The organism is Micromonospora sp. NPDC048894, assembly GCF_040649765.1.
Classification (GTDB): Bacteria; Actinomycetota; Actinomycetes; order Mycobacteriales; family Micromonosporaceae; genus Micromonospora; species Micromonospora antibiotica.
This window is the reverse complement of record NZ_JBEZFY010000002.1, coordinates 1-57,346: the sequence shown is the minus strand read 5'-3', so window position 1 is coordinate 57,346 and position 57,346 is coordinate 1. Positions and strand designations below refer to the sequence as shown.

The following is a 57,346-nucleotide window of genomic DNA, read 5'->3' as shown; positions in this document are numbered from 1 at the left end:
CCGGTGGGTGCGCCGACCATCCGGGCGCCGGCGGCGGCGGAGACGAACAGGGCGGCGCCGCAGGGGCCGTCGGTGCGGTGGGTCGCCGGGCGGGTCAGGTCGTCGACCGGCAGGCCGTGCGCGGCGAGGAAACCGGCGATCTGCGCGGCCGGGTCACCACCGTCGGTGATCCGCCACTCGAAGCGGTCACGTTCGACGAGCACGCTGCGGCACCGCGCCGGCACCCCCGGTACGTCGACCGGCACCGTTGGGAGCGTTTCCACGCCGGGTGGCCCATTCCTGCTCATCCGTTCAGCGGATTTCGGGGCAACATGACCGAAGGCTGCTCGATCCGGTGCGCTGTCCCTTGGTACTGTGCGTCACTGGTCATGTGAACCATGACACAGTGCCCCCACAGTCCGGAGAACCCGATGTGTCAGCACCAGATCACCTGCCCTTCCGCCGAAGCGACCGACCGGGACGCCGCCCGGGTCATCGCCTGCTTCCCTGAGCAGGGCTGGAGCCTGCTCTGCAACGGTGTCATCGTCTTCGAGGACACCGGTGAACTCCTTCCCGACGGCAGCACCATCGCCCCGCACCGCGGGCCGGCCCGGCACGCCCTCGTCGCCTGACCGATCACGGTCCGTCGGCGTCACCAGCCACATCATCGCAGGCTGGCCCCCGACAGGGGCCGCCCTCCCCGGTCGCCGCACCGGGGCGGCACGTCCGCCGCCCCGGCACCGCGCCTCAACCCTCGAACGCCTCCGGCGCCGGGCACGAACACATCAGGTTCCGGTCGCCGTACGCGCCGTCGACCCGCCGCACCGGCGGCCAGTACTTCCCCGCCCGGTCCACCCCACCCGGGTACGCCCCCACCGACCGCGGATACGGATGCGGCCACTCGTCGGCCGACACCATCGCCGCGGTGTGCGGAGCGTTGGCCAGCGGATTGTCCCCGGCCGGCCACTGTCCCGACGCCACCTGGTCGATCTCCGCCCGGATCGCGATCATCGCGTCGCAGAACCGGTCCAACTCGGCCAGGTCCTCACTCTCGGTCGGCTCCACCATCAGCGTCCCCGCCACCGGGAACGACATCGTCGGCGCGTGGAACCCGTAGTCGATCAGCCGCTTCGCCACGTCGTCGACACTGACCCCGGTCGCCTTCGACAGCGGACGCAGATCCAGGATGCACTCGTGCGCCACCAGGCCCTTGTTGCCGGCGTACAGCACCGGGAAGTGCTCCCGCAGCCGCACCGCCACGTAGTTCGCCGCCAGCACCGCCACCCCCGTCGCCCGGGCCAGCCCCGCCGCGCCCATCATCCGCAGGTACGCCCACGGGATCGGCAGGATCCCCGCCGACCCGTACCGGGCCGCCGAGATCGCCGGCGCCCCCTGCACCCGGGCACCCGACGGGTCCCCCGGCAGGTACGCCGCCAGGTGCGACCGCACCGCCACCGGACCCACCCCCGGCCCACCCCCACCGTGCGGAATGCAGAACGTCTTGTGCAGGTTCAGGTGCGACACGTCCGCGCCGAACCGGCCCGGCTTGGCGAACCCGACCAACGCGTTGAGGTTCGCCCCGTCGACGTACACCTGACCACCGGCGTCGTGGACCTTCGCGCACAACGACGCGATGCCCGTCTCGTACACCCCGTGCGTCGACGGGTACGTCACCATGATCGCCGCGAGAGCGTCCCGATGCTTGTCGATCTTCGCGTCGAGGTCGACCAGGTCGACGTTGCCATCGGCGTCACAGGCGACCACCACCACCCGCATCCCGGCCATCACCGCCGACGCGGCGTTCGTGCCGTGCGCCGACGACGGGATCAGACACACGTCCCGGTGGGTGTCACCCCGGTCCCGGTGGTAGGCGCGGATCGCCAACAACCCCGCCAACTCCCCCTGCGACCCGGCGTTGGGCTGCACACTGACCGCGTCGTACCCGGTGACCTCCGCCAGCCACCCCTCCAACTGCCCGATCAGCTCCCGGTAACCGGCGGTCTGCTCATCCGGGGCGAACGGGTGCAGATGCGCGAACTCCGGCCACGTCACCGGCTCCATCTCGGTGGTCGCGTTCAGCTTCATCGTGCACGACCCCAACGGGATCATGCCCCGGTCCAGGGCGTAGTCGAAGTCCGCCAACCGGCGCAGGTACCGCAGCATCGCCGTCTCCGAATGGTGACTGCGGAACACCGGATGGGACAGGAAGTCGGTGTCCCGCGCCAACCCCGCCGGCAACGCCACCTCCACGTCACCGACGACCGGATCCACCCCGAACGCCTCCCACACCACCGCCAGGTGCGCCCCGGTGGTCGTCTCGTCACACGACACCCCCACCCGGTCGGCGTCGACCAGCCGCAGGTTCACCCCCCGCTCCCGCGCCGCCGCCACCACCCGCGCCGCCCCACCCGGCACCACCGCCGTCACCGTGTCGAAGAACACCCCGTCGACGACCTCGACGCCACCGGCGCGCAACCCCGCCGCCAACCGCAACGCCATCCCCCGGGTCCGGTCGGCGATCCGCCGCAACCCGTCCGACCCGTGGTACACGGCGTACATGCCGGCCATCACCGCCAGCAACACCTGCGCGGTGCAGATGTTGCTGGTCGCCTTCTCCCGCCGGATGTGCTGCTCCCGCGTCTGCAACGCCAACCGGTACGCCGGCTCACCGGCCGCGTCCCGGGACACCCCGACCAGCCGACCCGGCAGCATCCGCTCCAACCCGGCCCGCACCGCCAGGTAACCGGCGTGCGGCCCACCGAAACCCATCGGCACCCCGAACCGCTGCGTGGTGCCCGCCGCGATGTCCACCCCGATGCGCCCCGGCGCCCGCAGCACCGTCAACGCCAACAGGTCCGCCGCCACCGTCACCAACGCCCCCACCGCGTGCGCCGCATCGACCAGCGGCGCATGGTCACGCACCGCACCCGACGCCCCCGGGTACTGCAGGTGCAGACCGAAGAACTCCGCCGGCAACTCCTCCACGGCCAGGTCCACCACCCGCACCTCGATACCGAGCGGCTCGGCCCGACCCGCGAGCACCGCCACGGTCTGCGGCAACGCGTCCGCGTCCACCACGTACACCGTGCTGCGGCTCTTCGACGCCCGCCGCGCCAGCGTCATCGCCTCCGCCGCCGCCGTCGCCTCGTCGAGCATCGACGCGTTCGCCGTCGCCAACCCCGTCAGGTCCGTCACCATCGTCTGGAAGTTCAGCAGCGCCTCCAACCGGCCCTGACTGATCTCCGGCTGGTACGGGGTGTACGCCGTGTACCAGGCCGGGTTCTCCAACACGTTGCGGCGGATCACCGCCGGGGTGTGGGTGCCGTGGTAACCCAGGCCGATCATCGACACCGCGACCGTGTTGCGGGACGCCAACGCGCGCAGCTCGGCGATCGCCTCCCGCTCCGTGGCCGGCGCCGGCAGATCCAGGGTGCCGTGCCACCGGATCACCTCGGGAATCGCCGCGTCCATCAGCTCGTCGATCGAGCCGTGCCCGACGACGTCCAACATGCGGCGCTCGTCATCCGGGCCGGGACCGATGTGCCGGTCGGCGAACTGTTCTGCGGTCATGCGTGCGCTCCAGACTCCACGGGGCGAGGTCGACGGATCGGCCTCCCCCTGAGTCACGCCGCACGGCGCTCCACAGTGCCTGCCCGTCGCGGTCCTTCTGCCTGAGAGGTTCCGGGGAGAATCTGCCCCTTCGGCGCCGCCCGGATACTGCTGGGCGATCTCTCCCGCGTGGGTGGTGTCGGCATGGTCAACGCTACCAGCGCCACCGTTACCGGCGGATGTCGTACCCCCCGGGTCGACCCCACCGGGCGGAGATCAACCCGCCACGGGCGTGACCGCCACCACCGGGGCGGACCCGCCGACCCCGTCACCCGCAGCGCGGTCCGCGCCCGCCACCACCCGCTGCACCACCTGCGGCAACACCCACCCCAACGGGGCATCCACCCGCAGCGCCGCATACCCGTCACCCCGGGTGACACCCTGATTGGCGATCACCACCGCCGTGCCCAGTTTCGCCGCCCGCAACACGAACCGCCGCCCCGACCACACCGTCAACGACGACCCCAGCACCAGCAACGACCGGGCCGCGTCGACCATCGCGAAACACCGCGACACCCGGTCGGCGGGCACCGTCTCCCCGAAGAACACCACGTCCGGTTTCAGCATCCCCGCACCACAACGCGTGCAGTCGACCAACCGGAACGCGGCCACCCGCTCATCGTCGAGTTCCACGTCACCATCCGGATTCACCACCGCGACCGTCGCGTCGAACCCCGGGTTCGCCGCCACCAACCGCCGATCCAGCTCCTCCCGCGACGTGCGGTCACCACACCCCAGACACACCACCGTGTCCAGGCGGCCATGCAGATCCACCACCCCGGTGCTACCCGCCGCCGTGTGCAGACCATCGACGTTCTGGGTGATCACCCCGTCGACCAGACCGGCGGCCTGCAACCGGGCCACCGCCCGATGCCCGTCGTTCGGCGACGCCCGCGCGACCATCCGCCACCCCAGGTGACTACGCGCCCAGTACCGCCGCCGGGCCGCCGGCTCCCGGGTGAACGCCTGATACGTCATGGGCGGATGCCGGCGGGCCACACCCGTCGGCCCCCGGTAGTCGGGAATACCCGACTCCGTGGACAACCCGGCCCCACTCAACACCACGACCCCACCAGCGGCGACCAGGCCCGCCAACGCGTCGATCGTCTCCGTCACCCGTCCATGCTGCCTCAGCCGCCGCACCCCGGCGACCCTGCGGGTCCACTCAGCCGCCCAGGACCGCCCGCAGCTGGGCGCTCGCCCCACCCGCCGCCGCCGCATCCGCCCGCAGCTGCTCCGACTGCGCCGCCAGATACGACTGCCACCGGTTCAGCTGCTGCTGCGCCGCCGCAACCGCCGCCAACGCCGCCGCGTGCCGCTCCTCCAACGCCTGCAACTTCCCCGCCAACTCCGGCGACGGACCCCCACCGGCCGGCGGCCCCGCCCCACCCACCTCACCGGCCCGCCGGTGCGCGTCAGCGACGATCTCCTCAGCCTGCCGCCGCGCATCCGCGATGATCTCCGCGCCCTCCGCGCTGGCCTCACCGATCGTCCGGTTCGCCTCGTCCTGCGCCCGCATCGCCAACTCGACAGTCATCGGATCCGGGCCCTGCGGCGCGCTACTCGGCAACGTCCCGTGCCGCAGCATCTCCACCTGACTCAGCAGCCCCTGGTTCTCCCGCCGCTGCCGCGCCAACTCCGCCGTCAACACCCCGATCCGGTCATCCGCCGACCGGACCAACGCCGCGACCTCATCAGCGGACAACCAGTGACTGCCCCGGAACCGCCGCTCCTCCAACACCGACAACTGGCGGGCGATCTCACCCTCCTCCGCGCCGAGCCGATCGGAGTGGTCCACGCTCATCGGGCACCCGTCCCACTGAAGTCACGCGGAGCACCGGCACCGGCCTCGGCGAGCGGCGGATAGAGGGAATGATCATAGCTTTCCGTCAGGACCTGCTCCGGATCCACACCCGAACGCGCCAGGATCGCCACCGTCTCCCGGGTCATCTCCGGACTGCCACACACCAGGATCTCCGTGTCCGCCCACGGCCCCAACCGCACCGCCGTGTCACCGGCCCGACCGATCGCCCCCTGCCAACCCCAACCCGTCTCCACCGTCGGCACGTACCGCAACCACCCCGTCCCCCCATGCGGCCACCCCGCCGCCGGCGACAACGCCGCCAACCGCGACACCGCCACCTCGTCATACAGGTCGTCCGGGGTACGCCCACCCACCACCAGCGTCGTGCGCCGCCCCGCACCCTGCTGCACCGCCTCCACCACCGCCCGCAACGGCGCCAACCCCGTACCCCCCGCGATCAACAACAACGGCAGGTGCGGCGACCGGTCGAACGACGACAACGCCGTCCCCGTCGGATGCCCCAACAACAACCGCTCACCCGCCCGCAACCGGCGCACCAGATGCGTGGAGAACCGGCCCGCCGCCCGCACATGGAACTCGATCGTCCCGTCCGCACGCGGCGCGTTCGCCGGCGACAGGTACCGCCACGTCCGCAACTGCGGCACCTGCACCGGCAACGACTGCCCCGGCCGGTAGCTGCACAGGTAGTTCGGACGCACCGTGAACACCATGATGTCGGCGCGGCGCCGCTCCGCCGTCAACACCTCCGCCTCCCAGTGCGGCGGCGACGTCCGTTCCGCCTCCGCCGCACCATCGAGCATCAGCTTCGCCACCAACTCGTACGCCGCCGCCCACTGCGCCCGCAACGCCGGCGTGAAGTACGGGCCCAGGAACCGCTCCAACGTCGCCAGCAACGCCTGACCCACCCAGATGTAGTGCCGCTCCGCCAACACCACCGGATTACCCCGCTGGTCCTGACCATGGAACCGCCGATGGTCGGCACCCAACCGCTGCGCGAACGCCGACAACGCCCCCGGATCGTCCAAACTGGTGATGATGTGCCCCAACGCCGCCAGGAGCTTGTCCTCCTGATACTGCATGTTCGTCGGGAACATCGACCGCGCCTCCGGCGCCACCACGAACAACGTGGCATAGAAATACTTCGCCGCCTCCGGGCCGGCAGCGGAGAACTGGCTCCAACTCTGGCGCAACGCCGCGTTGTCCATCCTCAGTCCTCCTGCGCGCGAGCCACGTCATGACGCTCACGCAACGTCATCTCCACCACACCATCCGGGTCGTAGGCGCGGTCAGTCTGCCAAAGATTCGGATTCGGGACCCGGGTGTCGTAGTAGCGGTGGTGCACCGCGTGCAACGCCGCCCACCCCACACTCCCGTTGAGCCACGACCAGTCACCGTGCACCGGACGACCCGCCCGCTCCTCCTGCGCACAGAACTTCATGAACAACTCCGACTCGGTGTGCGGATCGGACACCCGCACCCCCGCCTCCCGGAACGAGTGCAACACCGCCTGGTTCAACACCAACGCCGCATGCTCCCGCCACAGAGTGTCCTCCCGCGACGTGTCCAACCCCAACCCCGCCGCCACCACCGGCAACTGGTCATACCGCTGCCGGTCACCCATGTTCCGGGTCCCGATCTCATCACCCAGATAGTGACCGTTGAACGGCGCGCAACTGTAGTCGACCCCGCCGATACGCAGACGCATGTTACTGATCACCGGCAGCGCATGCCAACGCAGCATCAGATCCGCGAACCACGGATGGTCCGGATGGGTCAACGCCACCTCCCGCACCAACTCCCGCGGCACCTGCCACACCGACGGCGACTCGTGCGCCGTCTCGATCACCCACGGCAACAGGTCGAACCGCCCCGGCACCGGCGGCGGCCGCCACCCCAACCGGCGAGCCGCCCGCACCATCGCCACCTGCGCCGGATCACCCACCACCACACCGTCGTCCCGCAGATGACCGCAGTAACGGACCAACTGGTCGTTCCAGATCCGCGCCCGCGGACCCACCCCGGGCCGGTCCGGCGCGAAAACCGTGATCACCGACTGGATCCGACCCCCGTTGTCCCCCGCCGCCAGATGCGCCGACAACTCCCCGGCGATACCCGCCGCCGTCGTCACGTGCCGACGGTCCCGCACCCGCAACCCCGCCCACCGCACCCGCCCCACACACCGCGCCGACTGCCGCCACGCCACCCGCGCCCCGTACACCAACTCCTCCCGGGTGTGCCGGTACGAACCGGTCAACGCGATCTCCTCGCGCACCTCCGCCAACCGCGCCGCCAACCCCGGCAACTGCCGCTCGGCGTGCAACGCCTCCAGGAACTCCGTCGCCTCCGCCACCACCTCCCCACCGGAGTGGACCGCGACACCCGGCGGCGACACAGCGGAGACCGGACACCGCGACCCGGCATCGTGACCGGCGACGACACCACCGGCCCGCACGGCACCCACGCCGACATAGTGATCAATGTGCACTGTGGTTCGTTTCCCGTCCTCGGCGGGACCACGGATGCGACCCCCGCACCATGCTCCACGCATCAACCCGACGCCACCACCAACCGTCACTCACCGTGACCGATCGATGTTCTCTGGTGATCGCCCTGGACAGGATTCACGGCCGAACCACCGCTGTCAACAAACCCGACTCCACCCGGGAACATCCACCATGGACCCCACCCCACCACCCAGGTCACGAGCCACATCGATACGACACCCCACCACCCACACAACAAAACGCCGCGACCGGAACCCCGGCCGCGGCGTCGACGACACCACGAATCACCCCGCCCGCCGCCGCGCCCGACGCGCCGCCAACTCGTCACCCACCACCTCCGACGACGACCCCTGCGCGACACCACCCGCAGCCGACACGGACTCCCCACCCCCGGCCACCGCCGGCTCCGCCGGCAGATGCGACAACGACCCCTGGATCTCCTTGAACGCCCCACCGATCGCGATACCGAACACCCCCTGGCCACCCTGCAACAGGTCCACCACCTCCTCCGGAGACCGGCACTCGTACACCGTCGTCCCGTCCGAGATCAGCGTGATCCCCGCCAGGTCCTCCACCCCACGCGACCGCAACGCCTCGATCGCCTTCCGGATGTTCTGCAGGGACACCCCGGCATCCAACAACCGCTTGACGACCTTCAACACCACCAGGTCCCGAAACGAATACAACCGCGACGTACCCGAACCCGACGCGTCCCGGACACTCGGCACCACCAACGTCGTCCGCGCCCAGTAGTCCAGCTGGCGGTAACTGATCCCCACCGCCGAACAGGCCGTCACACCCCGGTACCCGACCGCACCGTCGCCCTCCAGCGACGACGACACCGCGCCCGACCCGCCCCGCTCCACGCCTGGCTCAGGCTCCCGTGGCTCGTGCATCCCGACAACCTCCCCGTCAGTGCGGCACCACGTCGACTACGCCGACGCCCACCCCTCGACACGGCAACCCTAACGCCGCACCAAGGGGTTACCACGGAGAAACCGCCGCGACACGCCGCGCGACGACACACCACACACCGACGCCGCCACCACGACGACCCGGCCTCAACCGGCGAAATCCTCCGGACGCACCTGCTCCAGGAACTCCCGGAACTTCTCCACCTCGTCCTCCTGCTCGTCGGGAATCACGATCCCCGCCTCACTGAGGACCTGCTCCGCACAACGAATAGGCGCACCCACCCGCAACGCCAACGCGATCGAATCACTCGGCCGGGCCGACACCCGCACCCCGTCACCCAGCAACAGATCAGCGTAGAAGACGTTCTCCTTCAACTCGGTGATCTCCACCGCCCGCAACGGCGCCTGCAACGCCGCCAGCACGTCCCGCAACAAATCATGCGTCAACGGCCGGGCCGGTTTGACCCCCTGCTGCTCATAAGCGATAGCCGTGGCCTCGACCGCACCGATCCAGATCGGCAGATAGCGGTCGCCCTCGACTTCCCTGAGCAGGACGATCGGCTGGTTGCTGGGCAGCTCCACCCGAACCCCGACCACGCTCAGCTCGCGCACCGCCGCCTCCGTGTCGTTGTCACCTACACCCGCACCGCGCCTGTCCCTGCACGGTACACGGACCTCGACACGGCCGTCCCATCCGCACCAGCACCCGCACCGCGCCAGAAAAGGGGTTACCCCGGCAAGCCTACGACACGCTTCCCGGGGCAGAACCTTCCGCGCACACCACCGAACCGGGTCACCGACCCAACGTCGACCGCAACCCCACCCGCACCAACGCCGCATGCAACTGCTGCGACAACGCCACCAACTCACGCGCCGTCTCCGCCGCCCGCGCCCGCGCCGCCGGATCCGACTGCCGCGCCAACGGCGCCACCAACTGCGCGAACAAACCCACCTCACGATCCGCCGACGACCGGTAACCCCGCAGATGCCGAGGCTCCAACCCGTACGCCGCCAGACCCGCCACCGCCCGCGCGATGATCAACGCATCCGCGTCGTACCACCCCGGCGGATCCGGCACCAACACACCCAGCCGCTCCAACTCACCCAACGTCGACTCGGCGATCCCACTACGCGCCACCAGATCGGCCCGCCCGAGCCGCACCTGCGACTCAGGCTCCTCCACCGACCGGCCCGGCACCTCACCACCGGGACCCACCGCCACCAACGTCGGCCGCTGCCGGCCCGGCGTCTCGTCACCACCGTCCCACTGCGCCAACTGCTCACGGATCACCCGCAACGGCAGAAACTGATCCCGCTGCGCCGTCAACACGAAACGCAACCGGGCCACATCGTCCCAGCTGTACTTCCGGTAACCCGCCGCCGTCCGCTGCGGCTCCACCAGGCCCTCGGCCTCAAGGAACCGCAACTTGGAAATCGTGACGTCCGGAAACTCCACCCGCAGCTGACCCAGCACCTCACCGATACTCATCAGCGGGTGTGACCGGGCCGCCCCGGACGGCATGGAGGCCGCAGGCTCGTTCACCCCCGGCCGGCCTCCTCCTCCGGGCGAGGACCGGCGATGAACACCACCCGGAACTTACCGATCTGCACCTCGTCACCATTGCTCAACGTGGCCGCCTCGACCCGTTCCCGGTTCACGTAGGTGCCGTTCAGGCTCCCCACGTCCCGCACCGTGAACGTCCCCGAATCCCGATGGAACTCAGCATGCCGCCGCGACACCGTCACATCGTCCAGGAAGATGTCACTGTCCGGATGCCGGCCACTCGTCGTCACATCATGGTCCAACAGGAACCGGGCACCCGCATTCGGACCCCGACGAACCACCAGCAGCGCCATCCCCGGCGGCAACGAGCCGGACATCCGACTCGGCACCACATCGGTGTCCGGACCCTCCAGCACTTCGTCCAGCGAACCGAGATTGAGCGTCGAAGTGACGTCGAGCGGGGGGAACTCGTCGCCTGGGCGCGTCATGGGACCACCTCACGGATCAGTTCGGTCAGCATCAGGATAACGGCGGGTATGGCCGCCGGGCAGATCACACACCCGGCGGCTGGCTCCCCGTGCCCAGGAAGGCAATCACCCAACACTCAACCATTTGGGGTTCTCGGTCGACTGGGCGAGCCTAGCCAGCGCCGAAATGCAGGGCAACCGGACGCGCGGCAAACATCACCCACGCCCGGCACGACACCAATCAGCTCTCGGTGAGCTCACGGTACGCGTCAGCGGTCAACAAACCATCCACCGCCGCCGGATCCGCCGGCACGATCTCCACCAACCAACCCGCACCGTACGGATCCGAGTTGATCACCTCAGGAGAGTCACCCAACGCCTCGTTACGCGCCGACACCGTCCCGCTCACCGGCGCGTAGAGCTCCGACACACTCTTGGTCGACTCGATCTCACCCAACGACTCACCGGCCTCCACCACCACACCGGAGTCCGGCAACTGCACGAACACGATGTCACCCAACGCATCCTGCGCGAACTGGGTGATACCGACCCGGACGGTGCCACCCTCGGCACCCACCACCCACTCGTGCTCGGCGGTGTAACGCAGATCCTCAGGAATCACCAGCGCGTCCCTCATCCATCGGTGCACCGGGACCACCCGGCGCGGCCGCGCCGGCCTCAGGAGACCGGACGGGCGTGTTCCAGCTTCAACGGCGCGTGCAGCGCCGAAACCTCGGCAACCTCACGATCCTCGACGCTCACGTTACCGCCGTCACCGCGAACCGATGCGGCCACCCCGCCCGGAATGTTCAACGCGGTACGCATCGTCTCCGGATCACCGATCACCGTGATCGTGAACGGACCCGTCAACGTCCGCCCGTCCACCACCAACGCATCCCCCGACCCGTCCAGGAAGTACGTCGAGGCGATGATTCGCACCGTCGCCCGATCCCCACCCGAGATCTGCATCGCCTCCGCACCCGCACCCCGCAACTCCTGCACCGCATCCAACACCCGGTCCGCCCGGATCGGCTTGCCACCCGGCTCGAACCGCACCGCCAACCCCGGCCCCCGCGCCGGCAACGTACCCGCCAGGATGCCCATCTCGTCGGCCCGCTTCGTCGCCTCCTCCAACGCCGCCTGCCGACCCTGCTCCCCCGACCGCAACTGCCGCTGGCTGTCCTCCAGGCCCTCGATGTCCTGCTGCAGACGCTTCTCCCGGGAATCCAGATCCGAGAAGATCCGCACCAGGTCCTCCTGCCGGGTCGCCGCCAGGGTCGGATCCGTCGACGTGGTCTTCAACTGCACCACCAACGTGAACCCCAACAACGCCAGCAACGCCGCGATCATCACCCCCGCCGACGACACCTTCCGACCCGGCATCCGCGACGACGCCGACTCCACGGGCTCCGCCGCCGACGACACCGGCCCGGACTCCACCGGCCGCGCCCCGGACGACGCCACCTGCGCCAGGTTCACCGTCTCGCCGCCGTCGTCACCGGACCCCGGGCCACCCTCGTCCGGCACCAGCGAACTCACCTCGTCCGCATCCGGCGCGTCCGGACGCGGATCCGGGCCAACCGCCGGACGACCCGCCTCCGGCTGCGGCCACCCGGTACCCGTCTCCCGATGCTCGTCGCTCACGTCACCAACCTACGCCCGGAACAGGTGCCGGCGGATCGCCGCCACATTGCCGAAGATCCGCACCCCCAACACGACCACCACACCCGTGGACAACTGACCCCCCACCCCCAACTGGTCACCCAGATACACGATCAACCCGGCCACCAGCACGTTCGAGATGAACGACACCACGAACTGCTTGTCGTCGAAGATCCGGTCCAACTTCGCCCGCACCCCACCGAACACGGCGTCGAGCGCGGCCACCACCGCGATCGGCAGGTACGGCTGCAACGCCGCAGGCACCGTCGGATCAAGATAGATCCCCAGCACCACACCGGCGAGCAACGCCAGCACCGCGATCATCGGACACCTCCGGAAGGGCGGGAAGACGAACCCGGACCGGACGACCCGGCACCGGACGAACGAACAGCACCCGAACCCGTCGACGACGGACTCGGACTCACCGACGGCCGCGCGTAGCGTAGCCGCGGCTCCGGAGCGGACGGCAGCGTGAGGTCGTCCGCCCGGCGCACCTCGAACGACAACCCCGTGTCCCGGGCCACCCGACGCATCAGATACGCCGAACGGCTGTCGTCGAACCGGTCCCGCAACGCCTTCGGCCCGATCGCCGAAACCTCGTACGGGCTGGTCACCGGACGGAAGTCCACCAGGATCGCCGCGCCCGCCGACCGGATCGTCGACGTCGCCGTCAACCGCTGACCGTTGATCGCGATCGCCTCCGCACCCGCGGCCCACAGATCGTTGGCGACCTTCTGCAGATCCGAGTAGATCACCCGGGACGGTCCGGCCCCCGAGTCACCGCCCACCGCCCCGTCGTCCTGCGACGGCGCGTCGGCCAACCGCACCACCACCCCGTCACCACGCACCCGACCGAGACCGGTCCCCGCCTCCAGGTTGCGCAACCGGGCCGCCTGCGAACCACTCAACGCCGCGTCGCGCTGCCGACCGACCTCCTCCCGCAACCGCGCCGCCCGCACGGTCATCGCGTCGGTCTCCGCCTCCCGCTGCTTGATCTGCGCGATCAACGCGGCCCGCGCCTGACTGCGACTCGGCTCGTCGGCCATCGTCTCCCGGTAGGCCACCGCGAACAGGAAACCCACCGCGACGACCACCACGATCGCCACCACCCGCGCCGAGCCACCCCGCCAACCGGCCGTCGGCGGCGCCTCCCGCCGACGGGCCGCCGCGTCGGCGTAGCCCGGATCCAACGGATTCTGGAACAGCTCGGTGAGGAAGTCCGGGGTGAACAACCGGACCGGGGGCTTCGGCCCGTCCTGTGGCGCGCTCACGCGGCAGCTCCCCCGGGACCCGACCGTGCCCCCCGGACCAGCTGGGTCGCCTGCATCACGTACATCGCCCCGGCCACCCAGTACAGCACCAGCCCCCACCAGGCCGCCCCCCAGCCGATCGCCCCGACGGTCGTCGCCGTCACCGACGTGGTCACCGACGCGACGAGCAGCAGCGGGAAGGCGGCCAGCAGCAGGAAGGTGGCGGTCTTGCCGACGTAGTGCACCGGCGGCGGGCCGTAGCCGTAGCGGCGCAGCACCGCCAGTGAACCGAGCAGCAGCAGCTCCCGGGCCAGCAGCGCCGCGGTGAACTGCCACGGCACCACCTCCCGGGCGGTGAAGGCGAGCAGGGTGGCGAGGATGTAGAGCCGGTCGGCGAGCGGGTCGAGCAGCTCGCCCAGCCGGCTGACCTGCCCGAGCCGGCGCGCGATCCACCCGTCCACCCAGTCGGAGGTGCCGCCGAGGGCGAGCACCACGATCGCCGCGACGTCCGCCTCCACGACCAGGAACAGCCACAGAAACAGGGGTACGCCGAGCAACCGGACGAAGCTGATCAGGTTCGGCAGGGTCATCACCCGGTCTGCCCCACCCGGTGCACCCGGATGCTCTGCCCGAGCCGGCCGACGTGACACCGAACCTCCCTCCGCAGCACGATCCGCGGCACCCCGCACGGGTGCCGCGATCAGTCGTGCGCTACCGGGCCGGCGGGTGCCGGCGTCTCGGTGATCCCGGCCGGGACCTCCCCCTGATGCGGCCCGCGGTGGTCGACACCCCGGGCCGGCAGCCACTATATCGGGCTCGTTGTGGCCTTTCGGTACGACGCGTTCCCTGTCGGCGACGTGGTCTGTCGTGTGTTGCGTCACCACCGCTAAGGCATCCTAGGATAATAGGGGAACGCGGTCCGCCCTCAGGCGGTACGCACGGCCGTGTCGGTCTGGGGCGGCGTGCCCGAGGCAGCCGCCTGACCGAAGGCCACCAGCGCCAACAGCAGTTCGTGCTGGGCCCGCGCCGGCATCCGGTCCAGCACCGCCTGCACCGCCCGGTGCCGGCGCTCCCGGACCTCGGCCAACAGGGTGACCGCCGCGGCGGTCAGGACCAGCCGCACCTCCCGCCGGTCCCGGGGGTCCGGGGTGCGACGCAGCAGGCCGGTGGCCTCCAGCCGGTCACAGAGGCGGCTGGCCGACGACGGCACCACGTCCAGCAGCTCGGCCAACCCGTTGACGTTCGTCTCCGGCCGCTCCCTGATCAACGCCAGCACCCGCAGCTGGGTCGGCGGGACCGCCACCTGGTGACGGGAAGTGGCCGAGTCGAGCACACCGACGAGCGCCTCGGCGGCGGCATCGATCGCCGCAGCAAGATCCGGAGGTCGATCCACCCGCTGTCCCCTGCGATTCTCCGCTGTCGTGTGTCGCTGACGACCGATCACCGAGCGCGCCACCCGCCCGGACCGCACCAGTCCAGGCACACGACGACGGCGTCGTCACGGAGATCAGTGTCGGCATGATATGCGAACAGCTCGCGCATCACCGTACCGACCGCCTCCGTCGCCGGTTGCAGCCGCGTCGACCGCATCGACCGGGCCATGGCCCGCTCACCGTATGCCTCCTGGCCGCCCGGCTGCGCGTCGTACACGCCGTCGCTGACCACGAAGAGCCGGTCACCGGGCAGCAGGTCGAACTCCTGGACCGTGTAGCGGGTCTCGGCGAACATGCCCAACGGCAGCTGCGGCTCCAGGGTGATCCGTTCGATGGCGCTCCCCCGCAGCCGCAGCACCCGCGGCGAACCGGCGTCGACCGCCCGCGCGCGACCGGTGGCGGTGTCCACCGACAGCAGCAACGTCGCCACGTGCCGCTGCCCGCGATGCTGGTAGAACAGGGTGTCCGAAGCCAGTTCGGCCTGCTCCACCAGACCACCGCCCGAGCGTCTCGCGTTGCGGATGGCGTTGACCGTGAGCGCGGTGAGCATCGCGGCGGCCAACCCGGTCCCGGCCCCGTTGAGGACGGTGAGGGTGAGCCGCCCCGGGTCGACCGACCAGTCGAAGTGGTCGCCACCCACCGAGTACGCCGGTTCGAGCTGCCCGGCCAGCAGGAACGCCTCGTTGGTGACGCTGCGCCCAGGCAACAGCTCCCACTGCATCTCGGCGGCCATGCTCAGCCGCTCCCGACGCCGCGTACGCCGGTAGCGGTCGGTCTCCCGGTCGGCGGCCCGCAACGTGGTGGCCAGGTCGACGGCCAGGTCGGCGATCAGGTCCACGGTCGGGTGGTCCGGACCACCGGCCAGCTCGACCAGGAACACCCCCAGGCGTTCCCCCCACGCGGTCAGCGGCGCCCACACCCGCAAGGGCCCGCCGTCGTGCGGGTCGAGCACCGGTCGCTGGCCGCTGAAGCAGCGTTGCGCCGCGCCCTGGCCGCTGAGGGACCCGGCGGACAGCTCCGGGTCGAGCACCGACCACAGCCCACTGATCCGGTAGTCGGCCAGGAACACGTCGACCCGCACCGCGTCGAGGGCGGACCGGAGGGCCCGGTCGACGGCCTCCACCACCTGGTCGGGTGGAGCCTCACGTAGCGCACGCGACATCGCTGCGAGCGCATCCGACATGATCGTCCCTCCGAGATTCTTGCTACAGGGCAAGCATCATACGGAGCGATCGGCCCCGTTCCGACCGGGGTCACCACGGCTGGGACCGCCCCCCGCACCGCCGCACCGCAACCGACGACACCCTCCTTCGACCCGACCCGACCCGACCGACGCCGACAGCCGTACCGGCCGGGTCGGGGTCGGCGGTTTCCGCCCCGCCGACCCCCGCCCGGCCGTGATACTGGCGCGGGCGGGAGGTGCGCGGGGTGAACTCGGCGAACGGCGCGGCGGTCGTGGTGGGCGTGGACGGCTCGGAGTCGGCGCTACGCGCCGTCCGGCTGGCCGCGACCGAGGCGGTGCGGGGGCACCGGCCACTGCGGGTGGTGCACGGCTTCATCTGGCCGCTGCTGCGGGTGCCGATCGACCCGCTCGCCGGCAACCCACCCGGCGGCGGGTTGCGCCAGCAGGCACAGAACCTGGTGGAGGCGGCCGTGGCCGAAGCCCGCACGGCGCAGCCCGGCGTCCGGGTGACCGGAGAGATCATCGACGGTGAGGCCTCGGCGGTGCTGCTCGGCGAGACACCCGGCGCGGCGGTCATCGTGCTGGGTGACCGGGGCCTCGGCGGATTCACCGCGCTGCTGGTCGGTTCGGTGGCGATCCAGGTCGCCACGCACGCCGACTGTCCGGTCCTGGTCGCCCGGGGCGAGGAACACCCCGACGGCCCGGTGGTCGTGGGGGTCGACGGCTCGCCGGCCTCCCGCGCCGCCGTGGACTTCGCCGCCGCGCAGGCGTCCGCCCGGGGCGTCCGACTGCGGGCCCTGCACGCCTACACCCACCCGGCCTCCACCCGCCCCGGCGACATCCAACCCCTGGTGTACGACGAGTCCCGGCTGCGCGACGAGGAGGACGACGTGCTCGCCGGGTGCCTCGTCGGGCTCGCCGGACGACACCCCGACGTGCCCGTCGACCGGGAGCCCGTACACGCCCGGCCGGTCGCCGCGCTCACCGAGGCGTCCCGCCGGGCGCAGCTGGTGGTGGTCGGCGGTCGGGGTCACGGCGAGCTGGGCGGCCTGCTGCTCGGCTCGGTCAGCCACCGGGTGCTGCACCACAGCGCCTGCCCGGTCGCCGTGGTCCGCACCCCGACCTGACGGCACCGCCGGGCACACCCGGCCCGGCGCGTGACCAGACTGCGGAACGTGGGCGACACGCCACAGAGGAGTGCCGATCCGATCACGGCCCTTCCGCAGCGCACCGGGCCCGGTCCGGGCGGGTGGAACCGGGCCCGGTGACGGCAGCTCACCGGCACCCGCACGGGCCCCGCCGTCGGGGTGGTCAGCCCCGGTCGCTGTCGTCGTCGGCGGTCTGCGCGCCCGGACCGTACGGGGACGCCTGGCCACGGGGCGTCGGGCGACCCCGGTCACCGCGCGAGGTGCCCCGGTTGGCGGGGTGTCCGGTCGCGGGAGGCCCCGCGCTGTCCTGCACGGTCGGGTTGTTCCCGTTGCGGCGCATCTCAGGCTGCTGCACGTTCGTCACGGCTGTCTCCTTCCCGGGTGGGGGCACGGTGTTCCGCGCCCGGCAGCGGTTACCCGCCACCGGGAGCCGCATGCGGGCCCCGGCAGGTCGACCCCGGGGGGCCAGGGGTGAGCTGCGGCAGGACGGGTAGTACCGGGTGATGGGGGACGATCGACGGCTGGCCCGGACGCTGCTGGACCGGCAGAGCCGCACCTACGCCGAGGAGGCCGGCATCACGCTTGCCGACCGGCCCGGCCCGCTCTACCAACTGCTGGTGCTCACCACGTTGCTGAGCACCCGGATCCGGGCCCAGGTGGCGGTGGCCGCCGCCCGGGAACTGTTCGCCGCCGGGTGGCGTACCCCGCAGGCGATGGAGGCGGCACCATGGCAGGACCGGGTGGACGCGTTGGGTCGCGGCCACTACCGCCGCTACGACGAGCGGACCGCCACGATGCTCGGCACCGCGGCCCGCCTGTGCCTGGACCGCTGGCACGGTGACCTGCGGCGGATGCACCGGGAGGCCGGGGGCGAACCGGCGGCGCTGCGACGGCGGCTGACCGAGTTTCCCGGCATCGGCCCGACCGGGGCGGACATCTTCCTGCGGGAGGCGCAGACGGTCTGGCCGGACGTGCGTCCGTACGCCGACCGGCGCACCCTGGCCGGCGCGAAACGACTCGGCCTACCGGCCGACCCGCACGGGTTGGCCGGGCTGGTCGCCGAACCGGACTTCGGCCGGCTGGCGTCGGCGCTGGTCCGGGTGGCCCTCGGGGAGGAGTCGGCCGGTGAGGTGACCCGCACCGCCGCCGCGACCCGCTGACCGGTCGCCCCCGCCGCGATCCCGTCGCCGCCGCAGACGTTGATCGCGCTGGACGAGCCGGGTGGCGCACGGGGCCACCGGAGCAGCAGTCAGTCGACCGGTTTGTTGCCCGCCGGCTTGGTCAGGTACCACACCAGCACGGCGGCGAGCAGGGCCAACAGCACCACCCCGCCGGAGACCCCACCGCCGTCCTCGGTGGAGCTCCGCCCGGTCACCCCGAAGTAGATCACCGCGAGGCCGGCGACCACCGCCAGAAACGTCCGCATTCCTCGGTCCTTCACGCCCCGCACGGTACGAGCACCCGCCCTGCCGGGCCGGGCGATCAGACCCGGTTCCCCCTTCCGGGCGACGCCGACGGACCGGGCGGGTCCACCGCGCCGACCGCCGGGGCGGGATGGGTCCGCCCGGTCAGTCGGTCTCCAGGTCGTCCAGGGAGATGGCGTGGGTCATCAACCAGCGGGCCAACGCGGCCATGCCGAACAACCACAGCGGCGCACTCTCGGTGGGGCCGTTGGTGGCGAAGATGGCGAACCGCAGGTCCGGGGCCCGGTACGCCTCGATCCGCCAGCGATGGTTCCGGTCCCGCCAGACCGCCGAAGGGTCCATGGGCGTCACGGTAGGCGACCCGGAGCCACCCGGAGGGCGGTTCGCCGGTGTGCCCGGTCCGGCCGGCCGGCGGGGGCAGGTTCAGCGCCACCGTCGGGTCAGGGCCACCGCCCGGCACCGGGGTCGACGGGGAACGCCGCCGGCTGCGACCCGCGCCGGCTGCCGGCGGGCCCGGCCCACCGGTCAACCCGTCCCGGTCACCTCGCGGGCGTCGTCAGGCAACCGGCGGGTCACCCCACGGCGGTCCAGCAGCTCCAGCAGCGGCACCGCCACCCGACGGGTGGTGTCCAGGGCCTGCCGGGCGGCGCTGAGGGTGAACGGCTGCGGCAGCCGGGCGAGGACCCGCACCGCCTCGTCGGCCGCGTCGGGCAGCAGCACCACGTTGTCCGCCAGCCGTAGCAACGCACCGGCCCGCACGGCCGCACCGACCTCCCGGGGGCCGAGGCCCAGCGCGGCCAGCCGGTCGGCCTGCGGCGCGCGGAACGGGTGGGTGGCGTACTCGCTGCGGACCCGGTCGACCGCGCGGGCCACCGGCTCGGGTAGGCCGCCGGACGCCCCGGTGCCGATCCGGCCGGCCCGCAGCGTCAACGGCGGCCGGACCAACGCCTCCACCAGGGCCCGGTCGGGTAGGCCGAGGCGCTGCCGCAGCGCCTCCACCGGGGCGCCCGCCTCCAACGGGTGCGCGGCCACCCAGGCGGTCACCTCCTCGACCAGTCGTCCGCCCAGCCACCGCCAGTGCCCGGGGTCGGCCAGCCAGTCCCCGGCGACCGGGGCGACTGCGCCGGTGACTCCCATCCGGGTCAGCTCACCGGCCCGGACGAGCCGGCGGCGGCGCAGCTCCCCCGCCAGGTCGGGCTGCCCGTCCAGGTCGGTGAGGACGGTCGCGCGGGCGGCGGCGGCACCGCGTCGGCTCAACGGTGGCGGTGCCACGTCCAGCACGGTCACGCCACCGCAGACGTGGTGCCGCCCCGGATCGCGCAGCACCGCACGGTCCCCGATCAGCAGCGGCAACGGACGGGCCAGCCGCAACCGCACGGTGTCCGCGCCGAGCGGACGGACCCGCGCCGGCACCGCCGCCGACCCGACGTGCAGGGTCAGCGTGACCGGCAGGTCACCGGCCGGGTCGCCGGCCAACCGCACGTCGAGCAGGTCGGTCCGGTGGAACTCACCGGGGGTGAGCAGGGCGTCGCCCCGGCCGAGCCGGTCCCGGGGCACCCCGCGCAGGTTGACCGCCACCCGGGACACCGCGGCGACCCGAGACGCGGCCGTCCCGAGCCGGTGCAGGCCCCGGACCCGGACCGGTTCGCCGGTGGTGGCGAGCGCCACCTGGTCACCGACGTGCAGCTCACCACCGCCGAGGGTGCCGGTGACCACCGTGCCGCTGCCCCGGATGGTGAACGCCCGGTCGATCCACAGCCGCACCGGCCCGTCGGTGCGCGGCGGGGGCAGCCGGGCCACCAGCCGGCCCAGGGCGGCGCGCAGCTCGGGCAGGCCGACACCGGTGACGGCGCTGACCGCCACCGACTCGACCGCGCCCAGCGACGTCGCGGCGAGCCGCGCACGGGCCTGCGCCGCCGCCGGTCCCGGGTCGGCCAGGTCCGCCCGGGTCACCACCAGCAGCCCGTGGGACACCCCGAGGGCGTGCAGGGCGGCCAGGTGCTCGGCCGACTGCGGCATCCAGCCCTCGTCGGCGGCGACCACGACCAACGCCGCCGGCACCGGTCCCACCCCGGCGAGCATGTTCGGTACGAACCGCTCGTGCCCGGGCACGTCGACGAACGCGACCGTGTCACCGGTGGGCAGGGCGGTCCAGGCGAAGCCGAGGTCGATGGTCATCCCCCGGCGGCGTTCCTCGGCCCACCGGTCCGGTTCCATCCCGGTCAACGCCCGGACCAGGGTGGACTTGCCGTGGTCGACGTGCCCGGCGGTCGCGACGACGTGCATCTCAGTCGGCCACCCGCAGCACCACGTCGCGCACCGTGTCGTCGGCGTCGGCGGGTACGCAGCGCAGGTCCAGCAGCAGCCGGCCCCGGACCACCCGGCCCAGCACCGGCGGGTCGCCCTGCCGCAGGGCGGCGGCGTACCGCTCGGGCAGGCTCAGCGCCCACGAGTCCAGCTCGACGCCCGGGGCGCCGCCCCCACCGACGACGGCGACGCTGGGCACCACCTCGGCTTTGTGTCCCTCGGCACCGAGGGCGTCGCGCAGCCGTTCGCAGCGGTCCCGCAGCACGGTTGGGTCGGCGTGCAGGGCGGCCCGGGTGGGGGTGGTCGGCCCGTGCAGGGTGGCCGCCAACGCGGCGAGGGTCAGCTTGTCCACCCGCAGCGCCCGGGCCAGCGGATGGCGACGCAACCGGTCGACCAGGTCGGCGTCGCCGAGCAGCAGCCCGGCCTGCGGGCCGCCGAGGAGCTTGTCGCCGCTGGCGGTGACCAGGTGCGCCCCGGCGCGCAGGGTGCCCGCCGCGTCCGGCTCGGCGGGTAGCAACGGGTCGGCGGTGAGCAGGCCGGAACCGATGTCGGCCACCACCGGCACGCCGAGGGTGGCCAGGTCACCGACACCGACGGCCGAGGTGAACCCGGTGACCACGAAATTGGACGGGTGCACCTTGAGCACGAAACCCGTGTCCGGGCCGACCGCCCGGGCGTAGTCGTCGCGGGTGGTGCGGTTGGTCGTGCCGACCTCGCGCAGGCGGGCACCGGTGCTGGCCAGCAGGTCGGGCAGGCGGAACCCGTCGCCGATCTCCACCAGTTCACCCCGGCTGACCACGATCTCCCGGCCGGCGGCCAACGCGGTCGCGGCGAGCACCAGGGCCGCCGCGCCGTTGTTGACCACGTGCACGGCGGCGGCGTCGGGCACCGCCGCGGCCAGCGCGGCGAGTGCGTCGCGGCCCCGGCGGGCCCGCCGACCGGTGCCGAGGTCCAGTTCCACGTCGGTGCAGCCGGCGGCGGCGACCAGCGCGTCGACGGCGGCCGGGGACAGGGGGGCCCGCCCGAGGTTGGTGTGCAGCACCACCCCGGTGGCGTTGAGCACCGCCCGGGGCCCGGGGGCGGGCAGGTCGGTGAGGACGGCGTCGCGTACCTCGTCGGGGGTGATCTCACCGTGGCGGGCCCGCTGCTGGGCGCGGGCGACGGCGACCTTCACCCGGGCCCGGCCGAGGGTGGCCACCGCGGCGGCCACCGCCGGATCGGCCAACAGCACGTCGGTACGCGGCACCCGCCGTCGCGGATCGACCGCCGCCTCGCCCATGCGTGTCAGCTCCCCCGGTGGTTGGCGGAGACGGACGGGAATCGAACCCGCCTGGCCCGGATCCCGGACCACACCAGCTTTGAAGGCTGGGAGGGGCACCAGCCGCCTGAACGCCTCCGCCCCCGAGTCAACCACAGCGCCACCCCGACGGCGCGGTGAGGTGTCAGACCTGCTCCGACCGGCGACGGATCCGTTCCCGCTGCGGCAGGACCGTGTACTTCGGGTCCCGCGCCGAGGCCACCCCGCCGTGGAAGATGCCGAACCGGGTGGCCACCGAAGCGGCCAGCAGCGCGGTGCCGGACAACGCGGACACCACCCGGCTGCGCCGGCCGGCCAGCGCCCCGACCACCCCGGCGGCGGTGAGCAGGCGACCCGCGCGCAGCAGCCGACCCGACCTACCCAGCCGGTAGGGCTCACTGAGCAGACCCAGCCGGGTTTCCACCGAGTGCGCACCCCACAGTTCCAGGGCGGCCCCGGCCACCGCCATCCGGCGGGCCGGCCCGGCCTGGGCACAGGGCGCGGCGAGCAATCCCACACCGGCGCCGCTGGCCAGCGCGCTGCCCGCGAAGATGGTCGGCAGCTCCGGGTACGCCTCGTGCCAGGACGGCACCGCCGTCCCGGCCAGCAGCACCCCGGTGTACGTGGCCAGCGCGGGCGCGACGGCGGCGGCGGCCAGCCCGGCGACCTGCCCGGCCGGCGGCAGCAGTCGACGGGCCAGTCCGGACACCCCGCCCCCGGGCAGCAGCCGGGCGCCCTCGGCGACGGCGGCGAGCCCGGCGGCCGGGCCGTACGCGGTGAGGATCCAGGTGCCCACCGACATCGGCGAGGTCGGTTTCGCCACCCGCAGCATGTGGTGGAACCGGGCCGGCCGGCCCAGGTCGTTGACCAGGAAGTACGCGCTGGCGGTGACCGCGCCCAACGCGGTGACCCGGCCGGCCCGCCGCAACGCCGGCCGGCCGGTGAGCTGCCCCCCGGCGGCCAGCAACGACGACCCGGCGGCCAGCCCACCGGTGAACAGGTAAGCGGCGATGTCCCACCGCCACACCGGGGCCTTGAGGATCGGCCGGCCGTAGTAGGAGGTGAACTCCGCCTCCGGGACGCGCAGCTCCTCGCCGCCGCGCCCACCCCGGCCACGCCGCCGCGCCACCGGCGGCACGTCCCGGGGCGGCACCGGCGCGTCGGCCGAACCCGGGGCGCCGGCCGGGTGCGCACCCTCGGCCGGTCCGGCACCGACCTTCGGGCCGTGGCCGAGCCGTACCGAGGAGCGCTGCGGCCGGAACACACCGTCGGCGGCGAGCCGGGCGCGGAAGCCCCGGAACCGCTCCCCCACCGGAATCCGGCCGGCGGTCACGACGACCCTCCGACGAACGCGGCGACGGCCGCCGCCGTCATGGCCAACGCGGCGAGCCCCGCCCGCCGCCACATCCGGGGCAGGTCCCGGGTGGTGACCACCGGGTCCGGGGGCAGGCCGTACACCTCGGGCTCGTCGAGGAGCAGGAAGAACGCGCCGTCGCCACCGACGCCGTCGGTCGGGTCGTGACCGTACAGCCGGGCCTCCGGGACGCCCCGGTCGTGCAGCGTGGCGACCCGCTGCGCGGCCCGCTCCCGCAGCTCGTCGAGGGGGCCGTACTGGATGGACTCGGTCGGGCAGGCCTGGGCGCAGGCCGGGGTCATCCCCGCGCCGAGCCGGTCGTAGCACAGCGTGCACTTCCACGCCCGGCCGTCGCCCTTACGCTGGTCGATCACCCCGTAGGGGCAGGCGGAGATGCAGTAACCGCAGCCGTTGCAGATGTCCTCCTGCACCACCACCGTGCCGAACTCGGTGCGGAACAGCGACCCGGTGGGGCAGACGTCCAGGCAGGCGGCGTGGGTGCAGTGCTTGCAGACGTCCGACATCATCAGCCAGCGGAAGTCGGTGCGGGTCTCCACACCGGTGTCCCGGCCGGGTGGCGCGGCCCCGGGCATGCCGAGAAACCGGGTGCCCGTGCCGCCGGCGCCACCCGCCGACGCACCGACGGTGCCACCCGGCGCGGTGGCCATCCGGGCGGCGGCGTCGGCGTCGCCCGGGGGTACGCCCGGTTCGGTGCCGCTGGTGCCGGTCGTGCCGGCGGCGACCGCCGCCGACGTCGCGCCGGCCGAAGCACCGGTCGGGTTCCCGGCGAACGGGGCGGTGCGGTGCCCGGCCGGCACCGGCTGCTCGACGAAGGCCACGTGCCGCCAGGAGTTCGCGGTCAACGCGCCGGTGTTGTCGTACGACATGCCGAGCAGGTCGAAGCCGGACTCGGGGACGGCGTTCCACTCCTTGCAGGCCACCTCGCATGCCTTGCAGCCGATGCAGACGCTGGTGTCGGTGAAGAACCCCATCCGGGGGCCGGCAGCCGTCCAGCCCGCGTCCGGGGCCGGATCGAGCGGGCCGTAGAGGCTGTTGCCGTCAGGCATGGTCGGCGCCCTTCTCCCGTGGCCCGTCGTCGCTGCGACCCGCCGGCCGCAGCACCGGGGTCGTCACCGTCGGCGGGCGTTCCCCGGGCACGATCCCGGCCCGTCGACGGTAGTCCTCGACCAGGTCCCGCAACACCGGGCCGGTCGGTCGCCGGCCCGGCCGGACGTCGCAGGTGCCGACCTTGCTCTCCTGGATGAGCACGTTCGGGTCCAGGGTGATGCCGAACAGGTCGTTGGCCGAGTCGCCGGTGACCAGCCCCTCGTAGCCGAAGTGGTACGGCAGCCAGAGCTGGTGGATGATCCGACCGTCCACCCGCAGCGGGGTGAGCCGGTCGGTGACCAGCACCTTCGCCTCGATCACCGCCCGGCCGCTGATCAGGTGCGCCCAGCCGAGGTGGGTCAGCCCCGTCTCGGCGGCCAACTCCGGGGACACCTCCACGAACATCTCCGGTTGCAGCTCCGCCAGTGGACGCACCGTACGGCTCATCGCCCCGGCGGTGTGGTGCTCGGTGAGCCGGCTGACCGTGAACACGTACGGGAAGACCTGGCTGTGTTCCTGCGGTGGGCTCGGGTTCACCGAGTTCACCGGGTGGGCGTACACCTTGCGGGTCGGGTTGGCCTGCTGGCCGTAGAGCGGGTTGCGCAGCGGCGACTCCGCCGGCTCGTAGTGCGTCGGCAGCGGACCGTCGAGCACCCCGCTCGGCGCGTACAGCCAACCCTTGCCGTCGGCCTGCATGATGAACGGATCGTCGCCGGCCAGCGCCGCCGGGCCGGACGCCCCCTGCGGCGGCCGGTACGTCGGCGGTTTCGTCCGCTCGAAGTCCGGCACGTCGTGACCGGTCCACTCGCCGGCCTGCGGGTCCCACCAGACGTACTTCTTGCGCTCGCTCCACGGGCGGCCCTGCGGGTCGGCCGACGCCCGGTTGTAGAGGATGCGCCGGTTCGCCGGCCACGCCCAGCCCCACTCGGCGGCGACCCAGTCCTGTTCGTGCCGGGACCGGCGGCGGGCGGCCTGGTTGACCCCGTCGGCGTAGACGCCGGAGTAGATCCAGCAGCCCACGGCGGTGCTGCCGTCGTCCTTCGCCTCGGTGAACGAGGACAGTGGACGGCCGGTGGACACGTCGTACCCGTTGATCTCGCGCAGCACCGCCTCGGCGCTCGGCTCGTCGTGCGGGCCGTCGGTGGGGTAGTCCCAGGCCAGGTCGAGCAGGGCGCGGTCGCGGCGGTGGGGGGAACCGGCCAGCCGCTCCCGCAGCCGCCGCCCCAGGTGGTAGAAGAACCACAGCTCGGAGCGGGCGTCGCCCGGTGGCTCGACGGCCTTCTCCCGCCACTGCAACAGCCGCTGGGTCTGGGTGAAGGTGCCCTCCTTCTCCACGTGCGAGGCCGCCGGCAGGAAGAACACCTCGGTGCGGCACTCGGTCGGGACGATCTCGCCGGTGGCCACCTCGGGGCCGTTCTTCCAGAACGTGGCGCTCTCGATCATGAACAGGTCGCGGACCACCAGCCAGTCCAGGTTGGCCATGCCGAGCCGCTGCGCCCGCCCGTGCGCCGAGCCGACAGCCGGGTTCTGGCCGAGCAGGAAGTACCCCTTGATCTTGCCGTCGATCATGTTGAGCACCTGCTGGTAGGTGCCGTGGTCGCCGGTCATCCGGGGCAGGTGGTCATAGCAGAAGTCGTTGTCCGGGGTCGCCGCGTCCCCCCAGTACGCCTTCAACAGGCTCGCCGCGTACGCTCGCGCGTCGCCCCAGAAACCCTTCTGCCCGGGGTGGCGGATGCTGTCCACCCAGTCGTCGAACGTCGGGTGGTCGGCGTGGTGCGGCATCGGCAGGTAACCGGGCAGCAGGTTGAACAGCGTCGGGATGTCCGTGGAGCCCTGGATGCTGGCGTGCCCGCGCAACGCCAGGATGCCGCCGCCCGGCCGGCCCATGTTGCCCAGCAGCAACTGGATGATCGCCCCGGTGCGGATGTACTGCACACCGACGCTGTGCTGGGTCCAGCCCACCGAGTAGACCAGCGCGCCGGTGCGGTCCCGGCCCGAGTTCTCCGTCCAGGCCCGCGCCAGCTCCAGGAACTTGTCCCGGGGGATGCCGCAGACCCGCTCCACCATCTCCGGGGTGTAGCGGGCGAAGTGCCGGCGCAGGATCTGGTAGACGCAACGTGGATGTTGCAGGGTCTCGTCCCGCTGGGTCTGCCCGTGCACCTGCGCGCCGTGCGACTCGTGCCGCAGGCCGGCCGCGTTGTCGCGTTCCTTGGCGGTGTGCCCGTTGCCGGAGTCCCCCTCGTGCCCGGCGTACTGCCAGCTGGTCTCCACGTAGCTGTCGGTGTTCGGGTCGTAGCCGGAGAACAGGCCGTCGCCGTCCTCGGTGTCGGCGAACTGCTCGCTGACGATCGTCGCCGCGTTCGTGTACGCCAGCACGTACTCCCGGAAGTCCAGCTCGTTGTCCAGGATGTAGCGCACCACGCCGCCGAGCAGGGCGATGTCGGTGCCCGCCCGGATCGGCAGGTAGGTGTCGGCGACCGCGCTGGTGCGGGTGAACCGGGGATCGACGTGGAAGACCTTCGCACCGCGCCGTTTGGCCTCCATGACCCACTGGAAGCCCACCGGATGGGCCTCGGCCATGTTCGAGCCCTGGATGACGATGACGTCAGCGTTGGCGAGGTCCTGTTGGAAGTCCGTCGCGCCACCGCGACCGAAGCTGGCCCCCAGACCGGGGACGGTGGCGGAGTGTCAAATGCGGGCCTGGTTCTCGATCTGGAGCGCCCCCATCGCGGTGAACAGCTTCTTGATGAGGTAGTTCTCCTCGTTGTCCAGCGTCGCCCCACCCAGGCTGGAGATGCCCAGCGTGCGGTGCAACGGCCGGCCGTCGCTGTCGACGTCCTCCCAGGTCTGCTCGCGGGCGGCGAGGATCCGGTCGGTGATCATGTCGAGCGCGGTGTCGAGGTCGAGGTCCTCCCACTCGGTGGAATACGGTCGCCGGTAGCGGACCGTGGTCTGCCGCAGCGGGCTGGTGACCAGGCTCCTGCTGGCCGAGCCCTTCGGGCAGAGCCGCCCCCGGGAGATCGGGCTGTCCGGGTCGCCCTCGATCTGGGTGACCCGGTCGTCGGAGACGTACACCCGCTGCCCGCAGCCGACCGCGCAGTACGGGCAGACCGAGCGGGCCACCCGGTCGGCGGTCTCGGTGCGGGCGGTCAGCCCGGCAGAGCGGTCCGACTGCGCCGCCGCGCCCCGGCCGAGCGGGTCGGTGCCGGTGAGCTGGCGGTAGACCGGCCAGCCCGCGATGAAGGTACGCAGACCCACTGCGCTCCTCCCTCCCCGGCATGAACCGACCCTCTGAACATAGGCCAGCGCGGCGGAGGATGCGACCCGGTGCGGGGATCTCCACGCACCGATACGGCGCTGCCCCCGACCGGACCGGTCGGGGGCAGCGCCGTATCGCGATGGCGGAGCGCCGATGTGCATGTCGCCTCTCGGCGCGTGGCGCAACGCGGCTCCAGCCGAACGGAACTCCGCGACGGCAATTCAGGTGAGGCCCGGGGACACTGGACACACCGACGCTCCTGCCGCCAGCTTACCCCGCCGGGCCCTTCCGCGCGCCCGTCGCGGGCACCGGCGGCGGCGGTTCGTCGGAAGCCACGTACCTGAGCTGGTCGAACCGGCGTTACCCTGACACCATGCAGGCCACCCTGGCGACCGCCCCCCACCTGGCCCGGCCGGGCCGACCGGTGGTGGTGGCGCGCACCCTGGCGGAGCTGACCGGCCCCACCGGCGGGGTGGTGGAGCTGCCGGTCCGGCTGATGTGGAGCAGCGAACGCACCTTCGACCTGGCCGAACCGGACGATCTGCTCTGGTTGTACGAGAACGTGCTGCGGGAGACCACCCGCGCCGACGACCTGCGGGCGCTGATCGACGGGCGCACCCTGCGCCGGGTGTGGCGGCGGCTCAACCTGCCCCGGGGGGTACGGGCGGCCTGGGAGAGCCGACACCGGGGCCTGCGGACCGCGTGACCCACCTGCACGACTTCTACCGGGAGGTCGCCCGGGTCGCGCTCACCGCGGCCGGGCCGCACCGGTTCGTGCTCGGCGGCGGGGTGGCCTGGGCGGCGCACGGTCTGGTCACCCGGCCCACCGAGGACGTCGACCTGTTCGCCGACGTGGAGGGGGCGGCCGCCGCGGCGGCGGCGGAGGTGTGCGCCGCGTTGGAACAGGCCGGGTACACGGTCGCGCCGGCCGACCCGGACAGCGACCTCGGTGACCTGTTCGAGGGCTTCGACCGGGACATCCGGGACTTCGTCGTCGGCCGGGACGACCGGCGGATCCGGCTCAGCCTGGCCCGGCTCGACCGGTACCGCTCACCGGTGGTGATGGACCTCGGCCCGGTGATGGACCTGCGCGACCTGATCGCCAACAAGACCGCCGCCCTGGTCAACCGCCGGGAGGCCCGCGACTACATCGACGTCGCCGCCGCGCTGGCGCAGTACCCGGTCGACGAGCTGTTGGCGCTGGCCCGGCAGGTGGACCCGGCGCTGGTCGACGAGGACGTCCGGGCCGCCGGCCGCTACCTGGACCGGCTGCCGGACCGCCGGCTCGCCCGCTACGGCCTGGACCCGGCGCAGATCGCGCAGGTCCGCCGCCGGATGGCCGGCTGGCCCCGCTGAGCGTCCGCCGCCGGCCCGTGCCACGGGGCGCGGGCCGGCGGTCGGCAGGCCGGGCCGGGTGCGCGCGGGTGGGCAGCTCACCTGGTGAAGCGGCCGCCGGTGACGCCGAGGATCTCCCCGGTGACGTAGCTGGATTCCTGGGAGGCGAAGAAGACGTACGCCGGGGCCAACTCGGCGGGTTGCCCGGCCCGGCCCAGCGGGGTGTCGGTGCCGAACTTCTCCACCTTCGCAGGTGGCATGGTCGCCGGGATCAGCGGCGTCCAGATCGGGCCCGGGGCGACCGCGTTGACCCGGATGCCCCGGTCGGCGAGCTGCGCCGCGAGACCCTTGGTGAAGTTCGCGATGCCCGCCTTGGTGGTGGCGTAGTCCAGCAGCGGCGGCGACGGGTCGAACGCCTGGATCGAGGTGGTGTTGATGATCGTCGCGCCCTCCTTCAGGTGCGGCACGGCGCTGCGGCAGAGCCAGAACATGGCGTACAGGTTGGTCTTCATCACCCGGTCGAACTGCGCGGTGCTGATCGACGTGATGCCGTCGTCCTGGGCCATCTGGTAGGCCGCGTTGTTGACCAGGATGTCCAACCCGCCGAGGTCGGTGACGGTCCGGTCGACCAGGTCGCGGCAGTGCTGCTCGTCGGTCAGGTCGGTGCGCACCGCCACGCCCCGCCGGCCGGCCTCCTCGATCAGCCGCACCGTCTCCCGGGCGTCGGCGTCCTCCTCCTCGTCGAGGTAGGAGACGACGACGTCGGCGCCCTCCCGGGCGAAGGCGATCGCCACCGCCCGACCGATACCCGAGTCGCCGCCGGTGATCAGGGCCCGCTTGCCCGTCAACCGGTCGCTGCCCCGGTACGACGTCTCCCCGTGGTCGGGCGCCGGGCCCATCCGGTCGGTCCGGCCGGGAGCCGACTGCTGCTGGGCCGGCTGACCATCCTGGTGGCCGTACTGCTCGGTGGGGTCCTGCGGGGTGTACTGGTCCTGGCTCACCGTGCCGCTCCCTGCCTGGTTTGGTCCGTTCTGGGTCCCTGGCTGACCTACCCCGACCGGTACGCCGGAAACAACAGTCGGACCCGACGGTGGAACCGGATGTGACAGGGAGATGGCCGGTGGGGTCGGTGTGGTGAAACACCCCCGACCACTGTGGCGGGAGCGACGGCTGCTCGTTATGGTGCGCAGCGGCGCCCCACGAGGCGCGTCCACCCCCGATGGAAGGCATTTTTCATGACCTCCTCCTCCGGCGCGTCGCGCCGCCAGGTGCTGGCCGTCGCCGCCGCCGCGGCGACCGCCCCGCTGATCGCCGGCGGGCCCGCCCAGGCGGCCCAGCGGCAGGGCCCGCAGGGTGCGAAGACCTGGGACCTGACCGTCCTGGGCACCTCGGACACCCACGGCAACGTCTACAACTGGGACTACTACCGCGACGCCGAGTTCGACGACAGCAAGCACAACGACGTCGGCATCGCCAAGCTCGCCACCCTGGTCAACCAGATCCGCGCCGAGCGGCGGGGCCGGGCCACCCTGGTCCTCGACGCCGGCGACACCATCCAGGGCACCCCGCTGGCCACGTACTACGCCAAGCAGGAGCCGATCACCGTCACCGGCGCGACGCACCCGATGGCCCGCGCGATGAACATCCTGCGGTACGACGCCGTGACGCTGGGCAACCACGAGTTCAACTACGGGCTGCCGCTGCTGGCGACCTGGATCGACCAGCTGGGCTTCCCGGCGCTGGCCGCGAACGCGGTGAACGCCCGCACCGGCAAGCCGGCGTTCCGGCCGTTCGTGCTCAAGCGGGTGCGGCCCGGTGGGCCCGGGACGCCGACGCTGACCGTGGGCATCCTCGGCCTGACCAACCCCGGCGTGGCCATCTGGGACAAGGGCAACGTGGAGGGCAAACTGCTCTTCCCGGGCATGGTGGAGACCGCCGCGAAGTGGGTGCCGGTCATGCGGCAGCGGGGTGCCGACCTGGTCATCGTCTCCGCCCACGGTGGCGACAGCGGCACCTCCAGCTACGGCCCGGAGCTGCCCAACGAGAACCCGGTGGCGCTGATCGCCCAGCAGGTCCCCGGCATCGACGCGATCCTGTTCGGCCACGCCCACAACGAGGTGGTGGAGAAGTTCGTCACGAACACCGCCACCGGGGCGCAGGTGCTCACCGCCGAACCCTCCAAATGGGGCCAGCGGCTGACCCGGATGGACTTCACCCTGACCCGGGAGCGGGGCCGCTGGAAGGTCGTCGGCAAGGGCGCCACCATGCTCAACACCAACACCGTGGTCGAGGACCCCAAGGTGCTCGCCGCCGTGCGGGGCCAGCACGCCAAGACGGTCGGCTACGTCAACACGGTGGTCGCCCGGTCCACGCAGGAACTGTCCGCCGCCGAGTCACGCTACCGGGACACCCCGATTCTGGACTTCATCAACCACGTCCAGACCGAGGTGGTCACCGCCGCGCTCACCGGTGGCCCGTACGCGGCGCTGCCGGTGCTGTCGATCGCCGCGCCGTTCAGCCGCACCGCCGTCTTCCCGCAGGGTGACGTGCGGATCCGTGACGTCGCCGGGCTGTACGTCTACGACAACACCCTGGAGGCGGTGGTGCTCACCGGCGCCGAGGTGAAGGCGTACCTGGAGTTCTCGGCGAAGTACTTCACCACGCTGCCGGTCGGCGCACCGGTCGACCCGGCGACGATCAGCGACCCGGCCGTGCCGGACTACAACTACGACGTGATCTCCGGGCTGGACTACGACGTCGACGTCTCCCGGCCGGTCGGTCAGCGGATCACCCGGCTGGTGCTGCCCGGCACCGACACCCCGGTCGCCGCCGACGCGCAGTTCGTCGTCGCGGTGAACAACTACCGGCGCAGCGGCGGCGGGAACTTCCCCGGCATCGTGAAAACCCAGGTCTACAACGCGCAGCAGGAGATCCGTCAGCTGCTCATCGACTGGGCGCAGGCCCGGGGCACCATCGACCCGGCCGACTTCTTCGTGCCGAACTGGCGGCTGGTCCGGGCCGGCGTGCCGGTGTTCTGAGCCACCCCGGCCGGCGACTGCCACACCCGACGGGTCCCGGGGTGCCACCCCGGGGCCCGTCGCGCCGTTCAGCCGCCCGAACGCAGGTCCTGCTCGTGCCGGCCGGGGGTCGGGTCGGGCTGGTAGCGGGGCGGCTCGGTCTCGGTCGACGTCGTCCGGTCCTCGGGTCGGACCGGCGGCGGCAACTCGCCGAAGCGCATGTGCCGCAGCAACGCGTGCTGCTCGTCGGTGAACGGTTCGCTCATGACGCTCAGTGTGCACCCGGCATCAAGGCCGGCGGGAGGGGTAAGCGGGCGGTTCCGTCGGCGACGAGAGGACGAAACCATGCGTGCGGTACGGATGACCGCCCCCGGGGTGCTCGAACAGGTGCAGGTGCCGACGCCGACGCCCGGCCCCGGCGAGGTGCTGGTACGCGTCGGCGCGGTCGGCGCCTGCCACTCCGACCTGCACATCCTCGACGCCGGGCCGGGGGTCTTCCCCACCCCGATCACCCTCGGCCACGAGATCGCCGGCACCGTGGACACCCTCGGCGACGGCGTCACCGGCTGGTCCGCCGGGGAGCGGGTAGCCGTCTACGGGATCATCGGCTGCGGCACCTGCCGGGGCTGCCTGCGGGGCCGGGAGAACCAGTGCCGCACCGTGCCGGTGGGCGGGATCGGGCTCAGCCGTGACGGTGGGCTGGCCGAGCACGTGGTGGTGCCCGCCTCCCGGCTGCTGCCCGTCGGTGACCTGGAGCTGACCCAGGCCGCGCCGCTGACCGACGCCGGGCTGACCCCCTACCACGCGATCGAGCTGGCCCGGCCGGTGCTGCGGCCCGGGACGTCGGTCGTGGTGATCGGCATCGGCGGCCTGGGGCACATGGCGGTGCAGATCCTCGCCGCCACCACCGCCGTGCGGATCATCGCGGTGGACAGCAACGTCGCCGCCCTCGACCTGGCCACCCGGGTCGGCGCGCACCACGTGGTGCCGGCCGGCGCGGACACCGTCGAGCGGATCCGGGAGCTCGTCGGCCCGGCACCCGACGGCGCGGACGTGGTCATCGACTGTGTCGGGGTGGACGCCACCCTCACCACCGCCCGTGACGTCGTGGCCACCGGTGGCCGGCTGCTGCTGGTGGGCCTGGGCGGCGGCACCATGCCGGTGCGGCCGGTCGCCGACGAGCCGCCCACCGTGCCGTTGGAGACCAGCGTCGAGGTCCCGTTCTGGGGCACCCGGGCCGAACTCCAGGAGGTGATCGCCCTGGGCCGGGCCGGGCTGCTCACCGCCGACGTGCAGACCTTTCCGCTGGAACGCGCCCCGGAGGCGTACGACCTGCTGCGCGCGGGTGAGATCCACGGCCGCGCGGTGATCGTGCCCTGAGCGGCGGCGTAGGTGGTGCGGTCAGTGGCCGACGCCGGGGGCCGGCGGCTGCCCGCCGCCCCGGGCGGGCAGCCGGTCCAGCAGGGCCAGGGTCGCGCGCACCGGCCCCCGGTCCAGGGTCCGGTCGAAGCTGGACCGGCCCTGGCAGAACCGGACGAACATCGCCCAGCCGGCCGGGGTCGCCAGGAAGGCGTGGCACACCTCGGGGCGACGGGCGAAGGTCTGCAGCAACCGGTGCCCGGCGCGCATCGACGGCACCAGCCGCTCGTGCACGTCCCGGGGGTAGCGGTCCAGGTCACCGGCGGCGACCGCCGCACCGGCCAGCGTCCCGGACCGCAGCGCGTAGCTGATTCCCTCCCGGGTCCACGGCTCCAGCAGGCCCGCCGCGTCCCCGGCCACCAGCACCCGACCGTGGCGCAGTGGCGCGTCGTCGGCCCGGCAGCGGGTCAGGTGCCCGGAGTCGTGCTCGGCGGCCACCTGAGCCAGGCCCAACCGGTCGAGGAAGCTGTGCAGGTAGGCGCGGGTCCGGTCGCCCTCGCCGCGGGCGCCGATCACCCCGACGGTGAGCACGTCGCCCTTGGGGAACACCCAGCCGTACGCGCCGGGGAACGGGCCCCAGTCCAGCAGCAGCCGCCCCCGCCAGCGGGCCGCCTCGGCGGGTGACACCGGCAACTCCCGTTCCAGACCCAGATCCACCTGGCGGAACCGGACGCCCACGTGCCGGGCGGTCACCCCGGCGGAGCCGTCCGCCCCGATCACCGTGCGGGCGGTCAGGGTGGTGCCGTCGGCCAGTCTGACGCGTACCCCGTCGGGGTCCTGGTCGAGGGCGCGCACGGCGACGCCCTCGCGGACCTCGGCCCCGGCGGACACCGCCGCCGCGCGCAGCCGGTCGTCGAACTCGTCGCGGCGCACCATCGTCACCAGGGGTGTGCCGTGCCGGCGGGTGAAGCCCCACCGGCCGTCCCGGGTGAAGGTGACCCGGTCGACCCGGTCGTGCGCCGGCACCTCGATGCGGCCGGCCACCATCGACAGCGAGGTGCCGATCAGGCCACCCCCGCAGGTCTTGTAACGGGGGTGCACGGCCCGGTCCAGCACCAGCGTCCGCACCCCGGCCGCCGCGGCCTCCCGGGCCGCGCTGAGCCCGGCCGGCCCGGCGCCGACCACGACGAGATCCCAGATGATCATGCCGGTCAGCCTAGGGCACCCGGCCCCGCGCCGAGGGGTACGACCGGCCGTGCGGCAGGCATTGTCGGGTGGCCAGTGGGTAGACCGCGTCACCCGGACCGCCCGACCGGTCGGCCGGGCCCACGGCAAGGAGGGCACCATGCAGCAGGTACGTCTGTCGGAGGTCGAGGTGCGCGTCTACGAGGCGGTCAGCGTGCTGGAGACCCGCAGCCAGGTTCCCTACCCCGACCTGATCGCCGAGGAGGCGGGGCTGGCCGAGCAGGACGTCCACGCGCCGCTGCGCCAGCTCACCGAGAAGGGCCTGCTGCACCGGGAGGACTCGCCGCTGGCCGGGCTGGACTTCGGCCCCCGCTGGTGCGCCCGCCAGCCGGCGTGAGCGCAGTCGCGCCCCGCCGGCCGGCCGGGTCGGGCACCGGTTTGCCGCACCGTCCCCCGGGTAGCGCTGCGGCATGCCCGATCACCGGTCCGTACGGGATCATCGGTGCGTGCCCGATCGCCGTCACGCGCCAGATCGCCGGTCCGTGGTGACAGCGACGGACGACCGCCGCCGTTGGCAGGCCCTCGGGGTCGGCCTGGTCGCGGCGTTCATGACGCTGCTGGACGTCAGCATCGTCAACGTCGCCATCCCGTCGATGGACCGGTCGTTGCAGGCCAGCCCCAGCGACCTGCAGTGGGTGCTGTCCGGCTACGCGCTGACCTTCGGGCTGGTCCTGGTGCCGGCCGGCCGGTTCGGCGACGCCCGGGGTCGACGTAACGCCTTCGTGGTCGGGGTCGCCCTGTTCACGCTCACCAGCGCACTGGCCGGGCTCGCCCAGTCCCCGACCTGGCTGGTCGCCGCCCGACTTCTGCAGGGCGTCGCCGCCGGGGTGGTCAACCCGCAGGTGACCGGCCTGATCCAGCAGCTGTTCCGGGGCGCGGAGCGGGGTCGCGCGTTCGGCCTGCTCGGCGCCGTCATCGGCATCTCCACCGCCGTCGGTCCGCTGCTGGGCGGCCTGCTCATCCAACTCGGCGGCGAGGACCACGGCTGGCGGTGGGTGTTCTTCGTGAACGTGCCGGTGGGGGTGCTCGCCGTGCTGCTCGGCTGGCGGCTGCTGCCCACCCGGGCCGCCGGCCGGCTCGACCGGCACCGGCTCGACCCGGTCGGGGTGCTGCTGCTCGGGGCCGGTGTGACACTCCTGCTGCTGCCGTTGGTGCAGCGGGAACAGTGGCCCAGCCCGTGGAAGTGGGCGCTGATCCCCGCCGGGCTGGTCGTCCTGGTCGCCTTCGGACTCTGGGAGCGCCGCTTCGGCCGCACCCGGACACCGCTGTTCGACCTGGGACTGTTCCGGTTGCGGTCGTACACCATCGGCGCGGTCATCGCGCTCATCTACTTCGGTGGCTTCACCGCGATCTTCTTCATCTTCACCCTCTACCTCCAGAACGGTCTCGGCTACCGGGCGCTGACCGCCGGCCTGGCGATCACCCCGTTCGCCCTCGGCTCGGCGCTCGCCGCCGCCCTCGGTGGCCGGCTGGTCACCCGGTTCGGCCGGCCGCTGGTCGGGCTCGGGCTGGTCATGGTGCTGGTCGGGCTCGGCGGGGTGGTGTTCGTGCTGCGCGGCGACCCGCACGGCTCGATTCCGCTGCTCACCGCGCTGCCGCTGCTGCTCGCCGGGCTCGGCAGCGGCCTGGTGATCACCCCGAACCAGACGTTGACCCTGTCCGAGGTGCCGGTGCCGCAGGCGGGCAGCGCGGCCGGAATGTTGCAGACCGGTCAGCGGATCGGTTCGGCCGCCGGCATCGCCGCCGTCGGCGCGTTGTTCTTCTCGTCGCTGGCCAGCACCGACGGTCAGTGGGCCGCCGCGTTCCGGCATTCCCTGCTGCTGGCCATGGGCATCGTCGCGTTGGCGTTGGTCGCCGCGGCGACCGACATCGTGCTGAACCACCGCGCCGCGCACCACCGCTGAGCCCGCCGACCCGACGTCGCACCCGGGGGGACGCCCCGACGTGACGCGCCGACGCCGACCGGCCGGTCCCGTGACGGGAACCGGCCGGTCGGCGCTGCGTCAACTGGTCACCAGTGCTGCTGGACGAGGTCCGCGGCCTGCTGCTCCCACTGGGCGTACGCGTACGGGTAGGCCGAGACCTGCACGGTCTGCGCGGCGGTGGTCAGCGGCAGGTCCTCCCAGCCGGGCACGTTCTTCAGCGCGGAGAAGAACGCCCGGGAGGCGTACCGCGGGTCGGTGATCTGCTCCGGGCTGCCCCACCCCGACGACGGGCGCTGCTGGAACAGTCCCTGCGAGTCGTGGTCGTTGTAGGCGCCGAGGTGCCCCAGGTTGTACAGCTTCGACTCCTGCAACGAGGTGGCCACGCCGATCACGGCGCCGCGCTCCCCCACGCCGGTCCGCTTGGCCTCGGCGATGATCGCCTTGGCGTTGGCGACCTGCGCGTCGTCGAGCGGGACGCGGGACTGGGCGCCCTCCAGCCCGTGCGGGATGAGTTCGTCGGTGCTCGGCTTGCCGGCCGGCACCTCGGTGGTGGGGCTGCCCGTGGTCAGGCCGGACTCGACGGTGACGCCCTGCCGGCTCTTGCCGGTGGCCAGGTCGATCGCGGCGCGGGCCCCCTGGTGGGGGCCGGTGGTGACGGGGGCGGCCACGGCCGCCGGGCCGAACGCCAGTCCGCCGAGGGCGGCGACGCCGGCGATGCCCAGTGCGGTCCTGCGGTCCTTCGCGATGGCCGGGAGCCATCGAGTGAAGTCCAGCTTCACGATGGTTGCCCTTTCGATCGTGGCGACGCGCTCCGGGGTGAGCGGGCCTCGGGGGAACTCCCACGCCAGCCGGGGTGTGGTGGCCGGCGTATGGGGGACACAACCAGCCGGGCGTGTCGGTCATTCCGGAAATGCCGTGGCCGACCCGGGCTGTGGTCCGGGTCACCGGCAGGCGACTCGCGCGGTCTCATACCGGACAGACGACCCGAATCGCACGACGCGGGTCCGGAGGGGCGTGGCCGTCCGGAGGGGTGTGGGCCGCCCGCGCGCAGGCAGGAGGGCACCGGACGGCTGGCAGCAGGAGCCCAGCGGGCGGACCGGTGCCGGCGTCAGCCGTCGGTGCCGAACCCGTGATCACCACCCGGGCCTGCCCGGCACCGGAGTACGCAGCCTGCTCGGGCAGCCCCAGGGCGTCCCGGAAGAAGGCGACCGCAGCGTCGTAGTCCTCGGCCTCCACCACCAGGCGCAGCTGCCGTACGCCCGGGGGGCGGTTGTCGTCGGTCACCCGGCCGATCCTGGGCCCGCCGGGGCCGGGCGGCGGTGAAGGCCGCCCGGCCGGTGCCGTCAGTGGCCGCGGGTCAGCCACTCCTGCAGGTGGGGGGCCTCCGCGCCGATGGTGGTGTCGTCGCCGTGTCCGGTGTGCACCACCGTGTCCGCCGGCAGGGTGAGCAGGCGGGTCCGGATCGACTCCACGATCGTGGCGAAGTCGCTGTACGACCGCCCGGTCGCCCCGGGGCCACCGGCGAAGAGGGTGTCGCCGGTGAAAACCGCGCCGAGCGACGGGGCGTGGAAGCTGCACGCCCCGGGGCTGTGGCCGGGGGTGTGCAGCACCCGCAGCACCGTGTCCCCGACGGTGATCTCCTGACCGTCGGACAACTCCCCGTCCGGGGCCAGCCCGGGGTGCACCAGATCCCACAGCACCCGGTCGTCGGGGTGCAGCAGGATCGGCGCATCGGTGACCTTGGCCAGTTCGGGGGCGACCCGGACATGGTCGTCGTGGGCGTGGGTGGCGAGGATCGCCACCACCCGGCGGTCGCCGACGGCCCGGCGGATCGTGGCCACGTCGTGCGGGGCGTCGAGGACCACGCACTCGGTGTCGTCGCCGACGACCCAGACGTTGTTGTCGACGTCGAAGGTCTGCCCGTCGAGGGAGAACGTGCCGGAGGTGACGGCGTGGTCGACCCGGGCGGTCACGGGAACACCACCACCGAACGCAGCACGTCACCGTCGTGCATCCGGTGGAACGCCTCCTCCACCTGGTCCAGGGCGATCTCCTCGGTGACGAAGGCGTCCAGGTCGAGCCGGCCCTGCAGATAGAGCTGGGTGAGCAGCGGGAAGTCCCGGCTGGGCAGGCAGTCGCCGTACCAGCTGGACTTGAGCGCGCCGCCCCGGCCGAAGACGTCCAACAGCGGCAGGTCCACGGTCATCTCCGGGGTGGGCACCCCGACCAGGACGACGGTGCCGGCGAGGTCCCGGGCGTAGAACGCCTGCTTCCAGGTCTCCGGCCGACCCACCGCGTCGATCACCACGTCCGCGCCGAACCCACCGGTGGCGGCCCGGATCGCCTCGACGGCGTCCTCGGCGGAGGCGTCGACGGTGTGGGTGGCGCCGAACCTGCGCGCCCAGTCGAGCTTGCGACCGTCGGTGTCCACCGCGACGATCGTGGTCGCGCCGGCCAGGACGGCACCGGCGACCGCCGCGTCGCCGACCCCGCCGCAGCCGATGACGGCCACCGAGTCACCCCGGGTGACCTGCCCGGTGTTCATCGCCGCGCCGAGGCCGGCCATGACACCGCAGCCGAGCAGCCCGACGGCGGCGGGCCGGGCCGCCGGGTCGACCTTGGTGCACTGGCCGGCGTGGACCAGCGTCTTCTCCGCGAAGGAGCCGATGCCCAGCGCCGGGGTCAGTTCGGTGCCGTCGGTGAGGGTCATCTTCTGGGCGGCGTTGTGGGTGTCGAAGCAATACCACGGCCGGCCACGGCGGCAGGCCCGGCACACCCCGCACACCGCCCGCCAGTTGAGCACCACGAAGTCGCCGGGAGCGACGTCGGTGACCCCGGCACCCACCTGCTCCACCACCCCGGCCGCCTCGTGGCCCAGCAGGAACGGGTAGTCGTCGTTGATGCCACCCTCGCGGTAGTGCAGGTCGGTGTGGCAGACCCCGCAGGACTGCACCCGCACCACCGCCTCGCCGGGCCCCGGGTCGGGCACCACGATGGTGGTGACCTCGACCGGAGCGCCCTTGCTCCGTGAAATGACGCCCCGGACTTCCTGGCTCACGTTGTGTCCTCCCTGCTTGCCGGCACGACGGCCGGGTGGGGTCCCGCTCACCGCCGAACCTACCGCGATCATGCCGCCCGCCCCACCGGTCCGCCGGACCCACCACCCGCCGGCCCGTCACCCCCGCCGTCGGGCCACTCCCCCCGGGGTACGCACACCGCGTCGCCGGGCGCCGCCGCAGCTTCCCCCGGCCGGGTGGCGTGCCGGCGGCGGGCGGCGTTGCGGTACCGCAGCACCTGCACCGCGCCCAGCACCCACAGCAGGTACTGCACGGCGAACGCCCACCGGAACGCCGCTAGCGGTGGGGCGGCCGCACCCGCCGGGGTGGTCACGTCCAGCACCACCCCGATCGCCAGCACCAGCACGATCGAGGCGACGAATCCGCCGACGTTGACGATGCCGGTGGCGCTGCCGATGCGGTGCACCGGGTTGGACGTGCGCGCGTAGTCGAAGCCGACCACCGCGCCGGGGCCGTTGAGGGCCAACACCAGCACCAGGATCACCAGCAGCCAGAACGGTGCCCGGCCGGGCCAGGCCAGCACCGCCGCCCACACCCCGGCGCTGGCCCCGGCGATGACGAAGATCAACACCGAGCGGTGGAACGGGTGCCGGGCGCACAGGTACGCGACCAACGGCCCGGCGAGCAGCGCCCCGACCGTCATCAGGGTGAGCAGGGACGCGGCGACGGTCGGCGGCAGGCCCTGCCCCTGCACCAGGAACGGGTAGCCCCACAGCAGCGCGAAGACCGCACCGGAGAACTGGGCGACGAAGTGCGACCACAGGCCCAGCCGGGTGCCCGGTTCGGCCCACGCGGCGGCCAACTCCCGGCGCACGGTGGACAGGGCGGGGGTGGCGGCGACGCCCGGCCCGACGTGCGGGCCGTCCCGGACGACCACCAGCACCAGCACCACCGCCGTCGCCCCGAGCCCGGCGGCGACCAGGAACGCCGGGGTCCAACCGGCCAGGTGCAGCAACGCCACCAGTGGCACCGCGGCGAGGATCGCCCCGACCTGGCCGAAGGTGCCGGTGAGCTGCACCAGCAGCGGGTTGCGTCGACCCGGGAACCAGAACGCGACGATCCGCAGCACGCTGATGAAGGTCATCGCGTCGCCGAGGCCCACCAGGACCCGCCCGCCGACCGCCAACCGGACGTCGGTGGCGACGGCGAAGCAGAGCTGACCGGTGACCATCAGCGCGCCACCGGCCAGCAGCAGCCGACGTGAGCCGTACCGGTCCAGGAGTACCCCGACCGGGATCTGCATGGCGGCGTACACGGCGAGCTGGGCGACCGAGAACACCGCCAGGGCGGAGGCGTTGATGTCGAAGCGGTGGGTGGCCTCCACCCCGGTCACCCCGAGGGAGCTGCGGTGGAACACCGCCGCCAGGTAGGCGGTGACGGCCACCGCCCAGACGGCGGTGGCCCGACGACCGGCGGGGACGCTCACCGGCACGCCGACCCGGTACCCGCCCGCGTCACCCCGACCGGCCGCCGGTCGGCCCGCGCGGCGGGCACCCGTGCCGGCGTACGGCGTTTCGTCATGCAGCAATGGTGCGTCGCCCGGGGCCCGGTCGCCCCCGGCGGGTGCACCGCCGGTGGTCCGCGCCACTACCGGCACCGGGTGGCCCGCACCCCGCCGGCACCCGGTCGCCCGCGCCGGCACCGACCGCGGGGGCGGACCACCCGGGCAGGATCACCCGACCGATCGACCCCGCCACGCGGGGTGATCGGCTGACTGGGCACAATCGACACATGTCTCCCCGCCGGTGGTTGCTCGCCGATCAACTCGGGCCGCACTTCCTGGACGACGACCGGCAACCGGTGCTGCTGATCGAGGTCAGCGAGTTGTTCCGGCGTCGGCGGCTGCACCGGCAGAAGGCGCACCTGATCCTCAGCGCCCTACGCCACCGCGCCGCCGAACTGGGCGACCGGGCGCTGCTGGTGCGCGCCGGCACCTTCCGGGAGGCCCTGGCGTCGGTCGACGGCCCGATCGAGGTCTGCCACCCCAGCACCCGGGCCACCCACGACTTCGTCAGGTCCGTCCCGGGACTGACCGTGCTGCCACCCCGCGGCTTCGTCACCGACCGGGCCGACTTCGCCCACTGGGCCGACCAGCCCCGACGGGAACCGCTCCGGATGATCGACTTCTACCGGCACGTGACCCGACGGCACGGGGTGCTCACCGGCCCCGGGCCGACCGCACACGCCGGACCCACCCCCGGCGGGCGGGCCCTGGACGTACCGCCCGCACCGCCGATCGTCGAGGACGACATCGACGCCGAGGTACGGGCCGACCTGGACCGGTGGGAACGCGACGGGGTGCGGTTCGTCGGCCGGGACGCCCCCCGCGCGCACCCGGCCAGCCACGCCGAGGCCGACCAGCGGCTGGAGCACTTCCTGCGGTACCGGCTGCCCGACTTCGGCCGCTACGGCGACGTGATGAGCGCCGAGGACCCGGTGCTGGCCCACGGGATGCTCTCCGCCTCGTTCAACCTCGGGCTACTCGACCCGGCGGTGGCGGTGACCCGGGCGGAGGCCGCCTGGCGGGCCGGCGACGCCCCACTGGACTCGGTGGAGGCGTTCCTGCGCGGTCTTCTCGGCTGGCGCGAGTTCCTCTGGCAGCTCTACTGGCACGTCGAGCCGGCCCGGCCGGACACCGGCCGGTTGGCCGCGACCGAACCGCTGCCACCGTGGTTCCTCGACCTCGACGCCGACGCGGTGGAGGCACGCTGCCTCGCCGACGTGCTCGCCGGAGTCCGGGACCGGGGCTGGGCCCACCAGGCCCAACGGCTCCTGGTGCTGGGCAACCACGCGTTGCAACGCGGGTGGCGCCCCGCCGAACTGGCCGACTGGTTCCAGCGCTGCTTCGTCGACGGCGTCGACTGGGCGATGAACACCACCGTGATCGGCCTGAGCCAGTACGCCGACCTGCCCCGGGTCGACACCCGCCCCTACGCCGTGGACGGCCGGTACATCGACGAGATCAGTGACTACTGCACCGGCTGCCGCTACCAGCCGGACCGGGAACTCGGCGATCTCGCCTGCCCGTACACCGGGGGGTTCGCGGCGTTTCTGCACCACAACCGGGAGAAGCTGGTGGCCGACCCCCGGCTGGCCGCGGAACTGGCCGCCCGGGACGACCCGCAGCACCGGGAGGCGGTGCTGGCGCAGGAGGAGAAACGGGGCAGCAACCCGCCCTGACCGGCGGTGCCGGGACGCGGGCCCCTCACGCCACCTCACCGGCGGGCAGGTCGGTCGGGACCGGGGCCGCCGACCGGGGAGACAGGGCGGAACGCCCCGCCGCACCACCGGCGAGGCGGATACCGGCGGTGAGCAGCCGACCGTACGAGCCGGGCAGGACCCGGCCCAGCAGATCGGGCAACTTCGCCGACCAGCCGATCAGCACCCGGCCGCGACGCCGTTCGACGCCGTCGAGGATCACCTCGGCGGCCCGCTCGGGCGCGATGGACAGCAACCTCTCGAACTGCCGCAGCGTGGCCGCGAACTCCTCGCGGGCCACCCCGCTGCCGACCCGGGCGTTACGGGCGATCCGGGTGGCGATGCCGCCGGGATGCACCGACGTCACCCCGATGCCGTCCTCGGCCAACTCGTGCCGCAGCGCCTCGGTGAACCCGCGCAGCGCGAACTTGCTGGCCGCGTAGGCGGTCTGCCCGGCCGGCGCGATCAGGCCGAACAGGCTGGAGACGTTGACCAGGTGCGCGCCCGGCTCGGCCTTCAACGCCGGCAGCAGGGCATGGGTGAGCTGCACCGGCGCCCGGAAGTTGATGTCGACGACCCAGTGAAACTCGTCCATGGTGACCTGGTCGAACCGGCCGCCGAGGGCCACCCCGGCGTTGTTGACCAGCAACCGGATCCGGGGATGCCGGGCCTGGATCTCCTCGGCCACCCGGGCGGTGGCACACAGGTCGGCCACGTCGACCACGTGGGTGTCGACCCGTCGACGGGGGTGGCTGGCACGGATCGCGGCGGCCACCGCGTCGAGCCGGTCGACGTCCCGGTCGAGCAGGACCAGGTCGCTGCCGCGCCGGGCCAACCCGTGGGCGAGCGCCTCACCGATTCCGCTGGCGGCACCGGTGACCACGGCGGTCCCGGCCGGGAAAACGAAGCTACGCACGCGGCCTCCTCGCTGCGAAACAGGAACGGATTGCAGTGTGGTCGACGGTGGGTCGACTCAACCGACCGGGGTGTCGGCGGCCGCCCGGGAGAACCGCACCCCCTCGTCGACGAGCCGGCCGTGCTTCATCAGCAGGACGTCCCGGACGTAGTTCTGGTGCAGCCGCCACGGCGTCCGGGGACCCTGCCTGGGCAGACCGTCCACACTGCGCAGCACGTACCCCGACCGCAGGTCGATGATCGGCGACAACGGCCCGTCGGCGGGCGCGACGGGGGTGACGACCTGCTGGCCGGTGGCGTCCAGGTGCCGCAGCAACCGGCAGACGTAGGTGGCGACCAGGTCGGCCTTCAACGTCCAGGAGGCGTTGGTGTAACCGATGGTCAACGCGAAGTTCGGCAGCCCGGAGAGCATCATCCCCTTGTACGCCACCGTCGCGCCGAGGTCGACGTCGACACCGTCCACGGTGAGGGCCATCCCGCCGAGGGCCAACAGTTGCAGGCCGGTGGCGGTGACCACGACGTCGGCGGGCAGTTCGACGCCGGAGCCGAGCCGGACGCCGCCGGGGGTGAACGTGTCGACGGTGTCGGTGACCACCGACGCCCGCCCCGACGCCACGGCCGCGAACAGGTCCCCGTCCGGTGCCACGCAGAGCCGCTGGTCCCACGGGTCGTAGCGGGGCGAGAAGTGCCGGTCCACGTCGTAGCCGGCCGGCAGCCGCCCCCGGGCCGCCCGCAGCAGGAACGCCCGCACCGCCTTCGGGGCCCGCCGGCTGAGCTGGTAGTTGACGGTGCCGAGCAGCACGTTCTTACCCCGCACCAGCGGGTACGCCAGCCGGGCGGGCAGCCCGCGGCGCAGCAGGTCGGCCACCCGGTCCCGGGTCGGCAACGCGATCACGTACGTGGGGGAACGCTGGAGCATGGTGACGTGCCCGGCCCGCCGCGCCAACGCCGGCACCAGGGTCACCGCCGTGGCACCGCTGCCGATCACCACCACCCGCCGGCCGGTGTGGTCGAGGTCCCCCGGCCAGTGCTGCGGGTGCACCAGACGGCCCGCGTACCGCTCGACACCCGGAAAGTCCGGTGTGTAGCCGGCGTCGTACCGGTAGTAGCCGGTGCAGGTGAACAGGAAGTCACAGGTCAGCACCACCTCCTCGGCGGTGTCGTCGCGTCGGGCGTGGACCGTCCACCGGGCGGTGCCGCTGTCCCACCCGGCGCGGACCACCCGGTGGCGGAACCGGATGTGCTCGTCGACGCCGTACCGCCGGGCGGTGTCGCGCACGTAGCGGCGGATGGAGTCGCCGTCGGCGATGGCCTTCGGGTCGGTCCACGGCTGGAACGAGTAGCCGAGGGTGAACATGTCCGAGTCGGAACGGATGCCCGGATAGCGGAACAGGTCCCAGGTGCCGCCGATCGCGTCGCGCGCCTCGAACACCGCGTACGTCTTGTCGGGGCAGTCGCGTCGCAGGTGACAGGCGGCACCGACCCCGGACAACCCCGCACCGACGATGAGCACGTCGACATGCTCGGTGGCCATCGCACCTCCCGGGTCCCGAGGCGGTGACCGGACCATATCCCACCCGGTCGCCGCCCCGTCGCCGTCCGGCGGACAATGGTGGGGGCCGCAGCCGGCCCACGGGGATCTCCGGCCCGACCGGCCGGCACCACCGTCGAGGCGGGGAGAACGGACGGCATGTCGGAAACCAGCGGGCTACGGGCCGACTGCGCCCGGTGCGTCGGGCTGTGCTGCGTCGCGCCCGCCTTCACCGCCTCCGCCGATTTCGCCCACGACAAGCCCGCCGGCCGACCCTGCCCCCGGCTGGGCGCCGACTCCCGGTGCGGCATCCACGACGAGCTGCGGGAACGCGGCTACCCCGGCTGCGTCGTGTTCGACTGCTTCGGCGCCGGCCAGCGGGTCAGCCAGGTCACCTACCCGGGGCGGGACTGGCGCGACGACCCGACCACCGCCGCCGGCATGTTCGCCGCATTCGCCGTGGCGCGGCCGCTGCACGAACTGCTCTGGTACCTCACCGAAGCAATGACGCTCACCCCGCACGGCCCGCTGCGTGACCAGCTGCGCGCCGCCCGGGACGCCACCGACACCCTGGCCGCCGGCACCCCCGGGGAGCTGGCCTCGGTCGACGTTGACGCCCACCGGGGCCGGGTGAACCCGCTGCTCGCGGCCGCCAGCGAGGCCGCCCGCGCCGGCACCGGCGGGGCCGACCGGCGGGGCGCGATGCTGCTCGGCGCGAACCTGCGCGGTGCGGACCTGCGCGGTGCGAACCTGCGGGGCGCGTGCCTGGTCGGCGCGGACCTGCGGGGAGCGGACCTGCGCCGGGCCGACGTCACCGGCGTCGACCTGCGCGGGGCGGACCTGCGCGGGGCGGACCTGTCCAGCACCCTCTTCCTGCACCAGTCGCAGCTGGAAGCGGCCCGGGGCGACCGGCACACCGCGCTGCCCGCCCGGCTGCGCCACCCCGGGCACTGGACCGGGCTGACCCTCACCCCGACCCGCCGCCTGGGTGCCACCCGCCGCGCACGCCGCCCCCGCTGCTGACATCCCGGCCGGGTGGTGGTGGACCCGGCCGGTGGTCGGCCCGTGCTCCACGGGCCGCACCGAGCGCGGCGGGAACCCGGCCGGTGGGCGCGGTGCTCGACGGGCCGCACCGCCGCACGGCGGGTCGGGTTTGCCCGGCGGTGTGGCGGGCAGGTAGGTCGGCATGACGGACGAACGACACACCGACCGGGCCGACACCGACGAGCCGGACGGCGTACCGGCGTACGAGGCGTCGCTGCGCCCGCCGGGCGAGTCGCTGGGCAGCGGCGGCGACACCGGCGACGACTTCGCCGACCTGCCCGCCGAGGAACACCTGTCGGCCCGGGAGACCAGCCGCGCGGGGTACGACGTCGATGCGGTCTCCGGCGCGGGCGACCCCGCCGAGGAGGAAGCCGCCAACCCCGCCACCGAGTGACCCGACCCACCGCCGGCCACCGACCCGGGCCGGCGGCAGGCGGGACCGGTCGCGGGCACGGCGGCCCACCGGGAAGGCGGCAGCCGGGGCGGCACTCAGCGGGAGGTGCCCACCGCCGACCGGGCCTCGGTCATGCCCCGGTTGGCCAACGCGTCCGCGCGTTCGTTCTCCGGGTGGCCGTTGTGCCCCTTCACCCAGTGCCAGCTCACCTCGTGCCGGGCGCAGGCCGCCTCCAACCGCTGCCACAGGTCGGCGTTCTTCACCGGCTGCTTCGCCGCGGTCCGCCAGCCGTTACGCTTCCACGACGCCAACCACCCGGTGATGCCGTTACGCACGTACGTGCTGTCGGTGTGCAACCGCACCACGCACGGCCGGGTCAGCGTCTCCAACGCCTCGATCGCAGCGGTCAACTCCATCCGGTTGTTGGTGGTCGGGGTGGCCTCGCCACCGCACAACTCCCGCTCGTGCCCGCCGAAACGCAGCACCACACCCCAACCGCCCGGCCCGGGGTTGCCGCTGCACGCCCCGTCGGTCCAGATCTCCACGACCCTGCCGGCCGCCGCGTCCACCATGCCACCGAACCTACCGCTCCGGTCCACCGGCGACCGTCGCCGTGCCCTCAGCGCCGGGTCAACCGGGCGCGCAACCGACCGGCCGCGTCACCGAACACCGCCGAGGTCATCGGCAACAGCGGACTGGACCGCATCACCGCCAGATCCTCCGCCGGGGTGGTCGCCCCGTCGAGGAAACGCAGCACCCGCGACGCCGGGTTCCGGTCGAACAGCCGGTCGAAGAACTCCGGACCACCGACCGCACCGGAATCCCACGCCCGCAACGCCACCGCGTCCATCCACCGGTGCCGCCCCGGATACGCCGCCCGGGGCACCGGCGGCCGACCCGCGGCGAGCGCGGCGGCGACCTGCCCGGCCTGCCGGTGCATCGCCGAGAAGGTGAACCCGGTCGACGGACGGGTCGCCCCACCGGCGGTGCCCAACCGCACCACCCGGGGCGACGGCCGCCGGTCGAACGGCGCGTCCGTCATCGGGATCACCCCGTCCTCGACCTCCCGCACCGTCAACGCCGCCAGGTCCAGACCCAACAGCCCGGCATACCCGCGCAGCCCCGCGTCGTAGCCCGCGTCGGAGAGCACCGCCGGGGAGAACTCGGTGTACTCCACCAGCGCGTACCGGTCACTGACCGGCAGCACGTAGCCGAAGGAGACACCCCGTCGCGGCTGCGGGGTGCGAAAATCCATCAGCACCGCCCGTCCCGGATCGAACACCGGCGTCGACGACTCCAACCACCAGCCCCGGAAGTGCTGCAACCAGGCCGTCCGGCCGGGCCGACGCGGTAGACGGGGACGCGAGTCGAGCACCCAGCCGGCCCGCAGCACCGCCCGCCCGTCGGTGTCGCGCACCGACACCGCCGAGCCGTCGTCGTCGAGCACCCCCACCGCCGCGTCGTACCGGACCGCACCGAGCCGCTGCTCCGCCTCGGCGGCCCGCTCGTACACCGGCGCGGAGCGCAGCATCGCGTACCGCAACGGGGTCAGGTCCAACACCCGGGCGACGGCCGGGGTGGTCACCTCCACCCGCGACCAGCTGGCGCTGAGCATCGGCTCCAGGTCGCCCCCCGGGGTGCCCCAGAACGCCCAGGTGCGGTCCTGACCACGCTTGCGCACCGGGTCCACCACGGCGACCCGCAGCCCCGGCAGCACGTGCCCGGCCAACGCCGCGAGGACCAGCGATCCGGCCCCGCCGCCACCGACGACGGCCAGGTCGACTTCGGCCGGTACGCGCACACCCACCCGGCCACGCTGTCACACCACCACCGACCGGCGGCACGGACCCCACCCCACCACGCGCACCCGCCCACACCGGGCCGCCCACCGGTGGCGGCACGCCGCCGGCCGCGTACCCGGGTAGCGTGCCGCCCCATGAGCCCGTCCGCCAACGCCCTCACCGCCCGCTGGGCCGCCCGACTGGACGACCGGCAGACCGTCCTGTCCGGCGCCGGGGTGTACCCGCTGCTCGCCCTGCTCGCCCGGTACGCCACCGGCCCGGCCCGCGACGAACTGCACGCCGTCGCCCCCACCCCGGCCACCCCCGTCGACTCCCCCACCACCCGGCTGGCAACCGGCTTCTGGTCCCGCGCCGGACTGCCCCTGGGCCGGCGGTGGCGCACCGAACTGGACAACACGACCCGGAGTGAGCTGACCGGCGACCCGACGGTCGACCAGCCGCGACTCGACCAGTGGGTACGGGAGCAGACCGACGACCTGATCGACCGGCTGCCGATCCAGGTCCGGCCGGGCACCGCCCTGGTGCTGGCGAACGCGCTGACCGTGCTGGTCGACTGGGCCACCCCGTTCCGGCCGGCCCACTGCCAGCCGACGACCGGGCCGTGGCAGGGCCGCCCACTGGCCGGACTGCACCGCTGCGGCGGCGACCCGGCCGCGCTGCGGGTCGCCGACACCCCCGCCGGCCCGATCAGCCTGCTCACCGTCACCGGGGACGCCGACGTCGACGTGCTGCTCGCCCTCGGCCCGGCCGGACAACCGGCCGCCCGGGTGCTCCCCGCCGCGCTCACCGCCCTCGACCACCCCGCGAACCTGCCCGCACCGGCCGGGCCGGGCGTCACCGAGGACACCGTCCAGGGGTACGACGACCGCCCGGAGCTGCTGGTGCGTACCGTCGGGTTCACCGTCACCGGCGACCACGACCTGCTCGACCACGCCGACCTGTTCGGCCTGGTCGCCGCCGGACGCGACGGCGACCACTTCCCCGACATCAGCCCCCAGTTGTCGGTCTCCGACGCCCGGCAGAGCGCCCGGGCCGAGTTCACCGCCACCGGATTCCGCGCCGCAGCCGTCACCGCCATCGGCATGCGGGCCGGCTCCGCGCCACCCCGCACCACCGTCCGTCGACGACGGATCCGCCTCGACGTCGACCGCCCGTTCGGTTTCCTCGTCGTGCACCGCCCCACCGGTCTGGTGCTGATCGCCGGCTGGGTGACCGACCCCACGGGGGCCTGAACCGGCCGGTCACCGGCGACGCGTAGGTTCGGTGCGACCGGACGACCAGCGCCGACGATCGGGGAAACCCAGCATGACGGACAGCACGCGCCAGCCACTGCGGGTCGGGCTGCTCGGCTACGGCGTCGCCGGCCGGTTCTTCCACGCCCCGCTGATCGCCGCCACCCCCGGCCTGCGGCTGAGCGCCGTCGTCACCGCCGACCCGCAACGCCGGGAGCAACTGGCCGCCGAGCACCCCGACGCCCGGGTCGTCGACGACGCCGGGGCGCTGTGGGCCGACCCGGACGCCCTCGACCTCGTCGTGGTGGCCACCCCGAACGCCTCCCACGTGCCCCACGCCCGCGCGGCGGTCGCCGCCGGGCTGCCGGTGGTGGTGGACAAGCCGCTCGCCGCCACCGCCGACGACGCCCGCGCACTGGTCGACGAGGCACACCACCGGGGCGTCCCGCTGACCGTGTTCCAGAACCGCCGGTGGGACGGCGACTTCCGCACCGTACGACGGCTGGTCGAGGACGGCGCGCTGGGCCGGGTGACCCGCTTCGAGTCCCGCTTCGAACGCTGGCGACCGCAGATCAGGGCCGGCTGGCGGGAAGGCGGCAGCCCGGCCGACGCCGGTGGCGTCCTCTACGACCTCGGCGCCCACCTCGTCGACCAGGCCGTACAGCTGTTCGGGCCGGTCGGCACCGTCTACGCCGAGGTGGACCAGCGGCGACCCGGCGCACAGGTCGACGACGACGCGTTCGTGGCGCTCACCCACGTCGGCGGGGTCCGCTCCCACCTGTGGATGAGCGCGGTCACCGCCCGACTCGGCCCCCGACTGCGGGTCCTCGGCGACCGGGCCGGATACACCTGCCACGGGCTCGACGGGCAGGAGGACGCGCTGCGCCACGGCGGCCGACCCGGCACCCCCGGCTGGGGCGAGGTCACCCCCGACCGGTACGGCCTGCTCGGCGCGGGCGACGACCTCCGGCCGGTGCCCACCGAACCGGGCCGCTACCAGGACTTCTACGCCCAGGTCGCCGCGGCGCTGCGCGGCGACGGGCCGCTGCCGGTGGACCCCCGCGACGCGGTACGCACGGTGGAGCTGATCGAGCTGGCGCACCGCTCGGCCGCCGAACGGACGGTGCTACCCGTCCCCGCCTGACGTGACGGGCTGCCGGGGTGCCGTGCCCGCGTAGGCGGCGGCGACGGCGGACCGGTCGAACACCCGCCAGGTCGCCGCGGACACGGCAACGGCCACCACGAACCCCGCCCAGTAGGGTGCGGTCAACCCGAACGTGCCGGCCACCACCCCGCCGAGCAGCGCGCCCGCGCAGTTGCCGCCGGCCGCGATGAACAGCGTCGTCGCACCGACCCGGCCCCGCAGCTCCGACGGGGTCAGCCGCTGCCGCAGCGAGTGGAACACGATCCCCCACAGGGCGCCGTGCACGCCGAACGCGAACAGCGCGAACCCGACCAGCCAGGCGCTGGTCGAGGCGGCCAGCGTCAGGTGCAGCCCCGCCTCGACCAGCAGCCCGACCCGCACCGTCCAGGTCGGGGTGACCCGGGCGATGAGCCGGTCACCGACCACCGCGCCGAGCAGCCCACCGACCGACATGCTGGTGAACAGCAGGCCGTAACCGACGGAGTCCAGACCGAGCCGCTGCGTCGCGAGCAGCACCAGCACCGCCATCGCGGCCGTCAGGGTGAGGTTGAGCAGGCCGATCAGCACGGCCATCGCACGCAGCAGCCGCTGGCCGAGCAGGAACCGGAAACCCGCCCCGATCTCCGCGCGCACCGACCGGGCCGCCGATGGGACCGCCTCCCCACCGCCCCGGTACGACCCGGCGATCAGCGCGACGAGCACCGCGCTGAGCGCGTACGTGCCGGCGTTGACCAGGAACGGGAGGCTCTCGGCGAGCACGAACAGGAACCCGCCGAGCGGGCCCGCCAGCATCCCCTGGGCCAGCGTGGTGCCGCCGCCGAGCCAGCCGTTGGCCCGTTCCAGCCGGGACGTCGGCACCAGCGTGGGGAGCATCGCCTGACTGGCCGACCGGAACACGATCTCGCCGGTGTTCACCACGAACAGCACGGCGTACAGCAGCGGTATGCCGGCCCGCCCGGCCAGCATCGCCGCGCCCAGCGACACCAGGGCGACCACCCGGACCCAGTCGATGACCACCATCAACCGCCGCCGGTCCAGCCGGTCGGCCAGCACCCCGCCGGGCAGGGCGAAGAGCAGCCAGGGCAGCCAGGCCGCCCCGGCGGCAGCGGCGACCACCAGCGGATCGTCGCTACGCGCCGCCGCGTACAGCGGGGCCGCCACCGTGGCCATGCCACTGCCCAGCGCCGACAGCGTGCTCGCCGCCCAGAGCCGGCCGAACCGGGCGTCCAGGCCCTCCCCCGTCACGGTCCGGCAACCTACCAGCCAGGTCGGACACCCACCGTCGTCCACCGGCTCGGGGCGGTCGGCCACCGAATTGCCGTTGAGCGGACCACCGGCATCTGCCACCGTCAGCCGGTGACTGACAACGACCACCCGGGCCCCGGTCGGCCCGGCACCGACTACCGCGCCCTCAACCGGGCCAGCTGGGACGACCGGGCCGCCGCCCACGCCGCCTCCCCGGACTACGCCGTGGACCGGTTCGCCGCCGACCCGGCGTACCTCAGCGAGGTGGTCCGGTTCGACCTGCCTCGCCTCGGTGACGTGGCCGGGCTGCGCGGCGTGCACCTGCAGTGCCACATCGGCACCGACACCGTGTCGCTGCACCGGCTCGGCGCGCGGATGACCGGCCTGGACTTCTCCGGCGCCTCGCTGGCCCAGGCGCGGGCGCTGGCCGAGCGCACCGGCGCGGCCGTCGACTTCGTCCAGGCCGACGTCTACGACGCGCCCGACGTCCTCGGTGTCGGCGGTTTCGACCTGGTCTACACGGGCGTCGGCGCGTTGTGCTGGCTGCCGGACATCAGGCGTTGGGCGGGCGTGGTCGCCGCCCTGCTGCGGCCGGGCGGGCGGCTGTTCCTGCGCGAGGGGCACCCGATGCTGTGGGCCCTGGACGAGACCCGCCCGGACGGCCTGCTGGCCGTCGAGCACCCGTACTTCGAGCGCACCGAACCGGTGGTGTGGGACGAGGGCGGCACCTATGTGAGCACCGAGGCGACGTTCACCCACAACACGACGCACGAGTGGAACCACGGTCTCGGCGAGGTGGTCACCGCCCTGCTCGACGCCGGGCTGGAGCTGACCATGCTGTGCGAGCACGACAGCGCCCCCTGGGACGCGCTGCCGGGGCGGCAGGTCCGCGACGGGCACGGCGAGTGGCGGCTGACCGAACGCCCGTGGCGACTCCCCCAGACGTACACCCTCCAGGCCCGTCGCCGCTGACCTTTCGCCGGGCCGTGTCCGCCAGCCGCCTCCTGTCCCGGAAGGCGGCTGGCGGTTTGTCGGGGTGGGTACGGTCTGTGCCGCGCGCAGTGGGTCACAGCTGCTAGGGCGTCCTAGGAGGCTGGGTTGTGGTCGGGGCGGGGTGTCCGCACTGTCCCGGCAATTCCGCCGCTCGGCGGCGCGGGGGAAAACACGTGACGGCAACGAAGATTTCTCATTTACCCCGTTACGGGGGGTCAACCCTCCTAGTGTTGGCCACACCGGTGAGTTACGGAGTTGGCCACCCGAACGACGTCCCACGCAGACAGCGGACGAAAAGTGAGGGAAGACGCGTATGAAGGCACAGAAGGTTCTCGTAACGACGGCGCTCGGCGTGGGACTCGGCACGCTCCTGCTCCCGACGGCAGCGCTCGCGGACACCACGGTGTCGCCGGCCAGCACCCCGGTCGGCGGAACGGTCGTGCTCACCGCGACGACCTGCAACCCGAAGTCCGGTGACGTGCTCTTCCACGTCACCGGCCCGGACCGGGACCAGAACGTCCGCTCCACCACCGCCGCCGCCGGCGGTGGGCTGAGCGCCGAACTCTTCACCGCCGGTTTCACACTGGGCACCTACACCGTCGCCGCCACCTGCGGTGACGGCAGCGCCGCCGGCAGCGCCACCTTCGCCGTCACACCGATCGGCGGGGCACCCGCCGGCGGTGGCGGCGGCACCGGCAACACCGGCCTGCTGGCCGCCGGTGGCGCGCTCGCCGGGGCCGCCGCGCTCGGCACCACCGTGCTGCTGCGCCGCCGACGCCGGGCGGCGGCCACCGTCGGCTGACGGCCGGCGGCGACCCCGGCGCGACCGACGCCGGGTCGCCTGACGGCGAGCCACACACCATCCCTGGGACGGGTGCCCGCACCGGCGCGAACCGGCGCGGGCACCCCGACCACGTCGGACGTCGGGGAGGACGGGCGATGGGCGTACGCGAATGGACGGTCCGGACCCGCACCGCCGTCACGGCGGTCACGGTCAGCGGTGCCGCCGGGATCGCCCTGCTCGCCGCCGGGCTGACCATCGGACCGGTCGGGCCACCCCAGCCGAGCATCGACGTCAGCGGCGGCAACAGCAGCCGCTCCCCGATCCCGGCCCTGCCCCGCTCCACCCCGGTCCGCATCGACATCGCCGCCATCGGCGTCCACGCCGACCTGGTGCCGGTGGCGGGCGATCCGAACGGCACCCTGGAGGTGCCCCCACTGGACAGTCCCGCCGTCGCCGGCTGGTACCGGCCGGGGGCCAGCCCCGGCGAAGCGGGCAACGCCGTCGTCGTCGGGCACGTCGACACCCGGGACGGGCCGGCGGTCTTCTTCGACCTCGGGCGGCTGCGCCCCGGCGACACCGTCCGGGTGACCCGCGCCGACGGGCGGACCGTCACCTTCGCCGTCGACGGGGTCGGGACGTACCCGAAGCGGGGCTTCCCCACCGCGCTGGTCTACGGGCCGGGCGGACCTGGACCGGCGTTGCGCCTGGTCACCTGCGGGGGGCGGTTCGACGAACGGTCCCGCGACTACTCCGACAACATCGTCGTGCGGGCCACCGCCGTCGGCTGACCGTCACCCGGCCCCACCCCTGTCGCGCCGGCCTACTACGGTGGGCCGGCGGACGGGCGGCGAGGCGGAGGTACCCGGTGGAGCGGCGAGCGCTGACGACCCTGCTCGGTCCCCGACTGCACACCCTGGTCGGCCGGCTACGCCGACAGGCCGGGGAGACCACTACCGCCACCACCCGACGGGTCAACCCCGATGCCGTGGTCGACTGCGCGGTCTACGTCAACGGCCGCCGGGAGACCGGCCGGCCACACTACGCCGACGCGTACGCCCGGGCCCGGCGCAGCCGCAACGCGTTCGTCTGGCTGGGGCTGCACGACCCGGGCGCGGCGGTGCTCGCCGCCGTCGGGCAGGTCTTCGGTCTCGACGAGCTGACTGTCGCGCAGGCCCTCGCCGACGGGCACCGGCCCACCGTGCAGCGGCACGGCCCGGTCACCCTGCTGGTGCTGCGCACCGCCGCCTACGTCGCCCAGGGCGAGCTGACCGCGACCTCCGAGGTGGTGGACACCGGTGACGTGATGGTGCTGCTCGGCGACCGGTTCGTGGTCACCGTCCGGCACGGCGCCTCCGGCGCCCTCGCGCCGGTCCGCCAGGCGATCCAGGGCCGCCCGTCGCTGCTCGCCGAGGGCCCGTGGGCGGTGGCGTACGCGGTGACCGCCCGGATGGTCGACCTCTACCTGGAGGTCGCCGCCCACCTCGAGCAGGACCTGGAACGGGTCGAGGAGAGCGTCTTCGCCCCGGAGCACAACGCCGACATTCAGCAGATCTACCAGCTCAAACGGGAGTTGGTGGAGTTCAAGCGGGCGGTGCTGCCGCTCCAGGAGCCGTTGCGCGCCCTGGTCTCCGGCCCGGACGACGGCCCGCCTGCGGGGCTGCGCCGCTGGTACGTCGACGTGGAGGGCCGGCTCACCCGGGCCGTCGACCGGATCACCTCCTACGACGAGCTGCTCAACTCGATCCTGCAGTCCCGGCTCACCCAGCTCGCGGTCGACCAGAACAACGACATGCGCAAGATCGCGGCGTGGGCGGCGATCGCCGCCACCCAGACCGCCGTGGCCGGCGTCTACGGGATGAACTTCGCCCGGATGCCCGAGCTGTCCTGGCGGTACGGCTACCCGGCCGCGTTGGCGTTGATGGCGACGGCGGCATTCACCCTGCACCGGATGTTCCGCCGATCCGGCTGGCTCTGATCCCGCCGGCCGGGGTCCGGCCGCGTCGACAGCCGGACCGCCGGCAGCCCGGCACGGCACGCCCGGCTGGGACCGATGAGGGGTCCGGGCACCCGCCGCCATGCCCGTCCGGCACCCGCCTCGTGCCGGTACCGCAGTTTCCGCGCGGGATGGCGGGTTCGCCCTGCGCGGGGTCGGGCGGCGGCGGTCACCGGGCGGCGGATGGTGTCGGGTGACGTGCTTACGCCGGTGGAGGTGGGTTCGGGCGTGGTGTCCGGTTCCGTGGCAGCGCGGTCGTCCGGTGATCGGCGGGCCGTCCCCGGTGGGTGCGGTGTCCCGTGGCCGGGGCCACCCGCACGGCGGAATCGTCGCCGGGGCCGGGGCGTTGTACCTGGCATACCACCGCCACTCCCCCACCCCCCGGGGGGGACGGCCCCGGAACCCCGACCGCGGAATGCGGTCGCCACCGGGTCGGTTACACCTCCCTGGACGCCCGAGCAGGTCCCCCCGACCGCCAGGCGATCCCCTGAACTGCCGGCCACGCCCCACCCCCTGAGGGCGTCCGCCACACCCCCGAATGCAGAGGAGCACGCGACCATGCGTACCGATCTGATCCGCAAGACCGCCCTGACCGCCGCCGGCCTCGCCTTCACCACCGGCGCCATCGCCGGCCCACTGACCACCGCCCACGCCGCCGACGCCCGAACCCCCACCACGGCGCAGACCGAACGCCGACCCGCCGGCGAGCGTGAACTGACGATGAACTACCAGCCCCAGCCCAACTTCTACTACTGCGGCCCCGCCGCCACCCGCAACGCCCTGTCCGTCCAAGGCAAGAACATCGACGTCGACGCCATGGCCAAGGAAATGCGCACCACCGAAAACGGCACCGACAGCATCAACGACATCACCCCCGTACTCAACAA

The 57,346-nt window shown here is 73.3% G+C and carries 57 protein-coding genes, 1 tRNA gene and 1 riboswitch (1 of these 59 cut by a window edge); of the genes, 19 read left to right on the top strand and 39 right to left on the bottom strand.

All coding sequences use genetic code 11. From position 1 onward, the window contains the following. Positions 1-287 carry the start of a chorismate-binding protein gene (locus tag AB0C22_RS04170; RefSeq protein ID WP_219462063.1) on the bottom strand. Its footprint begins 907 nt before the window's first position, so 287 of the gene's 1,194 nt are visible here — the first part of the coding sequence; its start codon is at positions 285-287; its stop codon lies beyond the left edge, outside the window. 123 nt (positions 288-410) lie between these two features. On the opposite strand from AB0C22_RS04170, the gene AB0C22_RS04165 reads away from it, so the two are divergent. Further along, complete coding sequence (locus tag AB0C22_RS04165) at positions 411-611, top strand: DUF5999 family protein (protein WP_067311530.1); 201 nt, start codon at positions 411-413, stop codon at positions 609-611. Between the two features lie 115 nt (positions 612-726). Here AB0C22_RS04165 and gcvP read toward each other — a convergent pair whose 3' ends face one another. The 16 genes from gcvP to AB0C22_RS04085 all read right to left on the bottom strand — a co-directional run bounded on the left by gcvP (position 727) and on the right by AB0C22_RS04085 (position 16,330). Then, positions 727-3,549, bottom strand: coding sequence for an aminomethyl-transferring glycine dehydrogenase (gcvP, locus tag AB0C22_RS04160; RefSeq protein WP_357533422.1), 2,823 nt, complete (start codon positions 3,547-3,549; stop codon positions 727-729). Between the two features lie 79 nt (positions 3,550-3,628). Next, positions 3,629-3,726, bottom strand: a riboswitch (glycine riboswitch). A 78-nt stretch (positions 3,727-3,804) separates the two neighbouring features. Next, the gene (locus AB0C22_RS04155) at positions 3,805-4,704 is read right to left on the bottom strand and encodes an NAD-dependent protein deacetylase (RefSeq protein ID WP_308290744.1); all 900 of its coding nucleotides are present in this window, start codon (positions 4,702-4,704) and stop codon (positions 3,805-3,807) included. Positions 4,705-4,753: 49 nt separating this feature from the next. Beyond that, complete coding sequence (locus tag AB0C22_RS04150; protein ID WP_357533420.1) at positions 4,754-5,392, bottom strand: hypothetical protein; 639 nt, start codon at positions 5,390-5,392, stop codon at positions 4,754-4,756. Then, positions 5,389-6,618: a globin domain-containing protein gene (locus AB0C22_RS04145; protein ID WP_208565906.1), complete on the bottom strand. Its 1,230-nt coding sequence runs from the start codon at positions 6,616-6,618 to the stop codon at positions 5,389-5,391. Before AB0C22_RS04145 ends, AB0C22_RS04150 begins: the two co-directional genes overlap by 4 nt. A gap of 2 nt (positions 6,619-6,620) precedes the next feature. Then, positions 6,621-7,805: a nitric oxide synthase oxygenase gene (locus AB0C22_RS04140; protein WP_357533418.1), complete on the bottom strand. Its 1,185-nt coding sequence runs from the start codon at positions 7,803-7,805 to the stop codon at positions 6,621-6,623. 396 nt (positions 7,806-8,201) lie between these two features. After that, positions 8,202-8,813: a MerR family transcriptional regulator gene (locus AB0C22_RS04135; RefSeq protein ID WP_208565905.1), complete on the bottom strand. Its 612-nt coding sequence runs from the start codon at positions 8,811-8,813 to the stop codon at positions 8,202-8,204. Positions 8,814-8,978: 165 nt separating this feature from the next. Next, positions 8,979-9,443 carry a bifunctional nuclease family protein gene (locus tag AB0C22_RS04130; RefSeq protein ID WP_088647333.1) on the bottom strand — a complete coding sequence of 155 codons (465 nt, stop codon included), beginning with the start codon at positions 9,441-9,443 and terminating at the stop codon, positions 8,979-8,981. A gap of 181 nt (positions 9,444-9,624) precedes the next feature. Then, positions 9,625-10,320: a MerR family transcriptional regulator gene (locus AB0C22_RS04125; RefSeq protein ID WP_208566438.1), complete on the bottom strand. Its 696-nt coding sequence runs from the start codon at positions 10,318-10,320 to the stop codon at positions 9,625-9,627. Between the two features lie 50 nt (positions 10,321-10,370). Further along, the gene (locus AB0C22_RS04120; RefSeq protein ID WP_067311506.1) at positions 10,371-10,823 is read right to left on the bottom strand and encodes an FHA domain-containing protein; all 453 of its coding nucleotides are present in this window, start codon (positions 10,821-10,823) and stop codon (positions 10,371-10,373) included. A gap of 220 nt (positions 10,824-11,043) precedes the next feature. Beyond that, a complete protein-coding gene (gcvH, locus tag AB0C22_RS04115; RefSeq protein ID WP_208565904.1) occupies positions 11,044-11,424 on the bottom strand; it encodes a glycine cleavage system protein GcvH in 381 nt (126 codons plus the stop codon). Positions 11,425-11,480: 56 nt separating this feature from the next. Next, on the bottom strand, positions 11,481-12,446 hold the full coding sequence (locus AB0C22_RS04110; protein ID WP_357533417.1) for a DUF881 domain-containing protein: 966 nt from the start codon (positions 12,444-12,446) through the stop codon (positions 11,481-11,483). Positions 12,447-12,455: 9 nt separating this feature from the next. Then, positions 12,456-12,788 carry a small basic family protein gene (locus AB0C22_RS04105; RefSeq protein ID WP_067311500.1) on the bottom strand — a complete coding sequence of 111 codons (333 nt, stop codon included), beginning with the start codon at positions 12,786-12,788 and terminating at the stop codon, positions 12,456-12,458. Then, entirely contained in the window at positions 12,785-13,735 is a 951-nt protein-coding gene (locus AB0C22_RS04100) for a DUF881 domain-containing protein (protein ID WP_357533415.1), read from the bottom strand. Before AB0C22_RS04100 ends, AB0C22_RS04105 begins: the two co-directional genes overlap by 4 nt. Continuing rightward, the gene (locus AB0C22_RS04095) at positions 13,732-14,364 is read right to left on the bottom strand and encodes a CDP-alcohol phosphatidyltransferase family protein (protein WP_357533413.1); all 633 of its coding nucleotides are present in this window, start codon (positions 14,362-14,364) and stop codon (positions 13,732-13,734) included. Before AB0C22_RS04095 ends, AB0C22_RS04100 begins: the two co-directional genes overlap by 4 nt. A 275-nt stretch (positions 14,365-14,639) precedes the next feature. Further along, complete coding sequence (locus tag AB0C22_RS04090) at positions 14,640-15,107, bottom strand: MarR family transcriptional regulator (RefSeq protein WP_208565900.1); 468 nt, start codon at positions 15,105-15,107, stop codon at positions 14,640-14,642. Between the two features lie 47 nt (positions 15,108-15,154). Further along, positions 15,155-16,330 carry a PP2C family protein-serine/threonine phosphatase gene (locus AB0C22_RS04085; protein WP_219462071.1) on the bottom strand — a complete coding sequence of 392 codons (1,176 nt, stop codon included), beginning with the start codon at positions 16,328-16,330 and terminating at the stop codon, positions 15,155-15,157. Positions 16,331-16,575: 245 nt separating this feature from the next. Here AB0C22_RS04085 and AB0C22_RS04080 point away from each other — a divergent pair, with 245 nt between their 5' ends. After that, positions 16,576-17,457: a universal stress protein gene (locus tag AB0C22_RS04080; protein ID WP_219462072.1), complete on the top strand. Its 882-nt coding sequence runs from the start codon at positions 16,576-16,578 to the stop codon at positions 17,455-17,457. A gap of 184 nt (positions 17,458-17,641) precedes the next feature. On the opposite strand, the gene AB0C22_RS04075 is transcribed toward AB0C22_RS04080, so the two are convergent. Continuing rightward, positions 17,642-17,842, bottom strand: a complete 201-nt coding sequence (locus AB0C22_RS04075; protein ID WP_208565897.1) for a hypothetical protein — start codon at positions 17,840-17,842, stop codon at positions 17,642-17,644. 139 nt (positions 17,843-17,981) lie between these two features. Between AB0C22_RS04075 and AB0C22_RS04070 the strand changes: the two genes are divergently transcribed. Next, positions 17,982-18,638, top strand: a complete 657-nt coding sequence (locus AB0C22_RS04070; RefSeq protein WP_357533410.1) for a hypothetical protein — start codon at positions 17,982-17,984, stop codon at positions 18,636-18,638. Positions 18,639-18,727: 89 nt separating this feature from the next. On the opposite strand, the gene AB0C22_RS04065 is transcribed toward AB0C22_RS04070, so the two are convergent. The 8 genes from AB0C22_RS04065 to fdh all read right to left on the bottom strand — a co-directional run bounded on the left by AB0C22_RS04065 (position 18,728) and on the right by fdh (position 28,225). After that, a complete protein-coding gene (locus AB0C22_RS04065) occupies positions 18,728-18,904 on the bottom strand; it encodes an amidophosphoribosyltransferase (protein WP_208565895.1) in 177 nt (58 codons plus the stop codon). Positions 18,905-19,046: 142 nt separating this feature from the next. Next, on the bottom strand, positions 19,047-19,244 hold the full coding sequence (locus AB0C22_RS04060) for a hypothetical protein (protein ID WP_091240450.1): 198 nt from the start codon (positions 19,242-19,244) through the stop codon (positions 19,047-19,049). Between the two features lie 183 nt (positions 19,245-19,427). Further along, entirely contained in the window at positions 19,428-21,188 is a 1,761-nt protein-coding gene (selB, locus tag AB0C22_RS04055) for a selenocysteine-specific translation elongation factor (protein WP_219462074.1), read from the bottom strand. A 1-nt stretch (position 21,189) separates the two neighbouring features. Further along, entirely contained in the window at positions 21,190-22,488 is a 1,299-nt protein-coding gene (gene selA, locus AB0C22_RS04050) for an L-seryl-tRNA(Sec) selenium transferase (RefSeq protein WP_357533408.1), read from the bottom strand. Positions 22,489-22,510: 22 nt separating this feature from the next. After that, positions 22,511-22,606, bottom strand: a tRNA-Sec gene (locus AB0C22_RS04045). A 45-nt stretch (positions 22,607-22,651) separates the two neighbouring features. After that, the gene (nrfD, locus tag AB0C22_RS04040; protein ID WP_357533406.1) at positions 22,652-23,839 is read right to left on the bottom strand and encodes an NrfD/PsrC family molybdoenzyme membrane anchor subunit; all 1,188 of its coding nucleotides are present in this window, start codon (positions 23,837-23,839) and stop codon (positions 22,652-22,654) included. Beyond that, the gene (locus tag AB0C22_RS04035) at positions 23,836-24,927 is read right to left on the bottom strand and encodes a 4Fe-4S dicluster domain-containing protein (RefSeq protein WP_357533405.1); all 1,092 of its coding nucleotides are present in this window, start codon (positions 24,925-24,927) and stop codon (positions 23,836-23,838) included. Before AB0C22_RS04035 ends, nrfD begins: the two co-directional genes overlap by 4 nt. After that, positions 24,920-28,225, bottom strand: coding sequence for a formate dehydrogenase (gene fdh, locus AB0C22_RS04030; protein WP_357533403.1), 3,306 nt, complete (start codon positions 28,223-28,225; stop codon positions 24,920-24,922). The genes AB0C22_RS04035 and fdh overlap by 8 nt, the downstream gene beginning before the upstream one ends. Before the next feature lie 374 nt (positions 28,226-28,599). Between fdh and AB0C22_RS04025 the strand changes: the two genes are divergently transcribed. Continuing rightward, complete coding sequence (locus tag AB0C22_RS04025; RefSeq protein ID WP_357533401.1) at positions 28,600-28,932, top strand: hypothetical protein; 333 nt, start codon at positions 28,600-28,602, stop codon at positions 28,930-28,932. Beyond that, positions 28,929-29,582, top strand: a complete 654-nt coding sequence (locus tag AB0C22_RS04020; RefSeq protein ID WP_208565889.1) for a nucleotidyl transferase AbiEii/AbiGii toxin family protein — start codon at positions 28,929-28,931, stop codon at positions 29,580-29,582. The genes AB0C22_RS04025 and AB0C22_RS04020 overlap by 4 nt, the downstream gene beginning before the upstream one ends. A gap of 77 nt (positions 29,583-29,659) precedes the next feature. Here the strand turns inward: AB0C22_RS04020 and AB0C22_RS04015 are convergent, their stop codons facing one another. Beyond that, positions 29,660-30,562 (bottom strand): SDR family oxidoreductase, encoded by a 903-nt coding sequence (locus AB0C22_RS04015; protein WP_308290746.1) that lies wholly within the window; start codon positions 30,560-30,562, stop codon positions 29,660-29,662. A 234-nt stretch (positions 30,563-30,796) separates the two neighbouring features. Between AB0C22_RS04015 and AB0C22_RS04010 the strand changes: the two genes are divergently transcribed. After that, the gene (locus AB0C22_RS04010) at positions 30,797-32,599 is read left to right on the top strand and encodes a 5'-nucleotidase C-terminal domain-containing protein (RefSeq protein ID WP_219462082.1); all 1,803 of its coding nucleotides are present in this window, start codon (positions 30,797-30,799) and stop codon (positions 32,597-32,599) included. A gap of 68 nt (positions 32,600-32,667) precedes the next feature. Here the strand turns inward: AB0C22_RS04010 and AB0C22_RS04005 are convergent, their stop codons facing one another. After that, complete coding sequence (locus AB0C22_RS04005) at positions 32,668-32,844, bottom strand: hypothetical protein (protein ID WP_219462084.1); 177 nt, start codon at positions 32,842-32,844, stop codon at positions 32,668-32,670. Between the two features lie 79 nt (positions 32,845-32,923). Here AB0C22_RS04005 and AB0C22_RS04000 point away from each other — a divergent pair, with 79 nt between their 5' ends. Beyond that, positions 32,924-33,958 (top strand): NAD(P)-dependent alcohol dehydrogenase, encoded by a 1,035-nt coding sequence (locus tag AB0C22_RS04000; RefSeq protein WP_357533398.1) that lies wholly within the window; start codon positions 32,924-32,926, stop codon positions 33,956-33,958. Positions 33,959-33,979: 21 nt separating this feature from the next. Here the strand turns inward: AB0C22_RS04000 and AB0C22_RS03995 are convergent, their stop codons facing one another. Next, the gene (locus tag AB0C22_RS03995) at positions 33,980-35,143 is read right to left on the bottom strand and encodes a geranylgeranyl reductase family protein (protein WP_357533396.1); all 1,164 of its coding nucleotides are present in this window, start codon (positions 35,141-35,143) and stop codon (positions 33,980-33,982) included. A gap of 139 nt (positions 35,144-35,282) precedes the next feature. Between AB0C22_RS03995 and AB0C22_RS03990 the strand changes: the two genes are divergently transcribed. Together AB0C22_RS03990 and AB0C22_RS03985 are read left to right on the top strand one after the other, a co-directional pair. Beyond that, positions 35,283-35,519: a hypothetical protein gene (locus tag AB0C22_RS03990; RefSeq protein WP_204928348.1), complete on the top strand. Its 237-nt coding sequence runs from the start codon at positions 35,283-35,285 to the stop codon at positions 35,517-35,519. A gap of 145 nt (positions 35,520-35,664) precedes the next feature. After that, positions 35,665-37,086, top strand: coding sequence for an MFS transporter (locus tag AB0C22_RS03985; protein ID WP_308290747.1), 1,422 nt, complete (start codon positions 35,665-35,667; stop codon positions 37,084-37,086). Between the two features lie 107 nt (positions 37,087-37,193). Here AB0C22_RS03985 and AB0C22_RS03980 read toward each other — a convergent pair whose 3' ends face one another. The 5 genes from AB0C22_RS03980 to AB0C22_RS03960 form a co-directional block, all read right to left on the bottom strand. Then, on the bottom strand, positions 37,194-37,886 hold the full coding sequence (locus AB0C22_RS03980) for a hypothetical protein (RefSeq protein ID WP_219462092.1): 693 nt from the start codon (positions 37,884-37,886) through the stop codon (positions 37,194-37,196). A gap of 187 nt (positions 37,887-38,073) precedes the next feature. Continuing rightward, entirely contained in the window at positions 38,074-38,391 is a 318-nt protein-coding gene (locus tag AB0C22_RS03975) for a hypothetical protein (protein WP_357533393.1), read from the bottom strand. Positions 38,392-38,450: 59 nt separating this feature from the next. Then, a complete protein-coding gene (locus tag AB0C22_RS03970; RefSeq protein WP_219462094.1) occupies positions 38,451-39,080 on the bottom strand; it encodes an MBL fold metallo-hydrolase in 630 nt (209 codons plus the stop codon). Continuing rightward, complete coding sequence (locus AB0C22_RS03965; protein ID WP_208565879.1) at positions 39,077-40,165, bottom strand: S-(hydroxymethyl)mycothiol dehydrogenase; 1,089 nt, start codon at positions 40,163-40,165, stop codon at positions 39,077-39,079. The genes AB0C22_RS03970 and AB0C22_RS03965 overlap by 4 nt, the downstream gene beginning before the upstream one ends. Before the next feature lie 68 nt (positions 40,166-40,233). Continuing rightward, entirely contained in the window at positions 40,234-41,616 is a 1,383-nt protein-coding gene (locus AB0C22_RS03960; RefSeq protein WP_357533391.1) for an MFS transporter, read from the bottom strand. A gap of 299 nt (positions 41,617-41,915) precedes the next feature. Here AB0C22_RS03960 and AB0C22_RS03955 point away from each other — a divergent pair, with 299 nt between their 5' ends. Then, on the top strand, positions 41,916-43,364 hold the full coding sequence (locus AB0C22_RS03955) for a cryptochrome/photolyase family protein (RefSeq protein ID WP_357533390.1): 1,449 nt from the start codon (positions 41,916-41,918) through the stop codon (positions 43,362-43,364). A gap of 25 nt (positions 43,365-43,389) precedes the next feature. On the opposite strand, the gene AB0C22_RS03950 is transcribed toward AB0C22_RS03955, so the two are convergent. Together AB0C22_RS03950 and AB0C22_RS03945 are read right to left on the bottom strand one after the other, a co-directional pair. Then, positions 43,390-44,298 carry an SDR family NAD(P)-dependent oxidoreductase gene (locus AB0C22_RS03950; protein ID WP_357533388.1) on the bottom strand — a complete coding sequence of 303 codons (909 nt, stop codon included), beginning with the start codon at positions 44,296-44,298 and terminating at the stop codon, positions 43,390-43,392. A 57-nt stretch (positions 44,299-44,355) separates the two neighbouring features. After that, the gene (locus AB0C22_RS03945; RefSeq protein ID WP_357533386.1) at positions 44,356-45,831 is read right to left on the bottom strand and encodes an NAD(P)/FAD-dependent oxidoreductase; all 1,476 of its coding nucleotides are present in this window, start codon (positions 45,829-45,831) and stop codon (positions 44,356-44,358) included. Between the two features lie 156 nt (positions 45,832-45,987). Between AB0C22_RS03945 and AB0C22_RS03940 the strand changes: the two genes are divergently transcribed. Together AB0C22_RS03940 and AB0C22_RS03935 are read left to right on the top strand one after the other, a co-directional pair. Beyond that, on the top strand, positions 45,988-46,851 hold the full coding sequence (locus tag AB0C22_RS03940; RefSeq protein WP_357533384.1) for a pentapeptide repeat-containing protein: 864 nt from the start codon (positions 45,988-45,990) through the stop codon (positions 46,849-46,851). 163 nt (positions 46,852-47,014) lie between these two features. Beyond that, positions 47,015-47,266: a hypothetical protein gene (locus tag AB0C22_RS03935; RefSeq protein WP_357533382.1), complete on the top strand. Its 252-nt coding sequence runs from the start codon at positions 47,015-47,017 to the stop codon at positions 47,264-47,266. A gap of 95 nt (positions 47,267-47,361) precedes the next feature. Here AB0C22_RS03935 and rnhA read toward each other — a convergent pair whose 3' ends face one another. Then, complete coding sequence (gene rnhA / locus AB0C22_RS03930; RefSeq protein ID WP_219462111.1) at positions 47,362-47,838, bottom strand: ribonuclease HI; 477 nt, start codon at positions 47,836-47,838, stop codon at positions 47,362-47,364. 47 nt (positions 47,839-47,885) lie between these two features. Then, complete coding sequence (locus tag AB0C22_RS03925) at positions 47,886-49,073, bottom strand: lycopene cyclase family protein (RefSeq protein WP_357533380.1); 1,188 nt, start codon at positions 49,071-49,073, stop codon at positions 47,886-47,888. Between the two features lie 129 nt (positions 49,074-49,202). Between AB0C22_RS03925 and AB0C22_RS03920 the strand changes: the two genes are divergently transcribed. Beyond that, positions 49,203-50,300 (top strand): serpin family protein, encoded by a 1,098-nt coding sequence (locus AB0C22_RS03920; protein ID WP_357533378.1) that lies wholly within the window; start codon positions 49,203-49,205, stop codon positions 50,298-50,300. A gap of 73 nt (positions 50,301-50,373) precedes the next feature. Further along, positions 50,374-51,444 (top strand): Gfo/Idh/MocA family oxidoreductase, encoded by a 1,071-nt coding sequence (locus AB0C22_RS03915; RefSeq protein ID WP_357533376.1) that lies wholly within the window; start codon positions 50,374-50,376, stop codon positions 51,442-51,444. Here AB0C22_RS03915 and AB0C22_RS03910 read toward each other — a convergent pair. Next, a complete protein-coding gene (locus AB0C22_RS03910; protein ID WP_357533374.1) occupies positions 51,427-52,689 on the bottom strand; it encodes an MFS transporter in 1,263 nt (420 codons plus the stop codon). The two genes, AB0C22_RS03915 and AB0C22_RS03910, sit on opposite strands and share 18 nt — an antisense overlap. Positions 52,690-52,800: 111 nt before the next feature. Between AB0C22_RS03910 and AB0C22_RS03905 the strand changes: the two genes are divergently transcribed. From AB0C22_RS03905 to AB0C22_RS03885, 5 genes are all read left to right on the top strand, one after another. After that, on the top strand, positions 52,801-53,661 hold the full coding sequence (locus AB0C22_RS03905; protein WP_357533372.1) for a class I SAM-dependent methyltransferase: 861 nt from the start codon (positions 52,801-52,803) through the stop codon (positions 53,659-53,661). Positions 53,662-53,995: 334 nt separating this feature from the next. Further along, positions 53,996-54,484, top strand: a complete 489-nt coding sequence (locus tag AB0C22_RS03900; protein ID WP_219462122.1) for a hypothetical protein — start codon at positions 53,996-53,998, stop codon at positions 54,482-54,484. Positions 54,485-54,621: 137 nt separating this feature from the next. Continuing rightward, positions 54,622-55,254 (top strand): class F sortase, encoded by a 633-nt coding sequence (locus AB0C22_RS03895; RefSeq protein ID WP_219462124.1) that lies wholly within the window; start codon positions 54,622-54,624, stop codon positions 55,252-55,254. A gap of 77 nt (positions 55,255-55,331) precedes the next feature. Next, entirely contained in the window at positions 55,332-56,441 is a 1,110-nt protein-coding gene (locus tag AB0C22_RS03890) for a magnesium and cobalt transport protein CorA (RefSeq protein WP_357533370.1), read from the top strand. Between the two features lie 576 nt (positions 56,442-57,017). Further along, a partial coding sequence (locus AB0C22_RS03885; RefSeq protein ID WP_357533368.1) for a C39 family peptidase occupies positions 57,018-57,346 on the top strand: 329 nt, incomplete at its 3' end.

Bases quoted from the DNA above. Each gene is read 5' to 3' on its own strand.
- AB0C22_RS04000 (WP_357533398.1), top strand. From the start codon at position 32,924: ATGCGTGCGGTACGGATGACCGCCCCCGGGGTGCTCGAACAGGTGCAG.
- AB0C22_RS04150 (WP_357533420.1), bottom strand. From the start codon at position 5,392: ATGAGCGTGGACCACTCCGATCGGCTCGGCGCGGAGGAGGGTGAGATC.
- AB0C22_RS03895 (WP_219462124.1), top strand. From the start codon at position 54,622: ATGGGCGTACGCGAATGGACGGTCCGGACCCGCACCGCCGTCACGGCG.
- AB0C22_RS04120 (WP_067311506.1), bottom strand. From the start codon at position 10,823: ATGACGCGCCCAGGCGACGAGTTCCCCCCGCTCGACGTCACTTCGACG.
- AB0C22_RS04065 (WP_208565895.1), bottom strand. From the start codon at position 18,904: ATGCGGACGTTTCTGGCGGTGGTCGCCGGCCTCGCGGTGATCTACTTC.
- AB0C22_RS03935 (WP_357533382.1), top strand. From the start codon at position 47,015: ATGACGGACGAACGACACACCGACCGGGCCGACACCGACGAGCCGGAC.
- selB (WP_219462074.1), bottom strand. From the start codon at position 21,188: ATGCACGTCGTCGCGACCGCCGGGCACGTCGACCACGGCAAGTCCACC.
- AB0C22_RS03995 (WP_357533396.1), bottom strand. From the start codon at position 35,143: ATGATCATCTGGGATCTCGTCGTGGTCGGCGCCGGGCCGGCCGGGCTC.
- AB0C22_RS03955 (WP_357533390.1), top strand. From the start codon at position 41,916: ATGTCTCCCCGCCGGTGGTTGCTCGCCGATCAACTCGGGCCGCACTTC.
- AB0C22_RS04105 (WP_067311500.1), bottom strand. From the start codon at position 12,788: ATGATCGCGGTGCTGGCGTTGCTCGCCGGTGTGGTGCTGGGGATCTAT.
- AB0C22_RS03900 (WP_219462122.1), top strand. From the start codon at position 53,996: ATGAAGGCACAGAAGGTTCTCGTAACGACGGCGCTCGGCGTGGGACTC.
- AB0C22_RS03915 (WP_357533376.1), top strand. From the start codon at position 50,374: ATGACGGACAGCACGCGCCAGCCACTGCGGGTCGGGCTGCTCGGCTAC.
- AB0C22_RS04060 (WP_091240450.1), bottom strand. From the start codon at position 19,244: ATGGACCCTTCGGCGGTCTGGCGGGACCGGAACCATCGCTGGCGGATC.
- AB0C22_RS04025 (WP_357533401.1), top strand. From the start codon at position 28,600: ATGCAGGCCACCCTGGCGACCGCCCCCCACCTGGCCCGGCCGGGCCGA.
- gcvP (WP_357533422.1), bottom strand. From the start codon at position 3,549: ATGACCGCAGAACAGTTCGCCGACCGGCACATCGGTCCCGGCCCGGAT.
- AB0C22_RS03940 (WP_357533384.1), top strand. From the start codon at position 45,988: ATGTCGGAAACCAGCGGGCTACGGGCCGACTGCGCCCGGTGCGTCGGG.
- AB0C22_RS04035 (WP_357533405.1), bottom strand. From the start codon at position 24,927: ATGCCTGACGGCAACAGCCTCTACGGCCCGCTCGATCCGGCCCCGGAC.
- AB0C22_RS04085 (WP_219462071.1), bottom strand. From the start codon at position 16,330: ATGTCGGATGCGCTCGCAGCGATGTCGCGTGCGCTACGTGAGGCTCCA.
- AB0C22_RS04135 (WP_208565905.1), bottom strand. From the start codon at position 8,813: ATGCACGAGCCACGGGAGCCTGAGCCAGGCGTGGAGCGGGGCGGGTCG.
- AB0C22_RS04010 (WP_219462082.1), top strand. From the start codon at position 30,797: ATGACCTCCTCCTCCGGCGCGTCGCGCCGCCAGGTGCTGGCCGTCGCC.
- rnhA (WP_219462111.1), bottom strand. From the start codon at position 47,838: ATGGTGGACGCGGCGGCCGGCAGGGTCGTGGAGATCTGGACCGACGGG.
- AB0C22_RS03920 (WP_357533378.1), top strand. From the start codon at position 49,203: ATGAGCCCGTCCGCCAACGCCCTCACCGCCCGCTGGGCCGCCCGACTG.
- selA (WP_357533408.1), bottom strand. From the start codon at position 22,488: ATGGGCGAGGCGGCGGTCGATCCGCGACGGCGGGTGCCGCGTACCGAC.
- AB0C22_RS04005 (WP_219462084.1), bottom strand. From the start codon at position 32,844: ATGAGCGAACCGTTCACCGACGAGCAGCACGCGTTGCTGCGGCACATG.
- AB0C22_RS04145 (WP_208565906.1), bottom strand. From the start codon at position 6,618: ATGGACAACGCGGCGTTGCGCCAGAGTTGGAGCCAGTTCTCCGCTGCC.
- AB0C22_RS04165 (WP_067311530.1), top strand. From the start codon at position 411: ATGTGTCAGCACCAGATCACCTGCCCTTCCGCCGAAGCGACCGACCGG.
- AB0C22_RS03990 (WP_204928348.1), top strand. From the start codon at position 35,283: ATGCAGCAGGTACGTCTGTCGGAGGTCGAGGTGCGCGTCTACGAGGCG.
- AB0C22_RS04125 (WP_208566438.1), bottom strand. From the start codon at position 10,320: ATGAGTATCGGTGAGGTGCTGGGTCAGCTGCGGGTGGAGTTTCCGGAC.
- AB0C22_RS04070 (WP_357533410.1), top strand. From the start codon at position 17,982: ATGGGGGACGATCGACGGCTGGCCCGGACGCTGCTGGACCGGCAGAGC.
- AB0C22_RS03945 (WP_357533386.1), bottom strand. From the start codon at position 45,831: ATGGCCACCGAGCATGTCGACGTGCTCATCGTCGGTGCGGGGTTGTCC.